General features: G+C 62.1%; 60 protein-coding genes (1 of these 60 running past the window's edge). 28 read left to right on the forward strand and 32 right to left on the reverse strand.

The window, feature by feature from the left end; genetic code table 11:
- The 3 genes from HX803_RS17770 to HX803_RS17780 form a co-directional block, all read right to left on the reverse strand.
- Positions 1-1,131 (reverse strand): lipase family protein (locus HX803_RS17770; RefSeq protein ID WP_178922126.1); only part of this gene is annotated, 1,131 nt, incomplete at its 3' end.
- 6 nt (positions 1,132-1,137) lie between these two features.
- Complete coding sequence (locus tag HX803_RS17775; protein ID WP_178922128.1) at positions 1,138-1,725, reverse strand: NUDIX domain-containing protein; 588 nt, start codon at positions 1,723-1,725, stop codon at positions 1,138-1,140.
- Positions 1,726-1,904: 179 nt separating this feature from the next.
- The gene (locus tag HX803_RS17780) at positions 1,905-2,774 is read right to left on the reverse strand and encodes an SDR family NAD(P)-dependent oxidoreductase (RefSeq protein WP_178922131.1); all 870 of its coding nucleotides are present in this window, start codon (positions 2,772-2,774) and stop codon (positions 1,905-1,907) included.
- A 162-nt stretch (positions 2,775-2,936) separates the two neighbouring features.
- On the opposite strand from HX803_RS17780, the gene HX803_RS17785 reads away from it, so the two are divergent.
- On the forward strand, positions 2,937-3,863 hold the full coding sequence (locus tag HX803_RS17785; protein ID WP_178922133.1) for an alpha/beta hydrolase: 927 nt from the start codon (positions 2,937-2,939) through the stop codon (positions 3,861-3,863).
- Positions 3,864-4,055: 192 nt separating this feature from the next.
- On the opposite strand, the gene HX803_RS17790 is transcribed toward HX803_RS17785, so the two are convergent.
- Positions 4,056-5,216: an alpha-hydroxy acid oxidase gene (locus HX803_RS17790; RefSeq protein WP_178922135.1), complete on the reverse strand. Its 1,161-nt coding sequence runs from the start codon at positions 5,214-5,216 to the stop codon at positions 4,056-4,058.
- Positions 5,217-5,337: 121 nt separating this feature from the next.
- On the opposite strand from HX803_RS17790, the gene HX803_RS17795 reads away from it, so the two are divergent.
- Positions 5,338-6,123 (forward strand): DeoR/GlpR family DNA-binding transcription regulator, encoded by a 786-nt coding sequence (locus tag HX803_RS17795; protein WP_178922137.1) that lies wholly within the window; start codon positions 5,338-5,340, stop codon positions 6,121-6,123.
- On the opposite strand, the gene HX803_RS17800 is transcribed toward HX803_RS17795, so the two are convergent.
- Together HX803_RS17800 and HX803_RS17805 are read right to left on the reverse strand one after the other, a co-directional pair.
- The gene (locus tag HX803_RS17800) at positions 6,088-6,726 is read right to left on the reverse strand and encodes a DUF72 domain-containing protein (RefSeq protein WP_372339922.1); all 639 of its coding nucleotides are present in this window, start codon (positions 6,724-6,726) and stop codon (positions 6,088-6,090) included. The two genes, HX803_RS17795 and HX803_RS17800, sit on opposite strands and share 36 nt — an antisense overlap.
- Before the next feature lie 95 nt (positions 6,727-6,821).
- Positions 6,822-7,253, reverse strand: a complete 432-nt coding sequence (locus HX803_RS17805) for a DNA methylase (protein WP_178922141.1) — start codon at positions 7,251-7,253, stop codon at positions 6,822-6,824.
- Between the two features lie 265 nt (positions 7,254-7,518).
- On the opposite strand from HX803_RS17805, the gene HX803_RS17810 reads away from it, so the two are divergent.
- Positions 7,519-8,079, forward strand: a complete 561-nt coding sequence (locus HX803_RS17810) for a type 1 glutamine amidotransferase domain-containing protein (RefSeq protein WP_178922142.1) — start codon at positions 7,519-7,521, stop codon at positions 8,077-8,079.
- A gap of 58 nt (positions 8,080-8,137) precedes the next feature.
- Here HX803_RS17810 and HX803_RS17815 read toward each other — a convergent pair whose 3' ends face one another.
- Positions 8,138-8,344, reverse strand: coding sequence for a PLDc N-terminal domain-containing protein (locus HX803_RS17815; RefSeq protein WP_178922144.1), 207 nt, complete (start codon positions 8,342-8,344; stop codon positions 8,138-8,140).
- A 189-nt stretch (positions 8,345-8,533) separates the two neighbouring features.
- Between HX803_RS17815 and HX803_RS17820 the strand changes: the two genes are divergently transcribed.
- A complete protein-coding gene (locus tag HX803_RS17820) occupies positions 8,534-8,821 on the forward strand; it encodes a hypothetical protein (protein ID WP_178922146.1) in 288 nt (95 codons plus the stop codon).
- 4 nt (positions 8,822-8,825) lie between these two features.
- Here HX803_RS17820 and HX803_RS17825 read toward each other — a convergent pair whose 3' ends face one another.
- Together HX803_RS17825 and HX803_RS17830 are read right to left on the reverse strand one after the other, a co-directional pair.
- Positions 8,826-10,010, reverse strand: a complete 1,185-nt coding sequence (locus HX803_RS17825) for a lysozyme inhibitor LprI family protein (RefSeq protein WP_178922148.1) — start codon at positions 10,008-10,010, stop codon at positions 8,826-8,828.
- Between the two features lie 56 nt (positions 10,011-10,066).
- A complete protein-coding gene (locus tag HX803_RS17830) occupies positions 10,067-10,477 on the reverse strand; it encodes a helix-turn-helix domain-containing protein (protein WP_178922150.1) in 411 nt (136 codons plus the stop codon).
- Between the two features lie 91 nt (positions 10,478-10,568).
- Here HX803_RS17830 and HX803_RS17835 point away from each other — a divergent pair, with 91 nt between their 5' ends.
- Positions 10,569-11,483 (forward strand): aromatic alcohol reductase, encoded by a 915-nt coding sequence (locus tag HX803_RS17835; RefSeq protein WP_178922152.1) that lies wholly within the window; start codon positions 10,569-10,571, stop codon positions 11,481-11,483.
- Here the strand turns inward: HX803_RS17835 and HX803_RS17840 are convergent.
- Both HX803_RS17840 and HX803_RS17845 read right to left on the reverse strand, forming a co-directional pair.
- On the reverse strand, positions 11,458-12,003 hold the full coding sequence (locus HX803_RS17840; RefSeq protein ID WP_178922154.1) for a putative natural product biosynthesis protein: 546 nt from the start codon (positions 12,001-12,003) through the stop codon (positions 11,458-11,460). The two genes, HX803_RS17835 and HX803_RS17840, sit on opposite strands and share 26 nt — an antisense overlap.
- Positions 12,004-12,065: 62 nt before the next feature.
- A complete protein-coding gene (locus tag HX803_RS17845; RefSeq protein ID WP_178922155.1) occupies positions 12,066-12,449 on the reverse strand; it encodes a DUF2946 domain-containing protein in 384 nt (127 codons plus the stop codon).
- A gap of 180 nt (positions 12,450-12,629) precedes the next feature.
- On the opposite strand from HX803_RS17845, the gene HX803_RS17850 reads away from it, so the two are divergent.
- Together HX803_RS17850 and HX803_RS17855 are read left to right on the forward strand one after the other, a co-directional pair.
- Positions 12,630-13,238, forward strand: coding sequence for an SCO family protein (locus HX803_RS17850; RefSeq protein ID WP_034106413.1), 609 nt, complete (start codon positions 12,630-12,632; stop codon positions 13,236-13,238).
- The gene (locus HX803_RS17855; RefSeq protein ID WP_178922156.1) at positions 13,238-13,705 is read left to right on the forward strand and encodes a copper chaperone PCu(A)C; all 468 of its coding nucleotides are present in this window, start codon (positions 13,238-13,240) and stop codon (positions 13,703-13,705) included. The genes HX803_RS17850 and HX803_RS17855 overlap by 1 nt, the downstream gene beginning before the upstream one ends.
- Positions 13,706-13,834: 129 nt before the next feature.
- On the opposite strand, the gene HX803_RS17860 is transcribed toward HX803_RS17855, so the two are convergent.
- A complete protein-coding gene (locus HX803_RS17860) occupies positions 13,835-14,728 on the reverse strand; it encodes a LysR family transcriptional regulator (protein ID WP_178922157.1) in 894 nt (297 codons plus the stop codon).
- A 198-nt stretch (positions 14,729-14,926) separates the two neighbouring features.
- Here HX803_RS17860 and HX803_RS17865 point away from each other — a divergent pair, with 198 nt between their 5' ends.
- On the forward strand, positions 14,927-16,549 hold the full coding sequence (locus tag HX803_RS17865) for an argininosuccinate lyase (RefSeq protein ID WP_178922158.1): 1,623 nt from the start codon (positions 14,927-14,929) through the stop codon (positions 16,547-16,549).
- Between the two features lie 56 nt (positions 16,550-16,605).
- Here the strand turns inward: HX803_RS17865 and HX803_RS17870 are convergent, their stop codons facing one another.
- The gene (locus HX803_RS17870; protein WP_178922159.1) at positions 16,606-17,817 is read right to left on the reverse strand and encodes a cation:dicarboxylate symporter family transporter; all 1,212 of its coding nucleotides are present in this window, start codon (positions 17,815-17,817) and stop codon (positions 16,606-16,608) included.
- Between the two features lie 117 nt (positions 17,818-17,934).
- On the opposite strand from HX803_RS17870, the gene HX803_RS17875 reads away from it, so the two are divergent.
- Positions 17,935-18,843, forward strand: a complete 909-nt coding sequence (locus HX803_RS17875; protein ID WP_178922160.1) for a LysR substrate-binding domain-containing protein — start codon at positions 17,935-17,937, stop codon at positions 18,841-18,843.
- A 17-nt stretch (positions 18,844-18,860) separates the two neighbouring features.
- On the opposite strand, the gene HX803_RS17880 is transcribed toward HX803_RS17875, so the two are convergent.
- Positions 18,861-19,190 (reverse strand): DHCW motif cupin fold protein, encoded by a 330-nt coding sequence (locus HX803_RS17880; protein WP_178922161.1) that lies wholly within the window; start codon positions 19,188-19,190, stop codon positions 18,861-18,863.
- A gap of 139 nt (positions 19,191-19,329) precedes the next feature.
- Here HX803_RS17880 and HX803_RS17885 point away from each other — a divergent pair, with 139 nt between their 5' ends.
- Positions 19,330-19,815, forward strand: coding sequence for an HIT family protein (locus HX803_RS17885; protein WP_178922162.1), 486 nt, complete (start codon positions 19,330-19,332; stop codon positions 19,813-19,815).
- Positions 19,816-19,926: 111 nt separating this feature from the next.
- On the opposite strand, the gene HX803_RS17890 is transcribed toward HX803_RS17885, so the two are convergent.
- The 5 genes from HX803_RS17890 to HX803_RS17910 all read right to left on the reverse strand — a co-directional run bounded on the left by HX803_RS17890 (position 19,927) and on the right by HX803_RS17910 (position 25,704).
- Positions 19,927-20,361, reverse strand: coding sequence for a GNAT family N-acetyltransferase (locus HX803_RS17890; protein ID WP_178922164.1), 435 nt, complete (start codon positions 20,359-20,361; stop codon positions 19,927-19,929).
- A gap of 90 nt (positions 20,362-20,451) precedes the next feature.
- Positions 20,452-21,942 carry an aldehyde dehydrogenase gene (locus HX803_RS17895; RefSeq protein WP_178922166.1) on the reverse strand — a complete coding sequence of 497 codons (1,491 nt, stop codon included), beginning with the start codon at positions 21,940-21,942 and terminating at the stop codon, positions 20,452-20,454.
- 37 nt (positions 21,943-21,979) lie between these two features.
- Positions 21,980-23,359, reverse strand: a complete 1,380-nt coding sequence (locus HX803_RS17900) for an APC family permease (RefSeq protein WP_178922168.1) — start codon at positions 23,357-23,359, stop codon at positions 21,980-21,982.
- Positions 23,360-23,477: 118 nt separating this feature from the next.
- A complete protein-coding gene (locus tag HX803_RS17905) occupies positions 23,478-24,860 on the reverse strand; it encodes an aspartate aminotransferase family protein (RefSeq protein WP_178922170.1) in 1,383 nt (460 codons plus the stop codon).
- Positions 24,861-24,906: 46 nt separating this feature from the next.
- Positions 24,907-25,704: a helix-turn-helix transcriptional regulator gene (locus HX803_RS17910; RefSeq protein WP_178922286.1), complete on the reverse strand. Its 798-nt coding sequence runs from the start codon at positions 25,702-25,704 to the stop codon at positions 24,907-24,909.
- A gap of 196 nt (positions 25,705-25,900) precedes the next feature.
- Here HX803_RS17910 and HX803_RS17915 point away from each other — a divergent pair, with 196 nt between their 5' ends.
- The 5 genes from HX803_RS17915 to HX803_RS17935 all read left to right on the forward strand — a co-directional run bounded on the left by HX803_RS17915 (position 25,901) and on the right by HX803_RS17935 (position 30,152).
- Positions 25,901-27,232: a flavin-containing monooxygenase gene (locus HX803_RS17915; protein ID WP_372339923.1), complete on the forward strand. Its 1,332-nt coding sequence runs from the start codon at positions 25,901-25,903 to the stop codon at positions 27,230-27,232.
- 24 nt (positions 27,233-27,256) lie between these two features.
- On the forward strand, positions 27,257-27,667 hold the full coding sequence (locus tag HX803_RS17920; RefSeq protein ID WP_016969085.1) for a RidA family protein: 411 nt from the start codon (positions 27,257-27,259) through the stop codon (positions 27,665-27,667).
- Positions 27,668-27,678: 11 nt separating this feature from the next.
- The gene (locus HX803_RS17925) at positions 27,679-28,356 is read left to right on the forward strand and encodes a DUF1028 domain-containing protein (protein ID WP_178922174.1); all 678 of its coding nucleotides are present in this window, start codon (positions 27,679-27,681) and stop codon (positions 28,354-28,356) included.
- Positions 28,353-29,498, forward strand: a complete 1,146-nt coding sequence (argE, locus tag HX803_RS17930) for an acetylornithine deacetylase (RefSeq protein ID WP_178922176.1) — start codon at positions 28,353-28,355, stop codon at positions 29,496-29,498. The genes HX803_RS17925 and argE overlap by 4 nt, the downstream gene beginning before the upstream one ends.
- Positions 29,499-29,831: 333 nt before the next feature.
- Positions 29,832-30,152 (forward strand): hypothetical protein, encoded by a 321-nt coding sequence (locus HX803_RS17935; protein ID WP_218647091.1) that lies wholly within the window; start codon positions 29,832-29,834, stop codon positions 30,150-30,152.
- 140 nt (positions 30,153-30,292) lie between these two features.
- Here HX803_RS17935 and HX803_RS17940 read toward each other — a convergent pair whose 3' ends face one another.
- The gene (locus HX803_RS17940; RefSeq protein ID WP_178922180.1) at positions 30,293-31,204 is read right to left on the reverse strand and encodes a LysR substrate-binding domain-containing protein; all 912 of its coding nucleotides are present in this window, start codon (positions 31,202-31,204) and stop codon (positions 30,293-30,295) included.
- A 218-nt stretch (positions 31,205-31,422) separates the two neighbouring features.
- Here HX803_RS17940 and HX803_RS17945 point away from each other — a divergent pair, with 218 nt between their 5' ends.
- A complete protein-coding gene (locus HX803_RS17945; RefSeq protein WP_178922182.1) occupies positions 31,423-32,838 on the forward strand; it encodes a cytosine permease in 1,416 nt (471 codons plus the stop codon).
- 93 nt (positions 32,839-32,931) lie between these two features.
- Here HX803_RS17945 and HX803_RS17950 read toward each other — a convergent pair whose 3' ends face one another.
- Positions 32,932-33,606, reverse strand: coding sequence for a hypothetical protein (locus HX803_RS17950; RefSeq protein WP_178922184.1), 675 nt, complete (start codon positions 33,604-33,606; stop codon positions 32,932-32,934).
- A 136-nt stretch (positions 33,607-33,742) separates the two neighbouring features.
- Here HX803_RS17950 and HX803_RS17955 point away from each other — a divergent pair, with 136 nt between their 5' ends.
- From HX803_RS17955 to HX803_RS17965, 3 genes are all read left to right on the forward strand, one after another.
- The gene (locus tag HX803_RS17955) at positions 33,743-34,129 is read left to right on the forward strand and encodes a hypothetical protein (RefSeq protein ID WP_178922186.1); all 387 of its coding nucleotides are present in this window, start codon (positions 33,743-33,745) and stop codon (positions 34,127-34,129) included.
- Between the two features lie 64 nt (positions 34,130-34,193).
- Positions 34,194-34,685: a GNAT family N-acetyltransferase gene (locus HX803_RS17960; protein WP_178922188.1), complete on the forward strand. Its 492-nt coding sequence runs from the start codon at positions 34,194-34,196 to the stop codon at positions 34,683-34,685.
- Positions 34,685-35,110 carry a GNAT family N-acetyltransferase gene (locus tag HX803_RS17965; RefSeq protein ID WP_178922190.1) on the forward strand — a complete coding sequence of 142 codons (426 nt, stop codon included), beginning with the start codon at positions 34,685-34,687 and terminating at the stop codon, positions 35,108-35,110. The genes HX803_RS17960 and HX803_RS17965 overlap by 1 nt, the downstream gene beginning before the upstream one ends.
- On the opposite strand, the gene HX803_RS17970 is transcribed toward HX803_RS17965, so the two are convergent.
- Genes HX803_RS17970 through HX803_RS17980 form a run of 3 tightly spaced genes read right to left on the reverse strand, consistent with a single transcriptional unit; the run spans position 35,097 to position 36,659 of the window.
- Positions 35,097-35,588, reverse strand: coding sequence for a hypothetical protein (locus HX803_RS17970; RefSeq protein WP_178922192.1), 492 nt, complete (start codon positions 35,586-35,588; stop codon positions 35,097-35,099). The genes HX803_RS17965 and HX803_RS17970 overlap by 14 nt on opposite strands.
- Positions 35,581-36,057 carry a GNAT family N-acetyltransferase gene (locus HX803_RS17975; protein WP_178922288.1) on the reverse strand — a complete coding sequence of 159 codons (477 nt, stop codon included), beginning with the start codon at positions 36,055-36,057 and terminating at the stop codon, positions 35,581-35,583. Before HX803_RS17975 ends, HX803_RS17970 begins: the two co-directional genes overlap by 8 nt.
- A gap of 56 nt (positions 36,058-36,113) precedes the next feature.
- Entirely contained in the window at positions 36,114-36,659 is a 546-nt protein-coding gene (locus tag HX803_RS17980) for a hypothetical protein (RefSeq protein ID WP_178922194.1), read from the reverse strand.
- 122 nt (positions 36,660-36,781) lie between these two features.
- Between HX803_RS17980 and HX803_RS17985 the strand changes: the two genes are divergently transcribed.
- Positions 36,782-37,459 (forward strand): class I SAM-dependent methyltransferase, encoded by a 678-nt coding sequence (locus HX803_RS17985; protein WP_178922196.1) that lies wholly within the window; start codon positions 36,782-36,784, stop codon positions 37,457-37,459.
- A gap of 131 nt (positions 37,460-37,590) precedes the next feature.
- On the opposite strand, the gene HX803_RS17990 is transcribed toward HX803_RS17985, so the two are convergent.
- The gene (locus HX803_RS17990; RefSeq protein ID WP_178922198.1) at positions 37,591-38,799 is read right to left on the reverse strand and encodes a YgcG family protein; all 1,209 of its coding nucleotides are present in this window, start codon (positions 38,797-38,799) and stop codon (positions 37,591-37,593) included.
- 127 nt (positions 38,800-38,926) lie between these two features.
- Between HX803_RS17990 and HX803_RS17995 the strand changes: the two genes are divergently transcribed.
- Both HX803_RS17995 and HX803_RS18000 read left to right on the forward strand, forming a co-directional pair.
- Positions 38,927-39,742 carry an alpha/beta fold hydrolase gene (locus tag HX803_RS17995; RefSeq protein WP_178922200.1) on the forward strand — a complete coding sequence of 272 codons (816 nt, stop codon included), beginning with the start codon at positions 38,927-38,929 and terminating at the stop codon, positions 39,740-39,742.
- Positions 39,732-40,865, forward strand: a complete 1,134-nt coding sequence (locus tag HX803_RS18000) for a PAS domain-containing sensor histidine kinase (protein ID WP_178922202.1) — start codon at positions 39,732-39,734, stop codon at positions 40,863-40,865. The genes HX803_RS17995 and HX803_RS18000 overlap by 11 nt, the downstream gene beginning before the upstream one ends.
- On the opposite strand, the gene dapF is transcribed toward HX803_RS18000, so the two are convergent.
- The gene (gene dapF, locus HX803_RS18005; RefSeq protein WP_178922204.1) at positions 40,862-41,665 is read right to left on the reverse strand and encodes a diaminopimelate epimerase; all 804 of its coding nucleotides are present in this window, start codon (positions 41,663-41,665) and stop codon (positions 40,862-40,864) included. The genes HX803_RS18000 and dapF overlap by 4 nt on opposite strands.
- 109 nt (positions 41,666-41,774) lie before the next feature.
- On the opposite strand from dapF, the gene HX803_RS18010 reads away from it, so the two are divergent.
- A complete protein-coding gene (locus HX803_RS18010) occupies positions 41,775-42,806 on the forward strand; it encodes an alginate lyase family protein (RefSeq protein WP_178922206.1) in 1,032 nt (343 codons plus the stop codon).
- A gap of 55 nt (positions 42,807-42,861) precedes the next feature.
- Here the strand turns inward: HX803_RS18010 and HX803_RS18015 are convergent, their stop codons facing one another.
- Positions 42,862-44,442: a murein L,D-transpeptidase gene (locus tag HX803_RS18015; RefSeq protein ID WP_178922208.1), complete on the reverse strand. Its 1,581-nt coding sequence runs from the start codon at positions 44,440-44,442 to the stop codon at positions 42,862-42,864.
- A gap of 40 nt (positions 44,443-44,482) precedes the next feature.
- Here HX803_RS18015 and HX803_RS18020 point away from each other — a divergent pair, with 40 nt between their 5' ends.
- Both HX803_RS18020 and HX803_RS18025 read left to right on the forward strand, forming a co-directional pair.
- The gene (locus HX803_RS18020; RefSeq protein WP_178922210.1) at positions 44,483-45,211 is read left to right on the forward strand and encodes a murein L,D-transpeptidase catalytic domain family protein; all 729 of its coding nucleotides are present in this window, start codon (positions 44,483-44,485) and stop codon (positions 45,209-45,211) included.
- 41 nt (positions 45,212-45,252) lie between these two features.
- Entirely contained in the window at positions 45,253-45,999 is a 747-nt protein-coding gene (locus HX803_RS18025; protein WP_178922212.1) for a creatininase family protein, read from the forward strand.
- A gap of 118 nt (positions 46,000-46,117) precedes the next feature.
- Here the strand turns inward: HX803_RS18025 and HX803_RS18030 are convergent, their stop codons facing one another.
- Both HX803_RS18030 and HX803_RS18035 read right to left on the reverse strand, forming a co-directional pair.
- A complete protein-coding gene (locus HX803_RS18030) occupies positions 46,118-46,459 on the reverse strand; it encodes a hypothetical protein (RefSeq protein ID WP_178922213.1) in 342 nt (113 codons plus the stop codon).
- Positions 46,460-46,494: 35 nt separating this feature from the next.
- Entirely contained in the window at positions 46,495-47,139 is a 645-nt protein-coding gene (locus HX803_RS18035) for an ATPase (RefSeq protein WP_178922214.1), read from the reverse strand.
- Positions 47,140-47,282: 143 nt separating this feature from the next.
- On the opposite strand from HX803_RS18035, the gene HX803_RS18040 reads away from it, so the two are divergent.
- Positions 47,283-47,528, forward strand: coding sequence for a hypothetical protein (locus tag HX803_RS18040; protein ID WP_178922215.1), 246 nt, complete (start codon positions 47,283-47,285; stop codon positions 47,526-47,528).
- Between the two features lie 3 nt (positions 47,529-47,531).
- Here HX803_RS18040 and yfcF read toward each other — a convergent pair whose 3' ends face one another.
- On the reverse strand, positions 47,532-48,164 hold the full coding sequence (gene yfcF / locus HX803_RS18045; RefSeq protein ID WP_178922216.1) for a glutathione transferase: 633 nt from the start codon (positions 48,162-48,164) through the stop codon (positions 47,532-47,534).
- Between the two features lie 189 nt (positions 48,165-48,353).
- On the opposite strand from yfcF, the gene HX803_RS18050 reads away from it, so the two are divergent.
- Positions 48,354-49,793, forward strand: coding sequence for a hypothetical protein (locus HX803_RS18050; RefSeq protein WP_178922217.1), 1,440 nt, complete (start codon positions 48,354-48,356; stop codon positions 49,791-49,793).
- On the opposite strand, the gene HX803_RS18055 is transcribed toward HX803_RS18050, so the two are convergent.
- Positions 49,790-50,338, reverse strand: a complete 549-nt coding sequence (locus HX803_RS18055) for a DUF924 family protein (protein WP_178922218.1) — start codon at positions 50,336-50,338, stop codon at positions 49,790-49,792. The two genes, HX803_RS18050 and HX803_RS18055, sit on opposite strands and share 4 nt — an antisense overlap.
- A 142-nt stretch (positions 50,339-50,480) precedes the next feature.
- Between HX803_RS18055 and HX803_RS18060 the strand changes: the two genes are divergently transcribed.
- On the forward strand, positions 50,481-51,542 hold the full coding sequence (locus HX803_RS18060; protein ID WP_178922219.1) for a HoxN/HupN/NixA family nickel/cobalt transporter: 1,062 nt from the start codon (positions 50,481-50,483) through the stop codon (positions 51,540-51,542).
- A gap of 108 nt (positions 51,543-51,650) precedes the next feature.
- Here HX803_RS18060 and HX803_RS18065 read toward each other — a convergent pair whose 3' ends face one another.
- Positions 51,651-54,062, reverse strand: partial view of a TonB-dependent receptor gene (locus HX803_RS18065; RefSeq protein WP_178922220.1) — the 3' portion only. It continues 24 nt past the right edge of the window; the window shows 2,412 of its 2,436 coding nt (coding positions 25-2,436); its start codon lies beyond the right edge, outside the window; the stop codon is at positions 51,651-51,653.

Consider the following 54,062-nt stretch of genomic DNA (forward strand, 5'->3'; position numbering starts at 1 on the left):
CCCAAACGCCCGCCGAACAAACCCCGTCGAATCCCCCAACGACCCATTCACCGTCCCCGAATGATCCAGCTCCGGATAAAAATGCCACTCCACCCGATCCCCCACCTTGCACGCCTCCCTCACCAACGCCTTCTGCCCCGGCACAAACACATCACGGTCCTTACCGCCCGTCCCCAAAAACACCGGAACATCGGTTTTCAACGTGGGATACGCCGACTCACGATAAACCCGCTCCAACGCCACCTTGGGCGAACGCTTGAAGCTGTTATTGAACGTCAACCCATCCGCCACCACCCGCTGCTCAATGGCATGCAAGCAATCCTCCTGGCTGGCCTTGAACGCCGGCAACGCCTGATCAGCCAAGTAATCGGCCGGCACAAAGGAAGGATCAAGCAAAGCCGCCGTACTCAGCCGCAACAGGTTGTAGGCAAACGTCGGCACCACAGAACGGCGCGCCTCTTCAAGCTCGGGGCTTTTGCCGTGGGTGTGGGTCGAGGCATAAGGCGTGCCCGTCGCCACCACGCCGACAAGTTCCACCTCCGGCGCATAGGCCTTGGCCGACACCGCCGTGGCAAACGCCGCACGGCCGCCCTGGGATTGGCCAAACACCACCACCCGCCGAGACAGGTTGAATCCCCCCGCGCCCACCGCCCGAATACTGTCGAGCACGCCATAGGCCAGCGGGCGGGTCAGCCCGTAAGGGTGCAAACCCGGCGTGCCCAGCCCCTGGTAGTCAGTCGCGACAATCGCATAACCCTGGTCGAGCCAATAGTTGAGGTAACGCGTGTCCCGTGGGCGGCGCGCGTTCAGTGACGGCGCGCACCGGTCAGCGCTGCCCACCGTGCCGTGGGCCCAGGCCATCAGCGGCCAGCCACCGGCAGGCGGTGTGCCCTTGGGCACGAACAGCGCACCGGACACCGCGATGGGCGTGCGGTTGTCGAGCCCGTCGGTGGAGGAATAGAGAATGCGCAGGTTCTGCGCGGCCGACGGCAGGCTCTGTGACGGCGTCAAAGCCTCGCTGCGCAGCAGCTTGCCTGGCACCGTCGGCACCGGGCCGTTCCAGGTGTAGAACCCCTCGGCAGCGCTGCTACTGCCCGCGATCAACACCCACAGCAACGCCCACCCACGCATCGACGATCACCAGCCTTCTTTCAACATGCGCAACTCCAGGTACTGCAACAGCATGAGGGTCTTGCCGTCGACAATCTCGCCGCTCTGCACCATGGCCAGGGCCTGCTCGAAGCCCAGTTCAAGCACTTCGATGTCTTCGCCCTCTTCCTCGATACCGCCGCCACTGCCCACCTGGTCGCCTGGCTGGTACTCACCGATGAAAAAGTGAATGCGCTCGGTCACCGAACCCGGACTCATGAAGGCCGAGTAGATTTTTTCCACATGATGGACGCGGTAGCCGGTCTCTTCTTCGGCTTCCAGGCGGATGCGTTCTTCGGGGCTGGCGTTGTCGAGCAAACCGGCAGCGGCTTCGATCAGGTAGCCGTGGTAGTCGTTGACGAAGGTGGGCATGCGGAACTGACGGATCAGCAGCACGGTGCGTTGCGCACGGTTGTACAACAGGATGGTCGCGCCATTGCCTCGGTCGTAGACCTCGCGGGTCTGGGCCTGCCAGGTGCCGTCCTGACGGCGCAGGTCGAAGCTGTATTTCTTGAGGATGTACCAGTTGTCCGAGAGGGTTTCTTCGGCGTTGATGCGAACGGGGCTGTTGTCCATGGTCGGTCCTTAGCGCGTGGAAGGTGGAGCATGTGGTTGCGCCAGGGCAGCGTCAAGCGGATCACTTGCGGCTACAATCGCGCTCCACGAAGGATCTCTCCAGGTTCAAGGAAATGATGCTGCACATCCCGACGCTACGGATAGTGGTGCGCGGCCAAAGCGCGGGGGCGCAATCGAGTTCAGGTGCCAGCAACCGTCTGAGCCGGCGCCTGCTTGATACGCGACCAGGCGGCGGCGACTTCCTCGGCGCTGTGCGCTTTTACCCGCGCGAGGTCCCGCGGGTAATCCACTCCGGGGTTTTCCGTGAACCGCGTCGCGGTGAATTGGCCATTGCTGGCGCGCAAGATATAGCCCGTGTCGTCGCACTGCGCACTGGCCAGGAATACCACGCCCGGTGTCACCCAGTCCGGTTTGAGTTCGTCCGGCTCTTCAGTCACGCCCCACATGCGGGTCTTGGCCACCGGCGAGATCGCGTTGACACGAATACCGGCCGGCGCGCCCTCATGGCTCAGCGCATTCATGATGCCCAGTTGCGCCATCTTGCCGGCACTATAGGCCACCAGCCCCGTCTGCTCGTACTGCGCATACATGGCGCGGTCGGAGGTGGTGAGAATGATGCGCGGTGAGCGGGAGCGCAGCAGGTGCGGCCAGGCGTGCTTGCACAACCAGAGTGGCGCGTAGAGGTTGATATCCATGGCCCGTTGCAGGAACGCGGGGTCGAGGTCTTCGATGTTTTGGTAGCCCACCCAGCCAGCGTTGTGGATCAGGATATCGAGCTGCCCGAAGGCCTCGATCGTGTGCGCGATCAGTTGCCGGCAACCCTCTTGCTGGGATAAGTCGCCCGCTACGCCGATCACCGCCAGGCCTTCAGCCTGCAACGCCTGGGCGGCGGCCTGTACCACCGATGGGTCGGCACCTGCCCCCACCTTATCGGCCCCGATGTCACTGATCACCACCCGGGCACCGCCCATGGCCAGCGCTCGTGCATAACTGAGCCCCAACCCGCGTGCGCCACCGGTGACAATCGCGGTTTTTCCTGTGAAATCCATAGACGTGCTCTCCTGTTCGGCTGCCCACCCTAACAACCCGTGACGGGCTTGTTCAATGCTGTAACACTTTGCAAGCTATCGCCCCTGACGGTGGTCGAATTAATTCCTGCCCGCGCAAGCCATCTGGTAAAACCCGTGCTTCGCCTTTGTCCTGGAACCTTCATGTCATCTCGTTTTATGTCTCGCCTGGGCCTGCGCTGGTTTCCCCTGTTGTGCATGGCGTTGTTGATCGTCGGCCTGCCGGTGGGCTGCGCCGTGCTGCAACACAAGGAACGCGAGCTGGTGTTTCGCATCGAGCCGGGCACGGCGGGTTGGTATACCGGCTTGCCGAAAGCCGTGCAGGAGTTCGACCTCAAGCCCGCCAGTTTCAAGTCGGGGCAGAATATTCACGGCTGGTGGTGGCCGGCAGACAAGCAGGACGCCCCGGCGATCCTCTACCTGCACGGCGTGCGCTGGAACCTCACCGGGCAGCTGTTTCGCATTGAGCAGTTGCACGCGCTGGGCTATTCGGTGCTGGCCATCGACTATCGCGGTTTCGGCCAGAGCCAGGGCGACTTGCCTTCAGAAACCAGCGTGTACGAAGACGCGCGCATTGCCTGGGAGCGCTTCCAGGTGCTGCAGCCCAACCCAAGCAAACGCCTGCTCTACGGGCACTCATTGGGCGGCGCCGTGGCCATCGACCTCGCTGCAGAGTTGAGCAAACAAACCCCGGTGCCGGTACGCGGGCTGGTGATCGAATCCACGTTCACCTCCCTGGCCGATGTCGCCACCGCCGTGGCCAACACCTCGTTGCCGGTGCGCTGGTTGCTGTCGCAGAAATTCGATTCGATCGACAAGATCGCCGAGGTACACATGCCGCTGCTGGTGGTGCACGGCCTCGACGACCGCTATGTACCGCCGCGTTTCAGCCAGCAGTTGTTCGATGCCGCCCAGGACCCCAAGCGGTTGTTGCTGGTGCCAGGCGCCAGTCATAACAACAGCATGAGCCTCGCGGGTCGCAGCTATGGCCAGGCGCTGGACAACCTGATGCGCGCGAAGGTGCCAGCACAGGTGGTGACACACTCCACAGGTCGCAACGGCGACTCCTGAAAGCACTTTTCGGCACCCGGTCTGCGCTTGGCTGTCAAGCGCAAACCCTGCCCATACTGGCCCGCGCCGGCAGTTGATCAAATATTAACCGCGGGTTAAATCGCCAACCCTGCCGGGCCTTCGTAAAGTTATCCACAGAGATACCCACGGTTTTCGTGGACAACTCTTTTTATTTTTTTACGATTTTTTTGCTCAATAAATGCTTTCGGGAAATGTACCCGGCAGCAGAATTTCGCGGTTCACATCGCGTATATCGTTATAGCCACACAACGCCATCGACACGTCCAACTCACGGGCGATGATGTCCAGCGCCTTGGTCACGCCCGCCTCGCCCATCGCACCCAAACCGTACAAATGAGGCCGCCCGATCAGGGTGCCTTTTGCGCCCAGTGCCATCGCCTTGAGCACGTCTTGCCCCGAGCGAATGCCACCGTCGAGCCACACTTCAATCCGTTTGCCCACGGCCTCGACGATTGCCGGCAACTGGCTGATGCTCGACGGCGCGCCGTCCAACTGGCGCCCGCCGTGGTTGCTCACCACCAACGCATCGGCGCCGGAATCGGCCGCCAGCCGCGCATCTTCCACATCGAGGATGCCCTTGATGATCAGCTTGCCGCCCCAGCATTTCTTGATCCACGCCACATCGTCCCAGCTCAGGCGCGGGTCGAATTGCTGGGCGGTCCACGACGACAGCGAACTCATGTCGGCCACACCTTTTACATGCCCGACAATGTTGCCAAAGCCTCGGCGTTTGGTGCCAAGCATGCCCATTACCCAACGCGGTTTGGTGGCCATGTTGAGGATATTCGGCAAGGTCAGTTTGGGCGGCGCCGAGAGGCCATTGATCAAGTCCTTGTGGCGCTGGCCAAGGATCTGCAGGTCCAGAGTCAGCACCAATGCGTCCACGCCTGCGGCCTTGGCGCGCTCGATCAACTGCTCGATGAACGCGCGGTCGCGCATCACGTACAACTGGAACCAGAACGGTTGGCCGACGTGTTCGGCAATGTCTTCCAGGGAACAGATGCTCATGGTCGACAAGGTGTAGCGCAGGCCGAACGCGGCGGCGGCGCGGGCGGTGAGGATCTCGCCGTCGGCATGCTGCATGCCGGCCAACCCGGTCGGCGCCAGGGCCACCGGCATGGCCATGTCCTGGCCGATCATGGTGGCGCGGATCGAACGCGAATCGATGTTGCGCGCCACCCGCTGGCGGAATTTGATCTGGGCAAAATCGCTTTCATTTGCCCGGTAGGTGCTTTCAGTCCAGGAGCCGGAATCGGCGTAGTCGTAAAACATCCTTGGGACACGTTTTTGCGCGAGCTTGCGTAAGTCTTCGATGGTTGTGATCAACGACATCGGGGTCACCTCTCCCTGAACTGAACACAGAGAGTAAGCGTAGATCCGCCATACAACCAGCCATTGCGTTTACATCACCCGAGGGCTAATCTCGCATAAACCCGCAAAAAGACGCACAAACATGCAAAACACCCATCACGCCATCGACCTGCCTTCGTTGCGTAAACAGAAGATCCTGTTGCTGCTGGAGCGCGACGGCAAAGTCACCGCCGCCGAGCTGGTGGAGCATTTTGCCGTGTCCCAGGACACCATTCGCCGTGACCTCAGCGAGCTAGCGGCAGCCGGTCTTTTGCAACGTGTCCACGGCGGCGCCCTGCCCCGGCCCAAAGACACCGGCAAGGATTTTTTCACCCGTGTCGGCGAGACCAACGACGCCAAGCGCCAGCTCGCGCAATTGGCCGCAGACCGTGTGGAAGACGGGCAGATTGTGCTGTTCGATTCCGGCTCGACCACCTTGAAAATCGCCCAATCCTTGCCACGCAACATCCGCCTGACAGTGGTCACGCCGTCACCGATGATTGCCATCGCCCTGGCCGATCACCCCAACGTCAAAGTGATTCTGGCCGGTGGCCAACTCAACCCGGCGACCCTTTCCACCAGCGGGCATGAAACCGTTCGCCTGATTGAAAGCGTCAAGGCAGACCTGCTGTTTACCGGCGTGTGCGCGCTGCACCCGCAGATCGGCATCAGCTCGCTGCATTTTGATGAAGTGGCGGTCAAACAGGCCCTGATCGACAGCGCCTCACACGTAGTGGCGGTGACCATGGCGGACAAACTCGGCGCCGTGGAGCCCTTTATCGTGGCGCCATGCAGCCGAATCCATACGTTGATTACCGAATGGCATGTGCCGAGTGTCGAGGCGTACGAGCAGTTAGGCTTGGAGGTGTTGAGGGTGGAGGTCGAGTAGGTACAAGGCGTCAGCCACCGCATGCCCGCTGGCGGTGTTATCGAAAATGCACCATGTGAGAATACCCTGCGCAACCGACTGCTCGAGCAGGCGCGCAAACGCCTGCACACGCTCCAGGCCATAGGCGCTGTGATAAAGACGCGGTGAACCGTGCAGACGCCAATAACGCACGCCTTGCCAACCGCCGGGGCTCGCCCCGCGTTCGATCACGGGTGGGTCAGCAGCCACCCGCGCCACCTGGAAACGCTCCAACAACGCCTCGGCCTTGAGCCAACTGGCATGACGCGGTTCAAGCACAATGGCTCCGGTATAGCGTTGGCGCAGAGCGGTGAAAAACGTTGCAGCCACGCCTGGCTCATAGCTCAGTGAGGGAGGCAGTTGCACCAGCAAACAGCCTAGCTTTTGACCCAAGTGCAGGCATTGCTCAATGAACTCATCCAGGGCGGTCTCACAGTATTGCAAGCGAAGTTCATGGGTGATGTTTTTCGGCAATTTGACTGAAAAGCGAAATGCCGATGGCACCGAGTCGTGCCAACGCTCATAGGTCTTGGCCAAATGCGGGCGGTAAAACGAACTGTTGATTTCCACCGCATTCAAGCGCATTGCGTAGCGCTGTAAATGCGTGCCCTCGCTTTTAAAGGCCGACGCGTATTGCCGAGGCAAGCTCCACCCCGCACAGCCCACAAACAGCGGCGCCGTCAAAACAGCACCGCAGCCGCATCGCGCATGAAAATCTCAATGGTCTTGGGGCCCACACCATCAAACTCACCCAAGCGTTTTTCAAACGCCTGGCGATTATTACTGGCGTCGCGCATCTGCGTGATGTTGCCCGCGTATTCCGCGTTCAGTTTGGCACTCAGATCGAGCAGGCGCTGTGCGGTGGACTCGTCATAACGCACGTAATGCGCACGCCCCAGCATCGCGACTAATTCGCGGGAGGTGCAATGTTGCAACTTGCGCGCCGTGTCCCGGCCCTCTTCCTCGACAATCACCCGATAAGCCTGGGCCGCGATGGGCGCCTGGATGCGTTTACCCATTAGGAAGCTGGCAAGAAACCATTTGAACAGGCTGCTGTTGTCTTCAGGCGTGAGCTCAATGCCGAGTTCCGATGCACTAATTGAACGAGCCATGGTTATTCCCCCAGCATGGGATCGGAGCTTTTTTCATCACAGGCGAACGGGATCATGACGGTGACTCCTGGCAGTTGAACGACCCTTGAAACAGCGGCCCTGTAAACAGCAGAGGCCCACTCTGAGGGGATAGTTCAAGGAAATTGCCCGGGCAGACCATCGGAGAAATAAACGCGAATTAAATTAAACCTTCGGCGCACACGCCCGCTCAACAGACGGTAGCCACACCTTCCCACCCGACGTTCGCCACAGGAGACACCCCACCATGAGTTCCCGACTCACTGCCAAGAAGATCCTGATCATCACCTCCAACACGGGTATCGAGCGCGACGAACTGCTCAAGCCTCTGCAGCAACTGCGCGGCGATGGCGCGACCGTGACCCACGCTTCCAGCAAGGGCGGTACGACCCAGACATTTGTGGGCGACACCGAGAAAGATAAGGCGGTGGAATCCGACACTAAATTGTCCGAGGTCTCCAGCGCCGACTTTGACGCCCTGATCATCCCAGGTGGCACTGTAAATGCCGATACCCTGCGCCAGGACACGGCAGCTCTCAAGCTGATCAATGAGTTCGTCAAAGCCGGCAAAACCGTGGCGGCCATCTGTCACGGGCCGTGGGCGTTGATCGACGCTGGCGTCATCAAGGGCAAGACCCTCACCTCGTACAAAAGCGTGCGCACGGATCTGATCAACGCCGGAGCTGCCGAATGGGTGGATGCACAGGTCAAGGAGTGCAAGGCCAATGGATGGGCGCTGATCACCTCACGCACGCCAGACGATTTGCCGGCATTCAACGACGCCATCGCCAAGGCTGTTGCCGGTTGATGGCCTGCCACTGAACGAAAACAGGCGCCCTGGGGCGCCTGTTTTTTTAACGGCAGTTTCAGCTTCGACGGTGATCGGGCATCTCGCGCTTGGGCCCGAACATGGCCCAGGCGATGAGCCCGAACAGCGGTACGAAAATCAGAATGATCAGCCACAGCCCCTTGGTCTCCCAGCCACCAGTGCTGCGTAATACGATGTTGATTGCCCACAGCTCCAACAGCAGCAGAATCACCGCCAAACCGATCCAGACATAGTCTATTTGCATGCGTCACCTCCTGAGGTCGTATGCATTAGGTCAAGGGATCGGCGCGAGGGTTCATTAAAACTGCCCGGCGATGGCCTTTCGTCGCGCACGGGGAAATTTTCCAAACTTTGGTTCCAGGCCATGACTCCCACTAGGTAAGCCCCCTTGAATTGACCCGGAGGCGGCGAAACATGGAAAAGGGATCACGTCATGAAGACCGATATCTCGCGCAACATCGTGTTGATCATCTGCCTCGCCGGATGGCTGGGCAGCCCGGTCCATGCGGCCTTCGGCGATGACACCAGCCCACCGCCCAGCTTGAGTGGGGACAATGCCGCAGGCTCTGCCCTACCGCCAGGCACCTACCCCAGCAGCCCCGCCGACAGCGACAAGAAAGCCGATTCGACGCCGAAAAAAGACAGCGTCAAACCGGCCCCCAAACCCAAGCACCGCAGCGATAAAACCCAGCCGAGCCGCACACCTCGCACCGGGAGTTAGCAGCTTATTCGCTGCCGTCGTAGTCGCCGATAAAGTCCAGGCGTTGGTCCAGCCACTGCCGGACAATTTCCCGCGCTGCCCTGCGTGCGTCATCGGCCGACAGCCCGCGCTCTCGCTGCAACCAGGTCGCCGTCACTTGCCGTGCCGGCTCGATGGCGGCCAGGGCTTGCTGACGGGATTTTTTTGGCCACAGCGCGTCATCAGTCCAACTGCGTATAGCGGCGGCGGGATCCTGCGCGGGCGCCGCCGGCGTGAGGAAGTCCCGTGGCGATACGGTTGCCCGAAGCCCCAGTACATTCCACGCGGCATAGCTGGCAAAGCGGATGGTGCCCGTGTTGCCGCTGGCCGTGGAGATGGCCGGGTCGAAAGCGGCGTCCAGCTGTTTCCAGGGCGTTTGCTTGAACAAGTCACCTTGCGGCGCACACACGGGCGCGAAGGTATCGCGGGTGGAGCCGTACAAAGGCCCGAATGCTGCGTACGCATCCGCGCCGTGGCGACTGAACACAAAGCAGTGCACATAGGCGCGCTGGTCACCGAAAAACACGTACTGCGCACGCTCGATCATCATGCGCAGCAGGGTCAGCATGACCTGGTCGCGGCTGACCTTGGGGTCGTTCTCGAGGTCCTGGTAAATCCCCCAGGGGAAACTGTCGGTCTTGAGCACCGCCAACACCTGCTGGCGGTTGGCGTCGGCTTCTTCAGCGGTCACCCCGCTGGTGGGTTCGAAACGTTGCAGGTACACCAGCCAGGCCGCAGCCAGCTCACTCGTCGGGTAACCGCGCAAGCCCTTGGCGGCGTCGGCCGGGCGGTCGGGAATGCTGGCGATGATCGCGTCCAGCTGGGCGGTGTCCGTCTGGGTGAGCGTGCCCACTTCGACCACCCGTTGGCTCAACAAGGGTTGCAGGCAGGCGACATCAACGCCGCAGGCATTGCGGGTTTGCAGCCAGGCGCGTTGGCCGTTGCGCAACGCCTCGCGTGGCGCGCCTTCGAGCTTGGCCATGGCACGCCGGTAGTGTTCGCCCAGCGTGGTGTCGAGGCGACTCAATTCGGCATTGGCGCAGAGTGTCTGCTCGACGGGTGTGGCGGCTTTCTTGCAATCAAAGGAGGCCGCCCAGGCCGGTGTACCGGCACCCAGCAATACCCCGGCGAGCCACAACAACGAAACGTATTTTTTGACCCTGCAATCCATGGCGATCCTTGAAGATGAGGCGTTGAAGGCGCGTAGTGTGCCGCGCCTGTTGCCGATTACAAAGCCTCATCTCGGGTGGCGTCAAAGCGCTCCCGCGCTTGGCGAAACGCGTCGGCGTTGTCCACCACCCAACTCCACAGCGGGAACATGTTCACCAACAACTGTGTGCCGAGGGGTGACAGCGCGTATTCGACCCGGGGCGGTACTTCTGCGAAGTCGTGGCGCAGCACCAGGCCATCGCGTTCCAACTGGCGCAGCGTGCGGGTCAGCATGCGCTGGGTCACGCCTTTCATGCGCCGGCCGATCTCGGCATGCCGCAACCGGCCGTTCACCCCCAGCACATGCACGATCCCCAGGGACCAGCGGTTGCCGGCATGGGTCAGCAGCTCGCGCTTGAGGCCGTCATCGTCTGCGCTCAGGGCATCGCAGGCCGCTTGCGAGCGTCGGATGATCTCGTGGTTATCCATGCGGGTCTCCCGGTATCACTGGTGTGCCTTCTTATGCGTGGCGATGAATTCTGCAAGCATGCCACGACTTTCAACCTCGACGGAGAACCCTATGACCCCTTCTTCCATTCTGGTACTCGGTGCCGGGGAACTGGGCATGGCTGTGCTGCAAGCGCTGGCCGCTTCGACCGCCTCACACACCACGCGAATAGCGGTAATGCTACGCCCTGCCAGCCTGCAATCGGCCACCGCCCGGCAGCTGCAAACATTGGGTATCGAGTTGCTCGCCGGCGACTTGCAGAACGACAGCCAAAGCACCCTCGCCGCGCTTTTCGCATCCTTCGCCACGGTCATCTGTTGCACCGGGTTTGCCGCAGGCCCGGGCACCCAGCGCAAGCTCGCACGGGCGGCCATTGAAGGCGGCGTGCAGCGCTACGTGCCGTGGCAATTTGGCGTGGACTACGAGGTGATCGGTCGCGGCAGCCCGCAGGATACCTTCGATGAACAACTGGATGTACGCGACCTGCTACGTGGCCAACAAGGCACACAGTGGCTGATTATCTCCACCGGGATGTTCACCAGTTTCCTGTTCGAACCGTCCTTCGGCGTGGTCGATTTACCCAACAATACCGTGCATGCCCTGGGCGATTGGGACACCGCCGTCACCGTCACCACCCCGGAGGATATCGGCCGGCTGACGGCGCAGATCGTGCTGGCGCAACCGCCACTTACCAACCAGGTGGTGTTCACTGCCGGCGACACCCTGACCTACGGGCAACTGGCCGATACCGTGGACGCGGTGCTGGGCATCACCCTGACCCGCGAGCGTTGGTCGGTGCCGCATTTACAGGCGGAACTGGCCGAGACGCCGCACGACAACCTGAAGAAATACCGTGCCGTATTCGCCCAGGGCAACGGCGTGGCCTGGGACCCCGCCGTGACCTTCAATGCACAGCATCAGATTGCGGTGACAGACGTCGAAAGCTGGATCCGCCAGCACCTCACGGCACCGGCAACCACGCGTTGAACTCACCCCGGGCCGTCAACGGGCACCAGGCGAAATCCCCCACGGGCGTCGGCAACGGCTGACGCTCGGCCGCCATCAATGCACCGCCCTTCCAATCGAATACCCGCGTACCTCGCCAGGCCAGGACCACACCCCGGGCCTGGCTGTCGTCCGTGTTGACCCAGCACGCAGCCGCAGCGGCCATGAACGCTTCGATCGGCTCGTCGTCGATCTGCGTGCGATAGGCTGAGCCGAGCAGCCAGCGGCAGATATTCAGGTGGTAGGTCCAGTCCAGCGGCGGCTGGTTGCGGTAGGCCCAGGTCATGAAACTGCGGAACAGGTTCAGGCCTTCCGGTGGGTCGAGCTTGAGCAACGCAGGGCAGATGTCGAACAAGGTGTGCCAATGGGGCAGCAGGCGTGCATCCAGGTGCACGAAACAACGGGAATTGCTCGGGTAGTCAGGCAGAGTCGGTTCTGCGCGCAGGCGACGGGACGCCTTGCTGACCAGGCGGCGAGCGCCGGCAGGCAATACAGGGTTCATGGAACGCACTCACAGTCGTGACGATAGAACGCCCCCTGGTCACAGGAGGCCCAAGGCACACGTCAGAAAGCGGGAGAAGCGCGGGGGTTGGCCGACGGCCAGGAATATCGCGGAGGCGCCTTGCTGCGCCGTTCATGGGCCGGGCGTGGGGTTTGCCCAAGGCCGAGCAACCAGGTCAGGCCGATCAGGAACACGATGGCGACGGTCACCGCGTTGCACACCGGGCAGGCAAAGTAGTTCGAGATGTTGCTGGACGCCGGGTTACTCAACCCTTTGTCGGAAAGTGGCGCCTGCTTGCCCTCCACGGAACAGAACGCGCCACCGATCCCGTTGAGCTGCTGGCCCATCATCTGGCCATGCCCCAAACCGCAGACGAACACGTTCATCAGCACGCAGAAGTACAGGGTCCAGGCGATCAGGGCGCGGTCGGGATGGCTCAATTTCATGGCGGCGACTCTACCACCGAAGCCTCGCAGGGATGAAGCACGACGCGCCCCTGTGGCAGAACGTCGCAGATTACGTGGGCTGGCCTGGGTTGGTAGACTGTGCGCCCGCATCGTTACTCCTTTCCCAAGCCTGATGTGCAGCTCCAGAGCAATGCAGGCGTTTCACAGGATGCACAGTTGATGAGTACGTTATTCACCCGCCGCAAAGTGCTGACCGGTATGGGCCTGTTGGGCCTGGGCAGCCTGCTGGGCGGCTGTGACTACAGCCCCAAGCTGAACTTCAAGTACGGCAAGGACCTCAGTGACAAGATCATGGGCCGCACCTTCAAGCTCAAGAACACCGACGGCGAGACCGTCACCCTGAGTTCGTACCGTGGCCTGATGCCGGTGGTGTTCTTCGGTTTTACCCAATGCCCGGCGGTGTGCCCCACCACCCTGGCGCGTGCCGCCCAGGCCAAGAAGCTGATGGGCCGCGATGGCGAGATCATGCAGGTGGTGTTCATCACCCTCGACCCCGAACGCGACACCCCGGAAATCCTCGACAAGTACGTCAAGGCCTTCGACCCCAGCTTCGAAGCGCTGTACGGCACCCCGGAAGAGATCGCCGTGGCCGCCAAGGAATTCGGGATCTTTTATGAAAAGATCCCCGCCGGCGACACCTACACCCTGTCCCACACCGCCACCAGTTTTGTCTTCGACACCCGTGGCAACCTGCGCCTGGGCCTGCAGGCGTCCCTTACCGCTAAAGAGTGCGCAGAAGACCTGCTCACCGTCATGGAGGTCTGCTAATGACTGCCGTTCAACACCTCAAGCGCCTGACCCTCGGTCTCACCCTGCTGGGCCTCGCCGCCCACGCCAGCGCCCAGGTGCTGGTCACCGACGCCTGGGTGCGCGCCACCGTGCCGGGCCAGCCGTCCAGCGGTGCCTTCATGACCGTCACCGCCGATACCGACAGCAAGTTGCTGAGCGTAGCCTCGCCAGTGGCCAAGGACGTGCAGATCCATGAGATGAGCATGAAGGACGACGTGATGCGCATGGGCCCGGTGGACTCGGTTGCCCTGCCCGCCGGCAAGGCGGTCACCCTCGACCCGAATGGCTACCACGTGATGCTGATGGGCCTGACCGGCCAGATCAAAGAAAGCGACCAGGTGCCGCTGACCCTTACGGTGCAAGACGCCAAGGGCAACAAACAAACGATCGACATCAAGGCCCCCGCCCGCGCCCTCGACGGCATGGACCACAGCAAAATGCACTGACTGTAGTGAGCGGGCTTGCCCCGCGCGGCGGCGTATCAGACAGCCCCCAAGCGCCAGGTCGATCGCCGTTTGGTGTGTCAGGTAGGGGTTGGGTGACTGATACGCCGCGGCGCGGGGCAAGCCCGCTCACTACAGGTTTGGCTCACGTAAAAAATCGATCAGGGCCCGCAGTTTGCGGCTGACGCGGCGGCGGCTGGGGTAATACAGGGTGTACCCGGGCAGCGTCGGGCACCAGTCTTCGAACAGGCTCTCCAGTTCGCCTCGCGCAATCAGCGGGTCGATATGCCCGCTGATCATGTAGCCGATCCCCAACCCGTCCAGCACGCTTTGCACCAGCGCCGATGAGTCATTGACGATCATCCGCCCGCTCACCGGCAGCAACAGTGTCTCCTGGCCCCTGGCCAAATCCCAACGCTCCACCACGCCACTCGACGCACGAAAGCCGATGCAGTTGTGCTGCAGCAATTCGCCCGGGTGTTTCGGCGTGCCGTATCGGGCGAGATAGCCAGGGGACGCGATCACATGCATACGCAACGCCGGCCCGACCTTGACCGCCACCATGTCCTGCTCGACGAAATCCCCAAAACGAATGCCCGCGTCGAAGCCCAGGCGCACGATGTCGACCAGGGCATTTTCCAGGGTCAGTTCCAGGTCGATCTGCGGGTGGGCTTCAAGAAACGCCGACAACAGCGGTTGCAGCACCGTCAGGTAGCCGGCGCGGGGCACGTTGAGGCGCAGCAGGCCGGACGGCAAGCCGCTGCTGTCGCCCACCTCCTGGGCCGCTGCCGTCAGTGCGTTCACGGCCGGCTGCACCTTGGCCAGGAACCCCGCCCCCGCTTCCGTCAGGCTCACGCTGCGGGTGGTGCGGTTGAACAGCGCGACACCCAGGCGCTGTTCCAGGTTGCGGATCACCTGGCTCACCGCCGAGGGCGACACGCCCAGGCGCACGGCGGCGGCCGAAAAGCTCGCGTGTTCGGCGACACACACAAAGGTCACCAGCCCGTCGAGTTGATCCTGGCGCATAGGTTGCTCCGCAGAAAAGGCACGGTATAGCACAGGCATTATGAAGATTGGCTTCAAAGCCTTAACGGCATACATAAAAGCTCTGCCATCAACACTTACTATATATTTTCAATCTGCAAACAGACCCGATAGCCTGATTCTGCCGCCCTCGCCTGCGCGACAGCGGCCCACAATTCCAAAAATAAATCGGGTATCCCTGTGAACACATCCCCTCGCGCCCTGAAAAGCCTGCTCCACCTGGCGGTGGCTTTCGCCCTCTTCAACAGTTTCGGCGCCCAGGCGGCCAATACCGGCGAGCTGCCGTGCGCCACCACCGAACAATGCGCTGCCCAAGCGGCAAAAGTCGGCGCCACCCCCGACAGTTCGCAAACCGAACACAAAGCCAAGGGCGACCCGACCCAGACCCAGTTCGCCTGGCTGAACCGCATCAACAAAGCCTCGATCGTGATGCTCACCGAAGAAGGCATCGTCAAGCCCGAGATGGGCCAGAAGATCGCCGGTGGCGTGCGCTACGCCATCGCCCAGGCCGACCAGCCCGGTGGCACGCGCCCGAGTGACGTGCTGCAACTGGAAAAAATCATGACCGACAAGATCGGCCCGGAAGCCTCGCTGATCCACTCCGGCCGCAGCCGCCAAGACATGCTCGCCACCTACCGCCTGGCCGCCTTGCGCAGCCAGGTGCTGGCCTACAGCGAAGCGCTCAACGCCACGCGCCTGCGCCTGCTGAACATTGCCGATAAAAACGTCGACACGCTGGTGCCCGCCTACACCAATGGCGTGCAGGCCATGCCCATCAGCTATGCGCATTACCTGTTGGCCTTCGAGGCGGCGTTTGACCGCGACGGCCAGCGCATCCGTGAGCTGTACACGCGCCTGAACAAGAGCCCGATGGGCACGGCGGTGCTGGCGAACTCGGCGTACCCGCTGAACCGCGAACGCCTGGCCGAGCTGCTGGGTTTTGATGGGGTGCGTGAGAACTCGCTGGATTCGAGCCAAGTGTCGACCTACGACATCCCGATTGAAGCGGCCAACCTGGCCTCGTCCTCGGCGATCCGCGTGGGCGCGATGATCGGCGACATCCACACCCAGTACCATCAGATCCGCCCGTGGCTGCTGTTGGATGAAGAAGCCACCTACACCAGCAGCGCGATGCCGCAAAAACGCAACCCGGGCTTGCTGATGCGTGCCCGTGAAAGCGCCTCGGACGTGGTCGGCCTGGCGCAGGCGGTGACCCTGCGTGCCCACAACGTCACCACCGGCATGACCGACTACAAGTTCGCCTTCGACTCCCTGGGCGTGTTCCGCTCCACCAAGGAGATGTTCGAAGCCACCGACGCGGTGCTCGACGCGTTGCAGATCAACCCGCAGCGCGCGCTGGAAGAGCTGGAGTCGGAATGGACCACCTCGATGGAATTGGCCGACACCCTGGAGCGCCAATTCAAGGTGCCGTTCCGCATCGGCCACAGCTTTGCCTCGCTGATCGTGACCGAAGCCCGCAGCAACGGCACCACGCCGAAAACCTTCCCGTATGCCGATGCGCAGAAGCTGTATAGCCAGGCAGCGGACAAGTACAAGTGGACGCCCAACACCTTGCCACTCGATGAGGCCGGTTTCCGCGCGGCGCTGTCGCCGACCACCATGGTGCAGACCCGCAAAGGCACCGGCGGCCCGCAACCGCAAGAGGTCAAGCGCATGCTGGCGGAGGCGCGCAAGACGCTGGAAGGCGATCAGCAGTGGCTCAAAGAGCGACGTGAAAAGCTGCAGAACGCCGAAGGCAACCTCGACAAAGCCTTCGACAAACTGGCCAACACCAAAGGCTGACACGCGGTTCAACAATGTGGGAGCAAGCCCGCTCCCACATTTGCTCCGCGTCGGCCTCAGCTCGCCAACTCCCGCCGCAACACCGTCCGGTCAATCGATCGTTGCCATGCGCAGATCGCCAGGCAGGCCACGCAGTTGCCCAGCACATTGGTCAACGAGCGGCACTTCATCAATCGCTCCACGCCCAGCAACAACCCGACGCCTTCCAGCGGCACCAGTTGCAGGATGTTCAAGGTCGCAATCAGGGTAAACAGCGCCGAACCCGCCACGCTGGTGGAGCTCAACGAGGTGATCAGGCAGATCACCAGCACGGCGAGCAATTGCGGCAGGGCCATCTCCACACCGGCCATGTGCGCGAGGAACATGATCGCGGTGGTCAGGTACAGGTTGGTGCCGGCCAGGTTGAAGGTGTAGCCGGTGGTCAACACCAGGCGTACCAATTGGCGGTCGCAGCCCAAGGCTTCGAGTTTGTTCACGCACCCCGGAAGAGCAGCCACGGAAGAGCCGGTGAATGTCACCAATAACAACTCTTCTTTTAAATAAATAATCAGACTGGATAACTTAACGCCGACCCATCGCGTGACAGCGGCAAATACCACACCCACAAATAACGCACTGACCAGATAAATAACCACCACAAACTTCAACAAGGGTAATACCGAACTAACGCCGTATTTACCCACCACAAATGCCATCGCCCCAAAGGCTGCCAAAGGGGCAAACTTCAAGATAATCCGCAACAGATAGAACAGGCCCTGCACACCCGCCTCCAGCCAGCCCAGGCAGCGGTTGCCGACGCGGCTACCCCGCCCCAGCAGCAGCCCGCAGACAATAGCGACACACATCACCTGCAGCACCAGGCTTTGGGCAAACACGTGATACAGCGTGGAAGACGCCGACAACAGCGACAGTTCGTGCAGGAAGCCTTCAGCCGGTAACGGGGGCGTCGGCAACGCGCTGTGCTCCAGGTTGAACACCCAGCCGGTTGCCATGCCCACCACCAGCGCAGCGCAAGACATCAATTGGAAATACACGATGATCCGCCGCACGACATGGCGGTGATGGGGTTCGCGCTTGATCCCGGCAACACCGGTGGACACCAGCACAAACAGCAGGAACGGCATCAATAAACCGACCAACTTGATGAACGCGTCACTGAGCACTTTCATCTCGATTGCCAGGTCCGGATAAACCAGGCCCAACGTCATGCCCAGTGCGATGGCAATCAGAATAGGCAGGGTTCCGTTCTGGGTATATCGGGTGAGCATCGGCACTCCGGCATGTTTTTACTTATTGTTATTGTCGGCATCCGACACTTTCGGCATATTGACCGCCTGGCCGCTGCAGGCCGCAAATAATAAAGTCTTGTCACGGGATATACCACCATGGAACTTCGCCATTTACGTTATTTCATCATGGTGGCCGAAGAGCGACATTTCACCCGTGCCGCTGCGCGCCTGAACATGCAGCAACCGCCCCTCAGCCAACAGATCCGCGCCCTTGAAAAAGAGCTGGGCTTCGACCTGTTCAAGCGTCACCCCAAGGGCGTCGACCTCACGGCCGGCGGCCTGGTGTTTCTGGAGGAGGCCCGGGTGATCCTGGCCCGGGTCGAGCACGGCTCGCTCAAGGCGTCCCGGGCCGCCCAAGGCATCGAAGGCACCCTGGTGATCGGCTTCACCAGCTCCGCCGCCGCCCACCCGCTGATCCCGCGCATCATCCGCGCCTACCGCGAGCGCTACCCCGGCGTGGAACTGTCGATCAACGAAGGCAGTGCACGGGAAGTGACCGAGGACAGTATCGAAAAACGCCTCGACATCGGCATCCTCCGCGCACCCGTCAGCACCCACCAGAGCCTGACCTTCCACCGTTTGCTCAACGAAGAAATGCTGCTCGCACTGCCCACCGGCCACCCCCTGCTGAACGACGCGGCCATCCCCCTGGTCGCCCTCAAGGACGAGCGCTTCATCCTGGTCCGCCGCCCTGGCGCCCCGGGCATGTACGCCAACCTGATCAAGGCCTGCCAGAACGCCGGCTTCGAGCCCAGGATCGCCTTTGAAGTGGAACGCATGCTGACCAACGTCAGCCTGGTGGCAGCCGGCGAAGGCATCTCGGTGGTGCCCGCCTCCATGCGCGATGTGCACCGTGAAAGCGTGGTGTACTGCCGGATCAAGGACGCCCGCCCGAAATTGCTGGCGCCGATCACGCTGGTGCGCCGTACCTTCAACCCGTCAGCACCGCTGCAAAATTTCATCGAACTGGCGCGGGAATTAAGCGGGATCTATCGCAAGGCATGAAACGTCTTTTTTCTGCTTCAATCCACGATAAACAGCTTCGCCCCGACCCGCGTCGAGGAACGATGGCCTTCCATGTCATTGCCCACTTGATAACTCATTCCGGGTGTTAGGACGAACTGTCGACCGTCCTCCAGCTCCGTGTGCAACTCGCCTTCGAGGCACAACAGGACATGCCCTCTCCAGCACCAGTGATCCGCCAGGTAGCCCGGGGTGTATTCCACCATGCGCACACGGGTGGTGCCGAAGTGACAGGTCCGCCATAAGGCACTGCCCGTGACACCGGGGTGAAGCTGTGCTTCGAGGGTTGACCAATCGGTGGTGCCAAACGCAACAGCAGTGAGATCCATGATGTACTCGGTCGTCAGTTAACATGACGTGAAACTAACGGCCTGCTCGGTTGGGCGGTAGACACAGATCACCTGCTTTTGTGGGATACAGGCACGCGCCTTTGTTATCCTGCCGCCCTGCCCTCATGGACACGAGCCTATGCAGATCAACCCCGACTACATCCTTTTCGACACCGAGCACTGGCGGCTCAACCATCACCAGGCGTCGAAGCTGCCGGGTTACCTGATGCTGGGAGCCAAGGCGCCGATCCATTCGTTGGCGGATATGCCGGAGGCGGCGCTGGCAGAGTTGGGCGGGTTGCTGGCCAAAGTACAACGGGTGATGGAAACGCACCTGCAACCCAAATGGCTGTACATCAGCCGGTATGGGCACATGCCAGGCTTCCCCCTGCATTTTCATTTCATCCCGGTGTATGACTGGGTTGAAGCGGCCTTCTGGCGAGATGAGCGCTACCGCGCGCTGCAGGATTTCGGCACGCAAGGGCACGGGCATACGGTGACGGATGGCGCTGACCTGACGCTGTTTGTCTGGCGAGAGTTTGGAGAAAACCCTGTATCACCCACGATCCACGGACCTTCGGTGCCTCAAGTCATCGAAGCGCTGCGCGCACGCTTCCGGGCTTAACACCGACCCTGTAGGCGCTGGCTCGCCAGCGATAGCGGTGGTTCAGGCAACATCTGCTTCAGCCGTGCCACCGCCTTCGCAGGCAAGCCAGCTCCCACAGGGATCCCTGATTCAGGCGTTTTCATTTCCCACCCGGGTGAATGAATAACGGTCGATATCCGTGCGCAGTGTCCAGCCCTGCCCTTGCCAATAGCGGGCCGCTTCTGTGTTGGTCTTGAACACGTCAAGGTGGCATTTGTGGATGCCCAGTTGCTCAAGCTCCGTAAGACAACGTTGCACCAAGACCTGGGCAATGCCCTGGCGACGATACGCCGGCAGCACCAGCAGGTGCTGCAAATAACCACGACGGCCATCGTGGCCGCACATCACGCAGGCCACCAACCGGTCGCTGTCTTGCGCCACGAAACTCATACCCGGGTTGCGCGCCAAATAACGTTCGGTGGCCTCGCGGGAGTCGGCGTCGCGCAGGGAAATACCGGGGGTGTCTTGCATCAGTTCGAGCACTGCGTCGTAGTCGGCAGTGCTCATCACACGAATGTTGACCATGGTCCTGAAAGCCCTCTGAGTGAGGGCCCAGTGTGCCTGCACTGGCAGCGGTCGTGCACCCATGAATGCACGACCGGATAAGCACTTGAATCAACGCAACTGGAACCAGGTGGTTTTCAACTGCGTGTACTTGTCGAACGAGTGCAACGACAGGTCCCGCCCGAACCCGGACTGTTTGCCGCCACCAAAGGGCACTGTCACATCCAGCGCGTCGACGGTGTTGACCGACACCGTACCGGCCTTGAGGGCGCGGGCAACGCGGTGTGCGCGGTTGAGGTCGTCGCTCCACACCGACGCGGCCAGGCCATAAATACTCGCGTTGGCTTGCTGGATCGCCTGTTCTTCCGTGTCGAAAGCACTGATGGCGAGCACCGGGCCGAACACCTCGTTACGGGCAAGCGCCATGTGCGAAGTCACGTCGCCAAACACCGTGGGCTGGATGAAGTTTGACGAGCCGTTGATCGTCAACTGCTGGCCGCCACACAAGAGCCGGGCGCCCTCGCCTTGGGCCTGTTCGATGGCCTGCAGGATATGCGCGGTTTGCCCACGGTCGACAATGGCGCCGGCAGCGCTGCGCGGGTCCAGGGGATCGCCGGGCATCCAGGCGCGGGACTTGGCAATCACGCGCTCGACGAACTCGTCATGGATGGAACGTTGCACATACAGCCGCGAGTTGGCCGAACACACCTCGCCCTGGTTGAAGAAAATCCCGAACGCGGCCTTCTCCGCTGCCAGGTCCAGGTCCTGGCAGTCTTCGAACACCAGGTTCGGGCTTTTGCCCCCGCACTCCAGCCACACCTGCTTCAGGTTCGATTGCGCGGAATACTGCATGAAGTACTTGCCCACCTGCGTGGAGCCGGTGAACACCAGGCAATCCACATCAGGGTGCAGGCCCAGGGCTTTACCGGCGCTTTCGCCGAGGCCGGGCACCACATTGAGCACGCCTTCGGGGATACCCGCTTCGAGGGCGAGCTGGGCCAGGCGCAACGCAGAAAACGGCGACTGCTCGGCGGGCTTGAGCACCACGCTGTTGCCGGCCGCCAAGGCTGGGGCCAGCTTCCACGCGGCCATGTCCAGCGGGAAATTCCATGGCACCACGGCCGCCACCACGCCCAGGGCTTCACGTGTAATGGTTGCCAGTGCGGTATGGGCCGTGGGGGCGACTTGATCGTAGAGCTTGTCGAGCGCCTCGCCGTACCAGGCGAACACATGGGCCGCGCCGGGCACGTCGATGTGATAGGCGTCCATCACTGGCTTGCCCATGTTCAGCGAGTCGAGCAGCGCCAGCTCTTCGCGGTGGGTCATCAACAACTCGGAGAGCTTGATGAGGATTTTCTTGCGCTCCACCGGCGTCATGCGCCGCCACGGGCCGGTTTCAAAGGCCTGGCGTGCGCTGCGTACGGCCAGGTCGACTTCCATTTCGCCACAGGCGGCCACCCGTGCGACCACCTGGTTGTTGGCGGGGTTGATGGCGTCAAAGGTCGCCCCGGAGGCCGCACTCACGGCGCGGCCGCCGATCAAGGCGGTGTGGATAAAGCGCTGGCGGGCAGCGCGCTGTTGCCAGTAATCAAGATCGAACACGGTGTGCTCCCAATGGATGTCGGAGGGATAAGAAGGGTTATTCAGCGATCTGCAATTCGGGCATCTTCACGCTCAAGCCCCGGGTGATACCCAGCAGGCAAAGCAGCCCCAGGCCCATCCAGCACAGGCCGATGGTGAAGGACATGCTCGACAGGCTGGTCCACAACCAGATCGTGCTGAGAAACCCCAGGGCCGGCAGCGCGGCGTACAGCAGGTAGTTGCGCAGGCCACGCAGTTTCTGGTCGACCAGGTAGTGCTTGATCACCGCCAGATTCACCGCCGAGAACGCGAACAACGCCCCGAAGCTGATCATGTTGGCCACGGTGTCCAGGGTGATGAACAAGGCAATCAACGAGAACAGGCTGACCAGCACAATCGCCGTGGCCGGCACGCGCTTTTTCGTTACCAGCTTGCCGAGTACCCGGGGTAATGCGCCGTCACGGCCCATGGCAAACAGCACCCGCGACACGCTGGCCTGGGAAACCATCGCCGAGGCAAAACAGCCGGCAACGTAGGTGGCGGTAAAGGCGGTCACCAGCATTTCCCCACCCACGCGGCGCATCACATCCACCGAGGCGGAATCGGGGTCAGCGAAGCTGTTCCACTCGGGAAACACCATCTGGGCGAAATACGAAACCAGCAGGAACAACAAGCCGCCAATCAATGACACCAGCAGGATGGCCAGCGGGATGGTGCGGCGCGGGTTGGGGGTTTCCTCGGCCATGGTCGACACCGCATCAAAGCCCAGGAACGACAGGCACAACACCGCCGCCCCCGCCATGATCAGTGGCGCGCTGAAACCTTCATGGTGGAACGGCGCGAGCAGCGAAACCGGTGCTGCTTGCTCGTTCAGGTTGTGCACCGACAACGCCACGAACACCACGATAAACACCAGTTGGGCCACGATCAGCACCCAGTTGACCCGGGTGATCGACTCGATGCCCACCAGGTTGAGCCCCGTCACCAGGGCAATCGAGCCGAGCACCCACACGGCGGTCGGCACACCGGGGAAGTATTCCGACAGGTAGATGCCGATCAGCAGGTAACTGAGCAGCGGCAGGAAGATGTAGTCGAGCAGCAGCGTCCACCCGGCGATAAAACCGAAGCACGCGCCGAACGCCTTGCGGGTGTAGGAGTAGACCGACCCCGAATAAGGATGGGCCTGGACCATGCGCCCGTAGCTGTAGGCGGTCAGCAACATCGCGGCGAGGGTCAGCATGTAGGCGGTCGGCAAGTGCCCACGGGTCATCTGGGTGACCAGGCCATAGGTGGTGAACACCGCCAGCGGGACCATGTAGGCCAGGCCGAACAGGATCAGCCCGACCAGGCCCAGTGGCTGGCGGAAGCGTCGACCGCTAGAAGGTGCAGCGGACGCAGGATGGGAGGGGGTATCGGCCACGTTTTTTATTGTCGTCATGGGTGACTCCTGGAAATCGGCATGCAGGGCGTCGCGGCATGCGATGAGATCGATGCCGTTCAAGCGGTGTCGGAAGGCGATCACTCACCCCTCTGCGTGGAGGGGTGAGCGGGTCACATCAGAGTTTTCCCGCGATCCGTGCGGTGCGGTCGACCGCGATGCGGGTCTTGTCGACCAGTTCATCCAGCTCCGCGCGGGTGACCACCAGGGCCGGCGCCATGATCATGCGGCCAAGGGTTGAGCGAATGATCACGCCCTCTTCGAAGCCGAAGGTGCGGCACTGCCAGGCCAGGTCGTTTTCATTGGCGAAGCGTTTGCGGGTGCTTTTGTCTTCGGCAAACTGCAAGGCTGCGAGCAGGCCGGTGCCCTGGATCTCGCCGATCATCGGGTGGTTGCCGAATACCTCGTGCAGGATCTTTTGCAGGTACGGCCCGGTGTCATCCTTCACCTGGCGCACGATGCCTTCATCGCGAAGGGCCTTGAGGTTGGCCAACGCCACCGCCGCCGCCACCGGGTGCCCGGAATAGGTCAGCCCGTGGGCGAACACCCCGCCCCGCTCCACCAGCGCATCGGCGATGCGTTTGCTCAGCACCAGGCCGCCCATGGGCACGTAGCCGGAAGTCAGGCCCTTGGCGATCGACAAGGTATCGGGCTCGAAACCGAAGTGCTGGTGGGCGAACCACTCGCCAGTGCGGCCAAAGCCCCCGATCACTTCATCGGCGCACAGCAACACATCGTATTGACGGCAGATGCGCTGGATCTCGGGCCAGTAGCTTTCCGGCGGGAAGATCATGCCGCCAGCGCCCTGGAACGGCTCGGCGATAAAGCCCGCGACGTTTTCAGCGCCCAGTTCAAGGATCTTTTCTTCCAGTTGCAGCGCGCAGCGGCGACCGAACTCGGCTGGCGTCAAGTCGCCGCCTTGGGCATACCAATAGGGTTCGTCGATGTGTGCAACGTCCGGAATCAGGCCACCCATCTCGTGCATGAACTTCATGCCGCCCAGCGCGGAAGCCGCCAGGGTGGAGCCGTGATAGCCGTTCCAGCGGCCGATCATGATCTTCTTCTGCGGCTGGCCCACCACCTGCCAATAGCGGCGCACGGTGCGGATCAGCACCTCGTTGGCCTCGGAGCCGGAGTTGGTGTAGATCACGTGGCTGTAGTGAGCCGGCAGCAGGCTGAACAGCAGCTCCGACAGCTCGACCACCGCAGGGTGGGTGGTGTGGAAAAACAGGTTGTAGTAAGCCAGTTGATCCATCTGCGCCGCGGCGGCAGCGGTCAGGTCTTTGCGGCCATAGCCCAATTGCGTGCACCACAGGCCCGACATGCCGTCCAGGTAACGTTTGCCTTCACTGTCCCACAGGTACAGGCCCTCGCCGCGCACCATCACACGCGGGCCTTCGGCGTTCAGCGCCTTCTGGTCGACGAAAGCGTGGATGTGGTGGGCCGCATCGGACGCCTGGTAATCCTCGGTGCGACGGTTCAGGTGGGCGGGTAGATTCATGGCGGTTCTCTCTTATTAGTGGTGACGCAAGGGGGAGCAACGCCGCTCAGCGGTGCTTGCTCATGTAGCTTTCAAGGGGGTCTTTGCTCAGCACGCCCTGGGCTTCGGCGAGCGAGTCGATAAACAGGGCAAACAGCTCCGACTGCGCGCCGATATCGAGCTTGGTATAGATGTGTTTGCGGTGGGACTTGATCGTGTCTTCCGAGACTTCGAGGCGCTCGGCCAGCGAACGGGTGGAGTGGCCGCGCAGGATCAGCTGGGCGATCCGGCATTCACGCTCGGTCAGGATCGACGAGCCAAAGTTGTTCAGTGCCGAGTGAATGCGCTGCTCCAACTCATTGGCAAAGCGCGCGCCCTGGGCGTCCAGGCCCACAAAGTGTTTACCCAGCACGGCCAGCAGCCACGGCGCGATGCGCTTGAACTGCTCGGTGGTGGCGGCGTCGAGCTTCTGGGTAAACGCCAGCGACACCGCCAGGCTGGAGCCATTGCCCGACTGCAGCAGGTAGTTGAGTTCATCCTCCAGGTGGGAGTGCCGGTAGAACGACTGGAAGTACTCGCTGAGTTCGAAGTGGTCGGGGGCGACGTCGGACAGGGCATAGCAGCCCGAGCTGACGCCCTCGACGCAGGCGCCGTAGAACGGGTCGAGCAGATAGAACCCTGACAGGTACTGGCGCACATTGCCCTGGGGCAGCCACGGCCCATCCAGCTCGAACAAGGCGCTGGGCATGCCGCCACGCGGGTACCAATACAGTGTCGTGGCCTGGATCGGTTGCAGGTAACCGAGGGCCTCGAACAGGGTGGCGGCGAAACCCGCTTGCCCGATGCTCTCGGTGACCCGGGCCATCTGTTCAAACCACTGCGCGGAAGAAAGCCGGTCGTTTTCCACTTCGAAGACTCGCTCAAGGAACTGCGAGAATGCTCACACACATAGCCCCCTCATCGAAATCACCCGATAGGGTGAGCCTGCATTCGATATTTATGCTCACTTCCCAGCTTAATAATATTTTATTAAAAACCGCCCTCCCCCTAGCCTTGAAGTCATGCCCAAGCTGAATCCAACTGCATTACGCAAGGACAGACACATGACCCAAGCAATAACAAAAATAGACACCCTCGTCGTGGGAGCCGGTCAGGCTGGCGTGGCCATGAGCGAGCACTTGAGCAAGCAAGGTGTGCCGCACCTGGTGCTGGAGCGCAGCCGCATTGCCGAGCGCTGGCGCACCGGGCGCTGGGATTCGCTGGTGGCGAACGGCCCGGCCTGGCATGACCGTTTTCCGGGGCTGGCATTCGATGACGTCGCCGACGATGCATTCGCGCCCAAAGAACGCGTCGCGGATTACTTCGAAGCCTATGCACGCAAATTCAACGCGCCGATTCGTACCGGTGTGGACGTCACCTCCGTGGTGCGCAATGTCGGCCGCCCAGGCTTTACCGTGCACACCAGCGAAGGCGTGATTGAGGCCAACCGCGTCGTCGCGGCGACCGGGCCGTTCCAGAAGCCGGTGATCCCGGCCATCGCCCCCAAAGACACGGCGCTGCACCAGATCCACTCCGCCGACTACCGCAACCCGGCACAACTGCCAGCCGGTGCCGTGCTGGTGGTGGGCGCCGGTTCGTCCGGCGTGCAGATTGCCGATGAGCTGCAGCGCTCCGGGCGCCAGGTGTACCTGTCGGTCGGCGCCCACGACCGCCCGCCTCGCGCCTACCGCAACCGCGACTTCTGCTGGTGGCTCGGTGTGCTCGGCGAATGGGACCAAGCGGCCATGAAGCCCGGGCGCGAACACGTGACCATCGCGGTCAGCGGTGCCCACGGCGGCAAGACCATCGACTTCCGTGAACTGGCCCAGCAAGGCATGACCCTGGTCGGCCTCACCCAGTCGTTCAATGGCAGCGTCGCCACGTTCCAGCCGAACCTGGTGGACAACCTGGCCCGTGGCGATGAGAACTACCTGGCCCTGCTGGATGCCGCCGATGCCTACATCGAACGCAACGGCCTGGACCTGCCACTGGAACCCGAAGCGCGCCGCGTGTTCCCCGACGCCGAGTGCATCAAGCAGCCGATCCTGGAGCTGGACCTGGTCGCGGCCGGCATCACCTCGATCATCTGGGCCACCGGCTTTGCCGTGGACTACAGCTGGCTGAAAGTCGAGGCCTTCGACGCCGCCGGCAAGCCAGCGCACCAGCGCGGGGTCTCCACCGAAGCCGGGATCTACTTCCTCGGTTTGCCGTGGCAGTCGCGCCGTGGCTCGTCGTTTATCTGGGGGGTGTGGCACGACGCCAAATACGTGGCCGACCACATCGCCATCCAGCGCCAATACCTTGAATACCGCGAAGCCGCCCCGGTGGTTCGCCAGTCCCCTGTCAGCGCCTGATCACTTATTGCCGGAGTTTTTTTGATGCCTACTCACACTCGCATCCGCATGTTCAACACCAAGGAAACCTACCCCAACCAGAGCCTGGACAACGACCTCTGCCAAGCCGTGCGCGCCGGCAACACCGTGTATGTGCGCGGCCAGGTGGGCACCGATTTCGAGGGCAACCTGATCGGCCTCGGCGATCCGCGTGCCCAGGCCGAACAGGCGATGAAAAACGTCAAGCAACTGCTGGAAGAAGCCGGCTCCGACCTGTCGCACATCGTCAAGACCACCACCTACCTGATCGACCCGCGCTACCGCGAGCCGGTGTACCAGGAAGTCGGCAAGTGGCTCAAGGGCGTGTTCCCGATTTCCACCGGGTTGGTGGTGTCGGCCCTCGGCCAGCCCCAGTGGCTGATGGAAATTGATGTGATCGCGGTTATTCCCGAATAAGGAGCGCCACCATGACCTTTTCAATCGTCGCCCGTTGCGCCGAGACCGGCCAGCTAGGCATCGCCATCAGCTCATCGAGCATTGCCGTAGGTGCCCGCTGCCCATGGCTGCGGCCCGGCGTGGGCGCGGTGTCGACCCAGAACATCACCCTGCCGGCCCTGGGCCCGGACGTGCTCGATTGGCTGGAACAGGGCCTGGCCCCGGCTGAGGCCATCGATAAAGCATTGACGAGCAACGGCTACAGCCAATACCGGCAACTGACGGCGATTGATCACCTGGGCCGCACCGTGCATTTCAGCGGCAGTGAAACCTTGGGCACCCACCATGCGGTCTCCGGTGAGCAGTGTGTGGCGGCAGGCAACATGCTCGCCGACCGCGCGGTGATCCAGGCCATGGTCACGGCGTTTGAAAGCGGCGAAGGCCAATTGGCGGATCGCCTGTTGGCCGCGATGCACGCCGCCATCGCCGCCGGTGGCGAAGCCGGCCCGGTGCACTCGGCGGCGCTGGTGGTGGTGGGCGAGCTGACCTGGCCGATCATCAACCTGCGGGTGGATTGGGCCGATGAGCAACCTATCGCCGCGCTGCAAAAACTCTGGGATGCCTACTGCCCGCAAGTGCAGGACTACATCGACCGCGCCCTCGCCCCCGATCGGTCGCCGGGCTACGGCGTGGCCGGAGACGACCGATGAGCCGCAGCCGCCAACTGCTGCAGACGCTGGTGGGGTTCGACACCACCAGCCGCGAGTCGAACCTGCAGTTGATCGAGTTCGTGCGCGATTACCTGGCCGGTTTCGGCGTGGCCAGCGAGCTGATCTACAACGAGGAACGCAGCAAGGCCAACCTGTTCGCCAGCATCGGCCCGGCTGAGTTGCCGGGGATTGTGCTGTCGGGCCATACCGACGTGGTGCCGGTGGATGGGCAGCCGTGGACGCTGCCGCCCTTTGAGCTGACCGAACGCGACGGCAAACTGTTTGGCCGTGGCACAGCGGACATGAAGGGCTACATCGCCTGCGTGCTGGCGCTGGTGCCGGCGTTGGTCGAGGCGACTTTGCGCCTGCCGGTGCATATCGCGCTGTCGTATGACGAGGAAGTCGGTTGCCTGGGTGTACGTTCGTTGCTCGCCGTACTGGAGCAACGGCCGGTGAAACCGATGCTGTGCATCATCGGCGAACCGACCGAACTCAAGCCGGTGCTGGGCCACAAGGGCAAGCTCGCCATGCGTTGTGACGTGCATGGCGAGGCGTGCCATTCGGCGTATGCGCCTTACGGGGTGAATGCGATTGAACACGCCGCTGACTTGATAGGTGAACTGGGGCGGATTGGGCAGCGGCTGCGAGACACCCGGGATGCGCGGTTTGACCCGCCGTTCAGCACCGTGCAAATAGGGGTGATCAGCGGCGGCAAGGCCTTGAACATCGTGCCGGCCGATTGCCGATTTGATTTCGAGGTGCGGGCGTTGCCGTCCCAGGACCCAGGCGAAGTGGCGATTGAACTGAAGGCGTACGCCGAACAACACGTATTGCCGCGCATGCAGGCGGTGAGCGCGCAGAGTGCAATCCGCTTTACCGAACTGTCGGCGTACCCCGGCTTGGTCACCGACGAGCGCAGCCAGGCGGCGGAGTTGATTGCAGCGTTCTCGGGCTCGCGGGATTTTGGCACCGTGGCGTTTGGCACCGAAGGCGGGTTGTTTGACGCCAAGGGCATTCCCACGGTGGTGTGCGGGCCTGGGAGCATGGACCAGGGGCATAAGCCGGATGAGTTTGTGAGGGTGGAACAGCTTCAAGGCTGCGATGAAATGCTGCAGCGGATGCTGGATTCGATCCGCACCTGAGCCGAACACCGGCCCGTCACTCAATGCAAAACCCTGTGGGAGCCGGGCTTGCCCGCGATAACGGTATAACGGTCATATGCTGGTTGACTGATACAGCGCGATCGCCGGCAAGCCGGCTCCTACATGGGTTGGTGTTGGCCTGTAAGCGAAATGTCTCGATTCACTTGCCAAATGCCGCTCAGGAACCGAGCGCATTGACCCAACCACCCACGAAAGCGGCTCATTTGCCACCCAAAATCCAACCATTTCGTGGGTATTTCTATGTCCGGTATTTCATCTCTTTCGTCTAGCACGAGCCCCCTACCCCTTCAGGCCGCACCTGAAGCGCTGCGCATGCGCCCCGCGCCGGGCACGACAGATACGTCAAACGCTCGATTCACGGTGACATTTAGTGATCAGTTCGAAGCCAAGGAAATTTTCACTGAACTGGCCAGAAAGAAAGCCATTGGTGTAGAACTCAAGTCCGACGACTTGGACTACCTTGACTTGGGTGATGGGGCACAACTGCATGTGACCTTCGATTTCCGTTTCAAACCCAATGGCCCCAACGGCACCTTCAGCCCTGCCTTGCAGATGAGAATCGACGACTTTCGCCGAGAGTTCCAACAGGAGCTGCAGCAGGCGGGTATCAGGAACTACGCCCCAGAAAGCTGACAGTTGCCCCACCGTGACACATGCCTGAAACGCCTTCCCCGTAGGAGCCGGCTTGCCGGCGATGGCGGTGCCTCAGCCAGCACAGTGGTTGGCTGACATACCGCTATCGCTGGCAAGCCAGCGCCTACAGGGGATTTGTGTTAGCAGAGAAGTCTTGCGAGTTCTTCACGGCAGTAATCCACAAACAATTGCACCGGTTTGGTCAGCGGCGCCCGCCGCAGCCACACGGCCGACAAACCCGAGCCGGTCACGGTCTCGGCCAACGGCACACACACCACCTTCTGCCCGTCGTAGGTGTACTCGGTGAACGGCTTGGTCACCAGGATCGAAAACCCGAACCCGCGCCCCACCATCCCGCGCACCATCTCGATGGACGGCGAACTGAACACAATATTCGGCGTCAGCCCGCGCTCTTCAAAGATGCTCACGAAGTACGTGCGGCTTGGCAGTACGTCGAGCAAGATCATCGGTTCCAGCACCAGGTCCGCCAGCGAGACCTTGGCCTGTTGTGCAAAACGGTGATCAGCCGGCAGCAACGCGTAAGGCTGCTGCGGCGGCATCAGCGGCGTGGTTTCGATGGTGCCGCCCAGGTCGTGCTCGAACAGCATCGCCACGTCGATACTGCCCGCCGTCAGCGCCTGCACCAGTTCTTGCTGCTCGCCGTCGCGGATGCGGATTTCCACCCCCGGCCAGAGCGCCTTGAACCCGGCGATCAAGCGCGGCAGGTACAACGGCGCCACGGTTTCAAAGCAGCCGATATCGATCTGCCCGGCCACCACATCATTGTCGGCCAGGGCGTTCTGCTCGAACTCGTGGGCCACCCGCAACAGCTCCAGCGCCTTGCGATAAAACCGCGCGCCGCTGGGCGTCAGCGACACGCCCTGGGCGTGATGGCGGATAAACAGCTGCACGCCAAAACTGTCTTCCAACTGCTTGATGGCGGTAGAGACCGACGGCTGCGCGATATAGAGCTTGCGCGAGGCCTCGGCGACGCTGCCGCACTCGGCCGTTGTGACAAAATATCTGAGTTGGCGCAGGTTGTAGGCAGCCATCGGAACCTCCAGAAACGCGGGACTTCGCCCATAGACACAGGTAGGCAACATACCGGAGCACGCTCACGCGCGAGCTATATTTTTTAAGGTCTATAGCAACAAACTTACTAATTTACCTCCCTGCGCCCATTGCAGATGATCACTCCAACAACAAAGCGCCCGCCCGTGCGGCGCACAGCGAAGTACGTCAACGTACTCACCTTGCCTTGGAGCTCGTCATGGTTACCACTGCAACATCCTCCGCCCCGCTCATCGAAAAACACACGATAGGATACGTGCCCCCGGAAGATCGCCATGGAAAGGTAAGAGACCTGTTCACCCTGTGGTTCGGCGGCAACATCGCACCACTGCCGATCGTCACCGGCGCATTGGGTGTGCAACTGTTCCACCTGAACCTGCTATGGGGCATCGTCGCGATCCTCGTCGGCCACCTGGTCGGCGGCGTGCTGATGGCGTTGCACTCAGCCCAGGGCCCGCAAATGGGCATCCCGCAGATGATCCAGAGCCGCGCCCAGTTCGGCTCCCTCGGCGCCCTGCTGGTGGTGGTGATCGCCGGCGTCATGTACATCGGTTTCTTCGCCTCCAACATCGTGCTGGCGGGTAAATCCCTGCACGGCGTGGTCGACAGCGTGCCGGTGCCCGTAGGCATCGTGATCGGTGCCATTGGCTCGGGCATCATCGGCATCATCGGCTACCGCTTCATCCACGTGCTCAACCGCATCGGCACCTGGGTGCTCGGCGCCGGCATTGTGCTGGGCTTCGGCTACATCTTCACCCACGTACAGACCACCGATTTCCTGACCCGCGGCGAATTCAACATCTCCGGCTGGTTGGCGACCGTGTCGTTGGCGGCCCTTTGGCAAATCGCCTTCGCCCCCTACGTGTCGGACTACTCCCGCTACCTGCCAGCCGACGTACCGGTGGCGTCGACCTTCTGGACCACCTACCTGGGCTCTGCCCTGGGCTCCAGCCTGGCCTTCATCTTCGGCGCCGTTGCCGTGCTCGCCACGCCCGTGGGCATGGACACCATGGACGCCGTCAAACTCGCCACCGGCGCCATCGGCCCGCTGATGCTGGTGCTGTTTTTGCTCAGCGTGATCAGCCACAACGCCCTCAACCTGTACGGCGCCGTGCTGTCGATCATCACCCTGATCCAGACCTTCGCCTACCGCTGGATCCCCACGGCCAAGAGCCGCGCGGTGATCTCCACCCTGGTGCTGGCCGCCTGCGCCATTGCCGCGGTATTCGCCTCCAAGGACTTCATCGGCCACTTCGTCGACATGGTGCTGGTGCTGCTGGTGGTACTGGTGCCGTGGACGGCAATCAACCTGATCGACTTCTATGCGATCCACAAAGGCAAATACGATATTGCCTCGATCTTCCGCGTGGATGGCGGGATCTACGGCAAGTACAACCCACAGGCGCTGCTGGCGTACGCGGTGGGGATTGCGGTACAGATTCCGTTCATGAACACGCCGCTGTACGTGGGGCCGATCTCGGCACACATTAATGGCGCGGATTTGTCGTGGGTGGTGGGGTTGGTGGTGACGTCGCCGTTGTATTTCTGGTTGGCGAGTCGGGACAGTGCGTATAAACGCAGGATGGAAGGGGGGAAGTTGGTGAGTGGGGTTTGAATCAACTGCCTGTAGCGTTTAAATCGAGATGAATGGAACCACTCTCATTGTGGCTTTAAGGCCAAGACGTGAGTGGTTTTTTATTTGATCCACCTAACTAACTCCCGCCGCATCGACTGCAATACGTACAATCTCCAATAGGCCACTGATCAGCGAGGCAACCACCCCTGAGTAACAAATTGCAGCCACTATCACACCCAGTTCGAAACAAGCGAACCTAGGAAACCCTTCCAACTTACACTCTTTATGAACAAGCAACCTTATCATCTGCTGGCGAGGAAGATGATAAATCAGACCCATGACATCCAACTGCCGAAATACCCTGACTATCGCCACCCCTCCCGCACAGACAAACATTAAAACATACAGAACATGTTTAAATTCACTGTATTCCCCTCCAAGACTGGACGGAGGCATGGAAGTATAAGTACTGGCCAATGCAAAAAAAGCAGCTTGTGAAAAGTAAATGCCCCCTGCGAACAATACAGACGTCGCCACCAATGCCACTGACACCCGTATCAATTTCTTCCGCAGGCCAACGCTGTAGCGCGTATAAGAGCGCTGACTCTCGATAAGCAAAAAAGAAAACACCGTGGTACTGGCAGCAATAAGCCAATCTATATAATTAACTCCAGTTTTCGAAACCGCCAGCGCACCCACAAAAGTGAGTGCCCGACTAAAAAATTTCCACATAATCCGTCGATCTTCACTTAAACCAGCCCAATAACCTTCAGTAATACCAAGTTTTTTACTGCGATTACTCCCCATCTACCCTCCCTTTAATCTGCCTTTGGTTGCTTCTGGATAAGACGGGTGAGCCGATTGGAACTAACCCCACCCAACGAACCACAGACTCAACTGGCCAAGCACCCGCTTTGGCATCATTAAGTTACGAGTATCCAACATGTCGAATATTCCCTCCACACCATTGCCAGCCTTTGCGCCTCAAATCGAGACGTTCCGCCCCTCTGGAGACACCACACCGTCGCCCCGGGAAAAAATTCCTGTACTGGTGAAAGCAAGCGACGTTGATAAAACGCTGGAGATTGCCTTCAGGCTTGCTGAAGCACTGGGTTTACCGCCGCTTAACAATGAAGTTGGCGACCCTGAGCGAGCCCCCTTTGCAACGCATGAAAACGTCTATCCCATCAAGTTCGATTTCCGCCCTGACGGCCCGGACGGACGTTATACCCCTCAGATGCAGCAAAAAATCAATCAGTTCAAAGAACAGTTTGACCAGAGGCTGCGCCATGAAGGCATCGAGGACATAGGCCCCGACATGTTCACCTGATAGCTGCCTCGAGGGCGGTGTTTCACTATGATGGGGCCTTCCACTCACGGTTTCAGGAACCCACATGCCCGCCCTCACTTTCCGCAACGCCCTGCCCGCCGACGCCGCCCGTTGCTTTGAAATCGAAATCAGCGCCTACGAAGGCGACGAAGCCGCGACGCTGGAGAAGATCGCCACGCGCATCTCGCAGTACCCGCAGGGCTTTCTGATCCTGCAAGCCGATGGCGAGCTGGTGGGTTTTATCAACTGCGGTTGCGCGTTTGACGTGGTGATGTCGGATGAGGCGTTCAAGGAACTGGTGGGGCATTCGCCCGAGGCGCCGAACGTGGTGATCATGTCGGTGGTGGTCGACCCGGCGCATCAGGGCAAAGGCTATTCCAAGGTGTTGATGACCGAGTTTGTGCAGCGCATGCGCGACATGGGCAAGCAGACGATTCATTTGATGTGCAAGGCGCAGCATGTGCCGTTGTATGAACGCATGGGCTATGCGTATGTGCGGCCCTCGCCCTCGGATCACGGTGGGATGGCGTGGCATGAGATGGTGAGAAGCCTCTGATGCTGGCGCCGCAGATTGAAATCAGTGACCACCCCAACGCCGAAGCCGAGCAACTCCTGGGCAGCGGGTTGGCGACGTTCAATGAGGCAGTCGCCGGTTACAACGACCGGCGCTTGCTGACGGTGCTGATCAAAGACCCCATCCCCCATCAAACCCTAGGCGGCATCACCGGCAAGACCACCCTGGGCACTGCCTTTCTCGACCTGTTCCACCTGCCCGAATCCCTGCGCGGTTCAGGCCTGGGCAGCCAACTGCTGCAGGCGTTTGAAGACGAAGCCCGGCGCCGGGGTTGCCGCAATGCGGTGTTGTATACCCTGAGTTTCCAGGCGCCAGGGTTTTACGAGAAGCACGGCTGGGTGCGGTTTGGCGAGGTACCTTGTGAACCGCAGGGCAGCTGCCGGGTGTTTCTGTCTAAGTCACTTTGATGCTTTGCCAATCCAGACTCGCAAAACCCGCCGTGAATTCGAGCAGTTCCTGGTCGATGCTTTCGGCGCTCCCGTGGATTCCGCTGTCCGCCAGCCCATAGGCATCATCGAAATACCCACAGGACTCGAGTGCGCCCGGCAAGTAGCAGCCGTGCCGGGCCCATAGCCGGTAGATACCTTCTGCCAGGCGCCGGCCAAGATCAGGCTCACTGAGCAGCCGGGAATGCGCCACTGCCAGTGCATACGGAAGCATCTCGGCCTCGCTGATTGCCGGTGTGGCGACTTGCAGCAGTTGCCACATGACTTCTTCCCGGTTCGACCGGCCCATCAAGGCGAGTTCTATTACCGCGTAGGGCGGATTTTCCAGCGTTGCCAGCTTCGTATCTGCCCATTGAACAACGTCCACCACATCGATTACGCCGATATCCAGTGCGACCCGCAGGTAAGACACCGGCACACACAACGTGGCGTCATCCATGCTTGGAGACCGTACCCAAAGATTTGCCAAACAAGCGATTCTCGTGGCTTTCCCCTTGAAAGGTATAGGTGGGCGAACCCAGCTCCACATACCCGCGTCGAGGGTAAAAACCCAGCGCCCGTTCATTCCCCACCCACACCGTCGCCCATAGCAGCGAAGCGCCGCCTGCAGCCGCCTGCTGTTCAGCCGCGTCGAGCAACTGTTGGCCAATGCCCTGCCCGGTGAAGCGCTCCTGGATGTACAGCCGCTGCAACTCGGCAACGTCATCGGCCTCGATCATCGAGTGGCGGGTGTTGAGTGTGAGCTGGGCGAAACCTACCAAGTGGTTGTTCACTTCTGCCACCAGCAACAATGTGCCGGGCTGATCGATCAGTTGGGCGATGGACTCGGGGGCAAAGGCGTGCAGCGCCTCCTTGGCAATCGCGCAGCGAATGCCTTCGGTGGCGTAGGTGTCGAGGAACACCTGCATGCCCAGCACGCCGATGCACAGGGCGTCCCGGGGGGCGGCCTGGCGGATCACGGCGCTCAACCCTGCTGCCCCGGCACGGGGAAGATGACTTCCTGGGTGTCCAGGTTGCGGATGCTCGAATAGGTGCGGTATTCGGTGCTGTAGTTCGGGCCCACGCCCTTGGTGCTGGCGGTCAGGCGGAAGGTCACCACGTAACGCTGGCCGGGTTTGAAGTCGACGTCGTCGGCGCCGTTGTTGCAGAACGCGCCGCCGGTGCCCAGGGCATTCATCGACACGTTACACCAGCGCAGCGAGTGCTTGCCGGGGCTGAGTTTCAGCGCCTGCTCGCCGGTGACGTTGAGGATCGACGTGCGCCCGGCGCCGGGCAGTTTGACGCCGTCCACTTCCAGGGCCAGCACCAGGCGGTGGAACGGAATGCCCAGCTCGCGCTCGCGCCAGGTGTCGAAGTACACCAGTGCGGCGTCGGGGGCGTTGTTGGAGAGGTCGACGGGGTGCAGTTTTTCCGGGGCCCAATCGCCTTGGTAATCCTTGTAGTGGTAGTCCGAGGAACAGGCGCCGAGCAGTGGCAGGGTCAAAACGGCGGCGAGTTTCAGCAGTTTCATCGAGTGACGGTCCTTGTGAGCGATGAGATCATATCGACATGATCCCTGATTCCTTGAGGCAATTGCCACTGCTGGTTTGCCGCAGTAGGGTTGTCGCCTCGTCCACCGTGCAGGAGCCCGCCATGAGCTTTTTTTCCGACCCCGATGCCGTCGCCCGTTACGCCGAAGGCCCTGTACGCCTGGTGCCGGGCTTTGAAGGCCTGCAACGCATGACCACCCTGCTGCTACGCGAAAGCGTGCCGACCACAGGCAATGTGCTGGTGCTGGGTGCTGGCGGCGGCTTGGAACTGAAGCGGTTTGCCGAGGCCGAACCGGGTTGGCGCTTTGTGGGGGTAGACCCCTCGGCAGAGATGTTGAAGCTGGCACAGGCGACGTTGGGGCCCTTGCTGGAACGTGCGCAGTTGCATGAAGGGTACATCGACACGGCGCCAGCGGGCCCGTTCGATGGGGCCACGTGCCTGCTGACCTTGCACTTCATCCCGGCCGAGGAGCGCCTGCAGACCCTCAAGGCGCTGTGGCAACGCTTGCGGCCGGGGGCGCCGTTGATTGTGGCGCACCACAGTTTCCCCCAGGCGCCAGAAGAGAAAGCCCGGTGGTTGAAGCGTTATGCCGCGTTTGCGGTGGATTCGGGTGTGCCTGCGGCGGATGCCGAGCGGGCGATTGCGGCCATCAGTGAGAAGCTGCCAGTGTTATCGCCCGAGGCGGATGCGGCCTTGCTGGTTGAGGCCGGGTTCGAAGGCGTGGAGCTGTTCTACGCCGGCTTCAGCTTCAAGGGTTGGATCGCCCATAGACCCCTGTAGTGAGCGGGCTTGTCCCGCGCTGCGCCTTACCTGACGGAACGCATCGCCCCAGTCCGGGCGCCGTGTTTTTCAGGGAGAACTGCGGCGGCCTCAGCGCGAGGCAAGCTCGCTCACTACAAGCGAGGAATCGTTTACCAGCTGCCGGAGGCACCGCCGCCGCCGCTGGAGCCGCCGCTCCCGGAGGAACTGCTGCTGGAGCTTGAGCTGGAACCGCCGGAACTCGAGCCCGATGAGCCGCCGCCCGACCCCGAACCGCCCTCGGAAATGCTCTGCACAAACACGATGAACGCCACGATCGAGGCCGCGGGTATCGCCACAAGCCAGTCCTGGTAACCGTGCCCCAGCAGCATCCCCACCGCCACGTACACCGCCGCCACCGCCAGCACCCGTACGATGAAAAAGCGCGGGCTCTTTCTCCAGGATTCGCGGATGACAAAAAACAGCCCCACATACAACCCCAGCACCAAGGCGCCGCCCAGTGGCATCGCCAGCCAGCGCACGAAGTCCACCGCGACGAAGTGGTCCGCTACCAGCAGCCCGACGATATACGCCAGCACCGCGACCACGCTGTAAAACACCGCGCGCGCCATCCACAATGCGCCGAAGGTGGCGCCGCCGATCAGCAGGGTCAACGGCAACACCAGCAAGTACATCGGCCAGTCAGGGCCACCGCCGTAAATCGCCAGCAACACCGTGGCCGCCACGCTGGCAATCAACGCACGGCGCCAATGCAGCTTCCCGGCCGCCATCAGCACACCGCCAATGGCCCCGGCGATAAACGCCAGCAGTAGCGCAATGAACTGAGGGTTAACCTCTCGTGCAGCCGGCGCCGGCAGATCACCGCCGTCCACCAGCAGGGTCAAATCATTGACTGCCTGCTGCACGCCGCCCGCAAAGTCGCCCTGGCGAAACGCCGGGGTGATGTGTTCTTCGATGATGCGGTGGGCAAGCAGGTCAGTCACGGTGCCTTCCAGGCCGTAACCCACTTCGATGCGCACCTTGTGGTCTTCCTTGGCCACCACCAGCAGGATGCCGTCGTTGACGTCCTTGCGCCCCAGTTTCCAAGCGCGAAACAGCTGGTTGGCATAGTCCTCGATGCTTGCGCCCCCCGTGGTGGGCACCAGCAATACCGCGACTTGCGCGCCTTTGCGTTGTTCAAGGGCAGCGAGCTGGTCTTTGAGACGGGTGGTCGTACCCGCGTCGAGGGTGTTTGTAAGGTCGATCACCCGCTGATCGAGGGCAACGCCAATGGGCGAACTCTGCGCCTGGGCGGTGCTCAACAGGCCGATGAACAGCATTGCCACCAGGCTCACGATCGATTGCCGCACAGTCGCCATCATGTTTTGTTACCTGAAGTTTCTTCCTGAAGGCGCCGACTTTACCCTATCGGCGCTATAACGCGTGACCCCGCGCGCCTGACTATCTAAACTCCCAACACACTAGCAAAACGCCATAACCGGGAAGCCCATGGACCTACACCACCGCAACAACGTCAGTGTGATGGGCCACGGCACCTCGACCCTGGTGTTTTCCCATGGTTTCGGCTGCAACCAGGCGATGTGGAACGACCTGGCACCGCAATTCTTCGAGCGCTTCCGGGTGGTCATGTATGACCTGGTCGGCGCCGGGCTCTCGGACCTGAGTGCGTTCGACAAGGCCAAATACAGCACGCTGGACGGCTATGCCCGTGACCTGAACGAGCTGATCGACGCCTTTGCCGTCGGCCCGGTGATTCTGGTCAGCCATTCGGTCAGCGCGATGATCGGCACCCTCGCCGACCGCCAGGTGCCCGGGCGTATCGCCGCCCATGTGATGATCGGACCTTCCCCGCGCTATATCGATGACGTCGGTTATATTGGCGGCTTCACGCGCAGCGACATCGACGACCTGCTCGACACCCTCGACAGCAATTACCTCGGTTGGTCCAGCACCATGGCGCCGGTCATCATGGGGGCACCCGGGCAACCGGCGCTGAGCGAGGAACTGACCGACAGTTTCTGCCGCACCGAACCGGAGATCGCCAAGCAATTTGCGCGGGTCACTTTCCTGTCGGATAACCGCCAGGACGTGGCCGGCCTCACCACCCCGGTGCTGATCCTGCAATCGAGCGATGACCTGATCGCTCCGGTCGCCGTGGGCGAATACCTGCACAGCGTGTTGCCCAACAGCACCTATTGCCTGGTCGATAACGTCGGTCATTGCCCGCACATGAGCGCGCCGAAGGCATGTGCGGCGGCCATGGAGGCGTTCCTGGCGCCATGGGCGGTCGCCGATGCCGGCTGACCTGTTCGACAGCGCCGCCTGTGCCCTGGCCGTCACGGCCGAAGACGGCACGATCCTGCAGGCCAACGCCCGCTTCAGCGACTGGCTGGGGTTCAGCGCCGCCGAGCTGTGCGGCCGGCGCTTCCAGGACCTGCTGACCATGGGCGGGCGGATCTTCCACCAGACCCACCTGGCGCCCATGCTGCGCATGCGCGGCAGCGTCACCGAAGTGAAGCTCGACATGCTGCACCGTGACGGGCACAAGGTGACCGTGCTGCTCAATGGCCTCAAGCGCGAACAGGCAGGCGGCGTGGTGCATGACCTGGCACTGTTCGGCACCACCGACCGCGACAAGTACGAGCGCGAGTTGCTCAACGCGCGCAACCTGGCCGAGGCGCTGCTGCAGGAAAAAACCGCCACCGAATTGGCCCTCAAAAATGCCCAGGCCGAGTTGAGCGAGGCGTATGCCATTGCCCAGCGTCGAGCCTTGTTTGCCGAGCAGATGGTCGCAATCGTCAGCCATGATCTGAAAAACCCGCTGACGGCCATTCGCATGGCGTCGGACTTTCTCAATCGGGGCGAGCGTACCGCCAAGGAGCGCCAGTTGCTGGGGCATATCGCCCAGTCCTCCGAGCGTGCGCAACGCATGATCGCCGACCTGCTGGACTTCACCCAGGCCCGGGTCGGCCACGGCATCACCATCAAGGCCGCGCCACTGGATTTGCATGCGGTGATTCATCGCGCCGTGGACGAACTGCGCGTGGCCTTCCCCAAGGCCACACTGGAGCACACCACCGAAGGCAACGGCGACGCCTGCCTGGATGCCGACCGCGTGCAACAGATCATCGGTAACCTGGTGGCCAACAGCGTGGCATATGGCGACCTGCTGCGGCCGATCACCATCACCTCACGCCTGGGCGACAGCGGCTGCGAAGTGTCGGTGCACAACCACGGCGCGGCCATCCCGCAAACGTTGCTGGCCGGGCTGTTCGAACCCATGACCCGAGGCACCGACCAAGGCAGTGATGTGCGCAGCGTGGGCCTTGGCCTGTACATCGTGCGCGAACTGGCCAGGGTGCACGGTGGCGACGTGGCCGTAAGCTCCTGCGCCACCCAGGGCACCACCTTTACCGTGACGTTCTAGAAACCCCAGGCAGTGCCCTGCATGATCGGCTCCACGCGGCCGGTCAATATCACGCCGCCCTGCCCGTCCCATTGCACGGTGACGCTGCCACCGTCGCACTGCACCTCGACGCGGTCGTCCAGCAACCCACGCCGGATGCCGTTGACTACCGCCCCGCAGCAGCACGACCCCGAGCCCAGCGGCACGCCGCCGCCACGTTCCCAGATACGCAGGCGGATGCGACTACGGTCGAGTACCTGCACGAAATGCACGTTGGTCTTGGCCGGGAACAGCGGGTGAACTTCCAACGCTGGGCCGCGTGCCGCGACGTCGACCGCGTGAATGTCCTCCACGAAAAACGTGAGGTGCGGGTTGCCCATGCTGCACGCCGCCGGGTCGCCGTCGATGGGCAACAGGCGAGTGTCCAGCGCTTCGGCCAGGGGGACGGCCGCCCAGTCCAGGGAGGGCTGACCCATGTCCACCGAGACGCGCTGCCCGCTGGCACGTTCGCAGGTCAGCAGGCCGCGGTCGGTACGCAATACGATGGTGTCGGTGCCGGCTTCGTGCATCAAGCGGTCGGCCACGCCACGGGTGGCGCTGCCGCAGGTCGCCAGGGGCGTGCCGTTGGGGTTCCAGAACTTGATGCGCGCGGCGGCGTCGTCACAGTCGAGCACTACGGCCAGCTGGTTGAAACCGATGCCGGTGTGGCGGTCGCCGAGCGTGCGCGCGACCTGTGCGGTGATGGGGTCGTGCAGGCCACGGCGGTCGATAATGATGAAGTCGTCGCCATGGGCGTGCATCTTCACAAACGGCAAGGTCATGGGCGCTCCTGTGGGCGAGCTGAACGGGAGCCTAAGCATACGGCAGTTTCATCCCGGCGGATTCGGTCGCGTGCTAGCGTATTTTGGTGCCAATCCTGCCGAGCTCTTCATGAACAAAATCGCCTTTGCCCTGGCTGCTGTGCTGGCTGCGTTTTCCAATACGGCCCTGGCCGCTGACCTGTGCCAGCCCGCCGCCAACCCGACGAACAAGGCCTTGCTGGCCGCCGCCGAACGCCATCTGGGCGACCAGCCCCATCCGCTGGCCCACCTGCACACCGAAGGCACCCTGCCCCATCAAGGGATTCGTGAGCAGAGCATTGCAGCGGAAAAGGATTGGCCGATCCTGCGCCAGGCGGCCCTGGCCTGGCGTTTGAGCGGTGATGCGCGCTACCTCCAGCAAGTCGACGACTACCTCGCGGCCTGGGCCGAGGTGTACCAGCCGGACTTTAACCCGATCGACGAAACCAACCTCGACATGCTGATCCATGCCTACGCGCTGACGGCCGATCACCTGCGCCCGCAGACCCGCGACGCCGCCCGCCAGTTGATCAGCCGCCTGGGCAACGGCTACATCGCGCATATCCAGCAGTTTCACGGGCAGAAAAAAGGTACCCAGACCAACAACTGGCAGAGCCATCGCGTCAAATTGGTGACCGTGGCCGCCGCCGCGCTGGGCGACCGGGCGATGCTTGAGCAGGCCCATCAACTGTTCAAGCAGCAGATTGCCGATAACGTGCTGCCTGACGGTTCGGTGACCGACTTCCAGGACCGCGACGCCTTGCATTACGTGGTCTACGACCTGGAACCCCTTGTGCAAGCTGCGCTGGCGGCCAAGCCCTACGGCATCGGCGGCGACTGGCTCACCCTCAACGCCAACGGCGCATCACTGGGCGCCGCCCTGGATTGGCTGGTGCCCTATGCCACCGGGCAACGCAGCCACGAGGAATTCGTGCACACCCACGTGCCATTCGACACAGCCCGCGCCAAGGTCGGTGAAGTCGGCTACGCCGGTACCTGGCAGCCCAAGAGCAGCGCCACGCTGTTCTGGCTGGCGGCGCAGCTGGACCCGCGTTATCTGCCGGTGGCCAAACACTTGGCAGACCACCCCGTCGATTGGATCAACACCTGCTATTTGAAATAACCTGTTGTAGTGAGCGGGCTTGCCCGCTCACTACAAACCGCGTTAGGGAGATGGGTTAGAGCACGGTGCCCATGGCCTTGATCAGCACGGGGTCGCGTCCGTAGATGTCTGGCGCGTAGACCAGCCCGCCGTCGCGATTGACCTCCACCGTCCAGTACCCCAGCAACACAGGCACCGGCGTGGCCAGCCGGAACTCGTGGGTCAGGCCGGTGGCCAGCAGTTCATCGGTGCGCGTACGTTCGGCCGGGCTCACCAGCAGGTCGCGCAGCAGCAGCGGTTGCTCGACCCGCACGCAGCCTGAACTGAACGCCCGTGGGCCTTTGGTAAACAGTGGCTGGCTGGGCGTGTCATGCAGGTACACCGAGTACGGGTTGGGAAAGCGCATCACGATCTTGCCCAGCGGGTTGCGCGGGCCGGCGTCCTGGCGCAGGAGGATGTTGCCGGGCCGGGACCAGTCCACCTGGTCCGGCATCAGTGGGTGGCCTTGGGCGTCGAGCACCTGCAGGTTTTGCTGGCGCAGGTATTCGGGATTGAGGCGGATGGCCGGGAGTTTGTCCTCGCGCATGATGGTCGGCGGAATGGTCCAGGTGGGGTTGAGGGTCAGCCGGGTGATGCGCGACTTGAGCAGCGGCGTCTGGCGTTCGGCACGGCCGACTTGCAGGCGCGTTTGCCACACGGGAATGCCGCTCTGATAGACGCTCAGTTGCGCTGCGGCGACGTTGACCACCACCCCTTCGGGCTCCAGGTCCTGGGCCAGCCAGCGGAAACGTTCGAGGTTGATGCGCAGTTGGTCGCGGCGGATCGCCGGGCTGATGTTGAGTTCGGCCACGGTGCCGGCACCAATCACGCCATCAGCTTGCAACGAGTGGCTGAGCTGGAACGCCTTGACCGCCTTGACCAAGTCGTCGCGGTATTGCTTGCCGCTCGGTGCCTTGGCCAGGTAGCCGCCACTGATCAGCCGCCGCGCCAATTCCGGCACGCGGGGGTCTTCCATACCGGGGCGCAGTAACGGGCCGGTGGCCACCGGGTCCCAGTGCGGCAATGGTTGCTGGCGCACGGCGGAATAGGCATTGCGCAGGCTGCGGTAAAGATCGGCACTGGGGCGCGCTTGGTCGAAGGCTTGGGCCATGTCTTGCAGGCCGGTGGCGGCGAAGGCGAGCACTTCGGTGTTGGCGTCGCGGGCAGGCGGTTGGGAATGCCACAACGGCTCGAAACGCGATTGCTGAAGACGCCCGTAATGCAAGTCCTGCAGGGCTTGCAGGTACTGCTGGCTGGTGCCGATATCCGTGCACAGCACGTTGGCCGTGGCATCCGCCGTGGGCAGGCTATAGTGGGATGGGTCCAGGCCGTCATCCGCCAGCATCAGCAACTGAGCGTGCAACGCCTGGCGGCGCTCGGCCTCGGTCCACAACGGCGCATCGCCCTGCTGCTGGTAGAACGCTTGCAGGCGCAGTTGGGCGGCCGGGTCGATGTGCGGGGCAAGGTCGGGGCAAACGCTGGGCAACTGGGCGAGCGCCTGTTGCACCGGGCTCACCGACAGCACGGGCACGGGGGCCAATGGCACCTCGTCAGCTGTCGCGACCAGTGGTGCAACGAGCAGGCAAATGCTCAAGTAACATGCGTGTTTTTTGAACACTTGGCTTCACTCCAATCCGCAGCGGGGGGATGTACTGCAGATGCTGACTTTTATGTACCGGTTAGGCCCGATCACCCTGGGTCTGATTTCCATGAGCCTGGCTGTATTGAGCAATTCTGCGCTCGCCGCCAATGGCAACCCTCCTACCTTGTATAGCAGCCTCGCGCGCTCGGCTCCAGAACTCAATCCCACGGTGCTTAAAAGCGCCCTGAGCGCAGTGCAATGTGCGGTCAATAACGGCGAGGAACGCTCCGAGCGACTCGCCGTCATTGACTACTCCCAGCCCTCGACCGCCCGTCGGCTTTGGATCTTCGACCTGCGCAAGAAGACCCTGGTACTGCGTGACCTGGTGGCCCACGGTGCCAAATCCGGGGAAAACTTCGCCACCCAGTTCTCCAACCGCGAAGGCAGCCACCAATCCAGCCTGGGCTTGTTCCGCACCCAGGAAAGTTACCTGGGCACCCATGGCTACTCGTTGCGCATGGACGGCCTGGAACCGGGCTTCAATGACCAGGCCCGCGACCGCGCCCTGGTGATTCACGCCGCCGACTACGTCAACCCGGCCTGGAGCAAGCGCGAAGGCCGCATCGGCCGCAGCCAGGGTTGCCCGGCCGTGCGCCCGCAGGTGGCCCGCCAGGTGGTAGACAAGCTCAAGGATGGGCAATTCATGTTTTCGTGGTACCCGGACCAGCGCTGGCTGAAGTCTTCGACCTATCTGAACTGCAAGCCCCAACAGGTGGCGAGTAGTCGTACAATCCGTGGCGGATAGCCTGTCTCCCTATATAAAAGACAGAAAAAAGAGAGCGTCGAATGCTTCTACATAAATCCACCTGGATCGAGATCGGGCAGTTTCTGGAACGCAGCCGCACGGTGGTGGTGCCCATCGGGTCCAACGAGCAACACGGCCCCACCGGCCTGCTGGGCACCGACTGGATGTGCCCGGAAATCATCGCCCATGAGGCGCAGAACAGCGCCGATATTCTGATCGCGCCGACCTTCAACATCGGCATGGCCCAGCACCACCTGGGTTTCCCCGGCACCATTTCCCTGCGCCCTTCCACCTTTATCGCCGCGATTGGCGACTGGGTGCGCTCGCTGGCCGGGCATGGTTTCGAGAAGATCCTGTTTCTGAACGGCCACGGCGGCAATATCGCCACGATCGAAGCAGCGTTTTCCGAGCTGTACGCCGAAGCGAGTTTCGCCCGCCGCCCGGCCGGTTTCGCGCTCAAGCTGGTGAACTGGTGGGACCTGGAAGGCGTCAACGACCTGGCCCAGCGCCAGTTCCCGGTGGGTCACGGCAGCCATGCCACCCCGTCGGAAATCGCGGTGACGCAATGGGCCTACCCGGAGTCGATCAAGACCGCCGAGTATTCACCGCAAATCGCCAACACCGGGCCGATTCGCGAAGCGCTGGACTTTCGCGCACGCTTCCCCGACGGGCGCATGGGCTCGGACCCGGCGTTGGCGACGGTGGATAAAGGCGGTGAGTTGGTGGCGTTGGCTGCTCAGGGGCTGATCAAAACGGTTAACAACTTCAGCAACGAAGCCAAACCCTAGCCTTGCACATCCCCAAATGTGGGAGCGGGCTTGCTCGCGAAGGCGGTGTATCAGTCAGTGATTTTCTATCTGACATACCGCTTTCGCGAGCAAGCCCGCTCCCACAGGGGATTGTGAGTTATTTGCAGTCTTGTGCGACCTGTTCCAGGCGCGACGGCGTGATGGTCGACGCCAGCGGCTTGCGCTCGTACAGGAACACCTTGGTGCCGTCCTGGGACTTGTAGGCTTCCAGCACGTCATCCGCCGCGATCTTGCTGGTGAGCACCACTTTGGCGTGGCGCGAATTCTGGGTCACGGTGGAGGTGATGCCATGTTTCTCAAGCTTGGGCAGCACGCACTGCAGATAACCTTCGGTGGTCTTGGCCGACTGCAGGGTCAGCGTCGGTGCATTCGGGGCAGACACACAACCGGCCAGCAACAGTGAAGCAGAGGCCATGGCCGGGACGAAAAAAGAGCGCATAGAGCATCCTGAATAGATAAAAAGGGTCAGTCGCATCAGCCGGCGCGGACCAGGGCTTTAAGCGACGCATCAAACTGTTTCAAGGCATCGAGCTGCACGTCACGCTGCTGCTCGATCTGGGCGGCAATCTCGGGCGCCGCCTTGTCATGCACCCACACCGACGGCACCTGTTTGCGCACCGAACCTTCGGCCTTGGCGATGTATTGCAGGTTCGCGTCATAGAACCGCGCAACAAAACGCGCCTCGACCTGATCGTTACGCTGGGTCAACAGTTGGTTATGGGTATCGAGCATCACCACCACATCGGGATGAGCCTGCACCAGTTCGTCGAGGCTGCTATAGACAGTCACCGAGAGAAAAGTGCCCTGCAGCGAGCTCATCAACCAATCAATGGCCAGTTCCGGGTCGGAGCTGTTGACGAACGCCTGGCGGATGCGCCCATCGAGGGCATCCTTGGCGCCGTTCAAGGCCATGGTGTGGTAACGCTCAAGGTAGCTGAGGTTGTCGAGGGTGTTTTCGGTGTACAACACACCCACCGACTGCGCGCGTTGCAGGGAGTCTACGCTACCGTCGATCGGTAGCAAATGGCCTGTACGCAGATCATCGGCAATCGCCGGGTTGGTCAGCACCACGGCGCTCACCATCAGCATCATCAAACCCAGTTGGATAAAAGTCCTCATCGCGCGATCTCCTTGAGCGGCGTCTCGATGGGGCAATTGTCCACTAATGGCACAAAAACAGAACTTGCGATCCTTGATGGTGACTATCATTTGAACCGATAGTGTCGCGTAGCCCGACCTCACTATAACGATAAGGACCCGCCATGAAGCCCCACCAGAAAACCTTCGACCGCATCCGCGAAGCCGTCTTGCCGGAGTTTCGTGAGCGGGTCGCCGATTACCTGGTCGAGTATGAAAGCGTGCTGCAGGACGAAACCGCCGACGCCGACCAGGCCTTCGCCAGTGCCCAGCAACTGCGCGGTTACCTGCGTGGCTTGAACACCATGCGGGTATTGGGCATGGCCGACTGGGAGGACCTGGACCGCCGCGTGGCCCAGGAATGGCTATAACCGCTACAGTGCGTGTCGCTGCAGGTTGACCCAGGCCTGCACAGAGGGTCGCTGCCACTGGCGGTGCGCGTAGTCCACCAGTTCGGCCGGCACCGGGTCACCGTTGAGAATCAGCCGATTGAGCATCACTGCCAGGTCCACGTCGGCAATCGACCACTCGCCGAACAGGTACTCGGCGTTACCCGCCAGCAGCGCCTGCGCCGCCGCTATCAACTTGCGGGCAGCGACCTGGGCCACGGGTGACAAAGGTGGCATCGTCTGCCCGTAGAACACCACCAGCGTCGAGCGCTCCTGGCGAATCGGCAGCAAGTCGCTGCGCAACCACGCCTGCACCTGGCGCGCCCTCGCCCGCAGGTGCAGGTCGGTCGGGTAGACCGGCACGTCGGGATAGGCCTCTTCCAAGTATTCGCAGATCGCCGACGACTCCGACAGCGCAAAGTTGCCGTCCTCAAGGGTTGGCACGCGCTGGGTCAGGGACAGCTGGGCAAAATCCGCCGCCTGGTTCTGCGCGGCGTCCAGGTCCAGGGTCACCGTTTCAAACGCCAGGCCTTTTTCCAGCAGGGTGACAAACACTGACATCGCGTAGGGGCTGGTGAATTGGGCATCAACGTACAGGCGCAGCGGGGCTTGGCTCATGGCGGAACTCCTTGGTTGAAAGCCCACGCTACGAGATCGGCGACTAGAATGACAATGCAGGGTTTTTATGGGGGCATTCCTGGCGGGAATAGCAGCGTTGATGGCAATATTATGGCTATCGGCCACCGTACCGATTCGCCCCGCCCCTCGTGGTTCTCTAGGAATGAGCTTTCAAGGAATGATCAGCACATGAAACAAGCGGTTGTGGTCATCCACGGCATCGGTGAACAGCGCCCGATGGACACCTTGCGCGGCTTCGTGGAAGCGATGATCCCCGCCGACACGCCCGACGGCACGCCCTTCTACTGGAGCAAGCCGGACCGACTGTCACGCAACTTCGACCTGCGTGTATTGAAGTCATCGGGCCGCACCACCACGGACTTTTACGAGTATTACTGGGCCCACAAGATGCAGGGCACCAAGGTCGGGCACCTGCTGGGCTGGCTGTGGGACATCTTCAAACGCCAACGCCGCGACATTCCCGACGCCATCGTGCCGATCTGGCGCACCACGCGCTGGACGGTGATGCTGTTCCTGTTGCTGGTGGCCACCGGCACCGTGGCCACCGCCTGGGGCAAGTTCGAACACCACGACAACCCTTTCGCCCTGGTTCCGCTGCTGATGGGCGCCATCGGCCTGGGCCTGCGCTACTCCGCCCTGTCGTACCTGGGCGACGCCGCCCGCTACCTCAGCCCCAACCCGCAGAACGTGATGGTGCGCGAACAGATCCGTGCCGACGGCGTAGCGTTGTTGCGCGCCTTGCACAACAAGGGCGACTACGACCGCATCATCGTGGTCGGCCACAGCCTGGGCAGCGTGATTGCCTACGATATCGTCGGTTACCTGTGGCATGAACATCACGACCAACTGACCAAGGTGATCCCCAGCAACCGCGAGTTGGCCGAGCGATACGCCGACAACGAACCGCTGCAACCGGTGATCAACGAAACCCTTCACGCCGCTGGCACCGCATTGGATGGCAGCCTGGGCAGCCTCTTCAGGTTTCGCGAACAGCAGGCCCAGGCGTTCATCGAACAGCGCAGCCTGGGCAACCCCTGGCGCATCACCGACCTGGTCACGGTCGGCAGCCCCATGGCCCACGCCAGCCTGTTGCTCGGCCGCAGCGTGAGTGATTTCAAGCAGCGTATGGAGCGCCGCGAAGCCCCCGCCTGCCCGCCCACTGAAGACACCAAGGGCTACGGCTACAACGCGCGCCAGGCGGTGATGCTTGGGCAAAAGCCGTTCACCCCGCAATACCTGCACCACGCGGCGGCCTTTGCGGTGACGCGCTGGACCAACCTCTACTTCCCGGCGCCTTTGGGCTTGTTCGGCGACATTGTCAGCGGCCCAGTGAGCCCGGTGATGGGCGCCGGTGTGCTGGACCTGCCGGTGACCGTGGGCACATGGAAAGGCTGGCTCGCCCGCTCCTGGCTCAGCCACACCCACTACTGGAGCGAGCGCGGTGGCGCCAAGGGGTATCTTGCCAACCTCACTACCCAGGCCAACGCGATCAGCCACGGCCCGCGCCCTTCGGCCACCGAGGCCCTGCGCTGGGCCGTCGACCTCAAGGGCCTGCGGCGCTTTCGTCCCGCCGGCGCCAAAGAAACCGCAGTGCCTGTCGAGGCTTAACCCGCGAAACCACCGGCGTCGAGAAACGCACGCTCCTCCTCGGTGGTGGGCCTGGCCAGCACGTCATTGCGATGGGGAAACCGCCCGAACCTCTCGATGATGTCGGCGTGCTCCTTGGCCCAGTGGAAGGTGTTGGCGTCCAGGTGCTGGTTGAGGGCGACCGAACGTTGCTGGTCGGCCTTGTCTTCGGAGTGTTCGAACGGCAAATAACAGAACGCGCGCAACGCCGGTTCGATCTGCTGGTCCAGGCCGGCGTCCACCATCCGCCGTGCGTACAGGCGGGCCAACGGGTCGGTGGCAAACATGTGCGCCGTGCCGCGAAACGCATTGCGCGGGTACTGGTCCAGCAGGATCAGCAACGCCAGTGCGCCCTGCGCCGTCTCCAGCCAGCCTTCCAGTTCACGCCGCGCCGCTTGCACGTGGGTGGTGTAGAAGGTGTCGCGAAACGTCGCGTCAAACGCCTCATCCTTGGCAAACCAGCGCTTGGGCCCCGCCTGTGTCCAGAATTCCAGCACCGCTTGGGCAGACTGTCCGTTCGTGTTCATCCTCAATCCCCTGTTCAACCGCAGATTTCATCATAGGCGCGTGCCGAATCCATTAACGTTCCCCGGTGCCTGAAGCATTTCAGCACCCGGAGCCGTTCCTGCGTCGGAGCGGTCGCGCCATTGCCTTGATAGGGTTTACCTGATGATTCACCGTCTTGCCCAGGTTTTCAGTGATTCGAACAGCCAGGTCCGTGGCAAATTATTCGGCATCTACGGCGTGCTGATCGCCCTCAACGTAGGCGCCTGGCTCTGGGCACTGGTGGCGTTTCACGCGCACCCGGTGTTGTTGGGCACCGCCCTGCTCGCCTACAGCTTCGGCCTGCGCCACGCGGTAGACGCCGACCACATCGCCGCCATCGACAACGCCACCCGCAAGCTGATGCAAGAGCAAAAACGCCCGGTGGCGGTAGGGTTCTTTTTCTCCCTGGGGCATTCTTCGGTGGTGGTGCTGGCGTCTATCGCCGTGGCCTTTACGGCGGCGACCCTCAAGGATCATTTCGAAGCGTTCAAGGCCGTGGGTGGTGTGATCGGCACCTCGGTCTCGGCGCTGTTTTTGCTGGTGATCGCGCTGATGAACCTGGTGATCCTGCGCTCGATCTACCAGGCCTGGCGCCATGTGCGCCAGGGTGGCGTGTACGTAGAGGATGACTTCAACCTGCTGCTGGCCGACCGGGGGTTCATGGCGCGGATCTTTCGCCCGTTGTTCCGCCTGATCAGCCGCAGCTGGCACCTGTACCCGCTGGGGTTCCTGTTTGGCCTGGGGTTTGACACCGCCACCGAAATCGCCTTGCTGGGCATCTCCGCCACGCAGGCGGCGCAAGGGTTGTCGCCGTGGTCGATCATGGTGTTCCCGCTGCTATTCAGCGCCGGCATGTCCCTGGTGGACACCCTGGACGGGCACCTGATGCTGGGGGCTTATGGCTGGGCGTACATGAAGCCGATCCGCAAGATTTACTACAACATGAGCATTACCCTGGTGTCGGTGGTGGTGGCCGTGGTCATCGGCAGCATCGAGGCGCTGGGGCTGATCTCGGACCAGTTGGAACTCAAGGGTGGCTTCTGGGCGTTTATCGGCAGCCTGAATGACAGCTTCGGGCTGCTTGGGTACATCATCATCGGGATTTTTGTGGTGAGCTGGGGGGCATCGGTGTTGCTGTATCGGCTCAAGCGGTATGACCAGCTTGAGACCCGTCACCCTTTGTGATGCGGTGCCTGGGATGACGCTGCGCGAGGCAAGCCCGCTCACTACAACAGCACCGTTTGTAGTGAGCGGGCTTGCCCCGCGCCGCGTCGCCCCAAACACCAGGAAGCGTTAGAAGTCGACAGTAGCCGAAACCTTGAGCGTGCGCGGCTCCCCCTGGGTCAGGTAGTTATTGGCCGTCGAAGCCGAGGCCCAGTACGCCTTGTTCGCCACGTTCTCAAGGTTGGCGCGCAGGGTGATGGTCTTGTCGTCGGCCTTGAAGCCATAACGCGCGCCGAGGTCGACGCGGGTCCAGGCCGGGATGTCCAGGGTGTTGGCGGCATTCACGTACTCCCCCCCGGTGCGCAACAGGCGTGCGCTGACGGCCGCACCCTGAATACCCGGCACGTCCCAGTCAGCCCCCACGTTGAACTGATAACGCGGCACACCGGCCACACGATTGCCGTCGGTCAGGCCGTTGGAGGTGTTCTGCTGTTCGGTGTGCATCCAGGTCGCACCGGTCAACAAGCGCAAGCCATCAATCGGCTCGCCGAACACATTCAGCTCCACGCCTTTGTTGATTTGCAGGCCATCGACGCTGAACGTATCCAGACTATTGCCCGGCAAACGCGAGGTGGCGTTGTTCGGTTGCTCGATTCGATACACCCCGAGCGTCGCTCCGTAACTGTCCCAATCCAGCTTGACCCCGGCTTCGGTCTGCTTGCTGCGCTTGGGTGCGAAGGTGACGTTGGGGTTGGTCACACCCGTAGACGGCGACGTCGGCCCCTGGGCCAGCCCCTCGATGCGGTTGGCGTAGAACGACACGTGCTCCCATGGCTTGAGCACCAGGCCGTACACCGGCGTAGTGATCGACTTGTCGTAGTTGGCGTTGCGCGCACCGGTGGTGGTGTTCCACGCGTCCACTTCGATGGTCTGGCGGCGCACGCCCACGGTCAGCAGGACGCGGTCATCGAGAAAGCCCAGGGTGTCGGAGGCGGCGGCGCTCTTGATGCGATTCTTGCCGACCACCCGTGGGTCATGGATGTCACTGCCGAAGTAGGTCACGGTGGGGCGCGGGATCTGGGTCGGGTTGTAGAGGTTGCCGGGCTTGCGGTTGGCCTGGGTGATCGCCTCGAACGCCGAACGCTGCTCACCCCAGATGCCCGACAAACCGAGGTTCATCTGATGGGTCACCGGCCCGGTGTCGAAGTGTCCATTCAACCCGGCCATCGCGCTCTTGTTGTCTTCATCGTGGGGTGAATAGAGGAAACCCACGCGCCCGCTGCCATCGTTGCCCACGTAGAGCGACGAATACTCGCCGTTCTCCCGCGTATGCTTGGCACCGCCGCCCACGTAGGCCGTCCAGTTGTCAGTGAGGTCGTACTCGGCGTTGAACATGCCGTAGGTGTCTTCCAGCTCCGACCAGCTCCAGTCCTGGGCGTAGTTGTGCTTGGCCGAAGGCGCCTTGGGCACTTGGGTGCCGGTGGGGTACACCACGGCGCGGCCGTTGTTGATGCGTTCTTTCTGGTAGCCGAAATCGGTGGACACCCGCAGCCGATCGCCACGGTAGTCCAGGGCAATGGCCACCAGCTGCGAGCTTTTGTTTTCATCGTCGATGGCCGTGTCGCCTCCGTGCCTGGCCAAGTTGACCCGCGCACCGAAGCGGTTGTCTTCACCGAAACGCTGGCCCAGGTCGAGGTGGCCACCGGTCTGGCCGTCGCTGGCGTAGTCGAGGCTGACGCTGCGGGTTGGCGTGTCTTCGGCGCGCTTGGGCACCAGGTTGACGCTGCCGCCGATGCCCGTGCCGGCCGGCGACACGCCGTTGACGAAGGCGTTGGGCCCCTTGAACAACTCCACGCGCTCCAGGGCTTCGGTGGTGATGATCTGCCGAGGCAGCACGCCGTAAAGGCCATTGAAGGCAATGTCATCGGTGTTCAGCGGCAAGCCGCGAATGATGAACATCTGGGAGAAGTTGCCGAACCCCGAGGACTGACGCACCGACGCATCGTTGAGCAACACATCGCCCACGGTGCGGGCCTGCTGGTCGGCGATGGTCTTGGCGGTGTAGCTGACCACGCTGAACGGCACATCATTGATCGAACGATTGCCCAGCACACCCAGGCGTGCCGTGCGCGCCACCTGGCCGCCGCCGTAGGTGTCCGCCTGTGCCCCGCCCGCCTCGCCGCTGATGGTGGTCGCGCCCAGTTGCACGGCCGCGCCACTGGCCTCGGGCACCACCGTGTAACCCTGGGTACCGGTGCTCTGCAAGGTGTAGCCGCTGCCTTGCAGCAAGTGCAGCAACCCCGACTGCGCGGTGAAGTCGCCTTGCAGCCCGGCGCTCTGCTGGTCATTGAGCAGCGTGGAGTCAAACGACAACGGCACCCCGGACAGCGCCGCGAACTGCGCCAGTACATTACCCAATGGCCCCGGCGCGACGGTGTAGCTGCGTGCCGCGCGGGTGGAAGCGGCCTCGGCGGCCAGCGCGCTGTGCAACGGTGCGATGGCCGCCAGGGCAACAGCCAGGCTCAAGGCTTTCAAGGGGCG

Origin of the sequence: Pseudomonas sp. P7548 (genome assembly GCF_013386585.1) — a bacterium.
GTDB lineage: Bacteria > Pseudomonadota > Gammaproteobacteria > Pseudomonadales > Pseudomonadaceae > Aquipseudomonas.

Excerpts from the sequence above, each read along its gene's own strand:
- HX803_RS17950 (WP_178922184.1), bottom strand. The coding sequence starts at position 33,606 with ATGGGGAGTAATCGCAGTAAAAAACTTGGTATTACTGAAGGTTATTGG.
- HX803_RS17990 (WP_178922198.1), bottom strand. The coding sequence starts at position 38,799 with ATGATGGCGACTGTGCGGCAATCGATCGTGAGCCTGGTGGCAATGCTG.
- HX803_RS17815 (WP_178922144.1), bottom strand. The coding sequence starts at position 8,344 with ATGCAAATAGACTATGTCTGGATCGGTTTGGCGGTGATTCTGCTGCTG.
- HX803_RS17915 (WP_372339923.1), top strand. The coding sequence starts at position 25,901 with ATGCCCAAGCTGAATCCAACTGCATTACGCAAGGACAGACACATGACC.
- HX803_RS17780 (WP_178922131.1), bottom strand. The coding sequence starts at position 2,774 with ATGGATTTCACAGGAAAAACCGCGATTGTCACCGGTGGCGCACGCGGG.
- HX803_RS17785 (WP_178922133.1), top strand. The coding sequence starts at position 2,937 with ATGTCATCTCGTTTTATGTCTCGCCTGGGCCTGCGCTGGTTTCCCCTG.
- HX803_RS17905 (WP_178922170.1), bottom strand. The coding sequence starts at position 24,860 with ATGAATCTACCCGCCCACCTGAACCGTCGCACCGAGGATTACCAGGCG.
- HX803_RS18010 (WP_178922206.1), top strand. The coding sequence starts at position 41,775 with ATGAACAAAATCGCCTTTGCCCTGGCTGCTGTGCTGGCTGCGTTTTCC.
- HX803_RS17940 (WP_178922180.1), bottom strand. The coding sequence starts at position 31,204 with ATGGCTGCCTACAACCTGCGCCAACTCAGATATTTTGTCACAACGGCC.
- HX803_RS17870 (WP_178922159.1), bottom strand. The coding sequence starts at position 17,817 with ATGCTCACCCGATATACCCAGAACGGAACCCTGCCTATTCTGATTGCC.
- HX803_RS17820 (WP_178922146.1), top strand. The coding sequence starts at position 8,534 with ATGAAGACCGATATCTCGCGCAACATCGTGTTGATCATCTGCCTCGCC.
- HX803_RS17980 (WP_178922194.1), bottom strand. The coding sequence starts at position 36,659 with ATGAAACTGCTGAAACTCGCCGCCGTTTTGACCCTGCCACTGCTCGGC.
- HX803_RS17810 (WP_178922142.1), top strand. The coding sequence starts at position 7,519 with ATGAGTTCCCGACTCACTGCCAAGAAGATCCTGATCATCACCTCCAAC.
- HX803_RS17935 (WP_218647091.1), top strand. The coding sequence starts at position 29,832 with ATGCGCCCCGCGCCGGGCACGACAGATACGTCAAACGCTCGATTCACG.
- HX803_RS17920 (WP_016969085.1), top strand. The coding sequence starts at position 27,257 with ATGCCTACTCACACTCGCATCCGCATGTTCAACACCAAGGAAACCTAC.
- HX803_RS17975 (WP_178922288.1), bottom strand. The coding sequence starts at position 36,057 with ATGCAGGTGTTCCTCGACACCTACGCCACCGAAGGCATTCGCTGCGCG.
- HX803_RS18035 (WP_178922214.1), bottom strand. The coding sequence starts at position 47,139 with ATGAGGACTTTTATCCAACTGGGTTTGATGATGCTGATGGTGAGCGCC.
- HX803_RS17875 (WP_178922160.1), top strand. The coding sequence starts at position 17,935 with ATGGAACTTCGCCATTTACGTTATTTCATCATGGTGGCCGAAGAGCGA.
- HX803_RS17955 (WP_178922186.1), top strand. The coding sequence starts at position 33,743 with ATGTCGAATATTCCCTCCACACCATTGCCAGCCTTTGCGCCTCAAATC.
- HX803_RS17890 (WP_178922164.1), bottom strand. The coding sequence starts at position 20,361 with ATGGTCAACATTCGTGTGATGAGCACTGCCGACTACGACGCAGTGCTC.
- HX803_RS18050 (WP_178922217.1), top strand. The coding sequence starts at position 48,354 with ATGAAACAAGCGGTTGTGGTCATCCACGGCATCGGTGAACAGCGCCCG.
- HX803_RS17830 (WP_178922150.1), bottom strand. The coding sequence starts at position 10,477 with ATGGATAACCACGAGATCATCCGACGCTCGCAAGCGGCCTGCGATGCC.
- HX803_RS17960 (WP_178922188.1), top strand. The coding sequence starts at position 34,194 with ATGCCCGCCCTCACTTTCCGCAACGCCCTGCCCGCCGACGCCGCCCGT.
- HX803_RS17795 (WP_178922137.1), top strand. The coding sequence starts at position 5,338 with ATGCAAAACACCCATCACGCCATCGACCTGCCTTCGTTGCGTAAACAG.
- yfcF (WP_178922216.1), bottom strand. The coding sequence starts at position 48,164 with ATGAGCCAAGCCCCGCTGCGCCTGTACGTTGATGCCCAATTCACCAGC.
- HX803_RS17985 (WP_178922196.1), top strand. The coding sequence starts at position 36,782 with ATGAGCTTTTTTTCCGACCCCGATGCCGTCGCCCGTTACGCCGAAGGC.
- HX803_RS18000 (WP_178922202.1), top strand. The coding sequence starts at position 39,732 with ATGCCGGCTGACCTGTTCGACAGCGCCGCCTGTGCCCTGGCCGTCACG.
- HX803_RS17800 (WP_372339922.1), bottom strand. The coding sequence starts at position 6,726 with ATGCGCTTGAATGCGGTGGAAATCAACAGTTCGTTTTACCGCCCGCAT.
- HX803_RS17970 (WP_178922192.1), bottom strand. The coding sequence starts at position 35,588 with ATGGATGACGCCACGTTGTGTGTGCCGGTGTCTTACCTGCGGGTCGCA.
- HX803_RS18040 (WP_178922215.1), top strand. The coding sequence starts at position 47,283 with ATGAAGCCCCACCAGAAAACCTTCGACCGCATCCGCGAAGCCGTCTTG.
- HX803_RS17860 (WP_178922157.1), bottom strand. The coding sequence starts at position 14,728 with ATGCGCCAGGATCAACTCGACGGGCTGGTGACCTTTGTGTGTGTCGCC.
- HX803_RS17790 (WP_178922135.1), bottom strand. The coding sequence starts at position 5,216 with ATGTCGTTGATCACAACCATCGAAGACTTACGCAAGCTCGCGCAAAAA.
- dapF (WP_178922204.1), bottom strand. The coding sequence starts at position 41,665 with ATGACCTTGCCGTTTGTGAAGATGCACGCCCATGGCGACGACTTCATC.
- HX803_RS17835 (WP_178922152.1), top strand. The coding sequence starts at position 10,569 with ATGACCCCTTCTTCCATTCTGGTACTCGGTGCCGGGGAACTGGGCATG.
- HX803_RS17805 (WP_178922141.1), bottom strand. The coding sequence starts at position 7,253 with ATGGCTCGTTCAATTAGTGCATCGGAACTCGGCATTGAGCTCACGCCT.
- HX803_RS17855 (WP_178922156.1), top strand. The coding sequence starts at position 13,238 with ATGACTGCCGTTCAACACCTCAAGCGCCTGACCCTCGGTCTCACCCTG.
- HX803_RS17775 (WP_178922128.1), bottom strand. The coding sequence starts at position 1,725 with ATGGACAACAGCCCCGTTCGCATCAACGCCGAAGAAACCCTCTCGGAC.
- HX803_RS17910 (WP_178922286.1), bottom strand. The coding sequence starts at position 25,704 with ATGGCCCGGGTCACCGAGAGCATCGGGCAAGCGGGTTTCGCCGCCACC.
- HX803_RS17965 (WP_178922190.1), top strand. The coding sequence starts at position 34,685 with ATGCTGGCGCCGCAGATTGAAATCAGTGACCACCCCAACGCCGAAGCC.
- HX803_RS17880 (WP_178922161.1), bottom strand. The coding sequence starts at position 19,190 with ATGGATCTCACTGCTGTTGCGTTTGGCACCACCGATTGGTCAACCCTC.
- HX803_RS17945 (WP_178922182.1), top strand. The coding sequence starts at position 31,423 with ATGGTTACCACTGCAACATCCTCCGCCCCGCTCATCGAAAAACACACG.
- HX803_RS17850 (WP_034106413.1), top strand. The coding sequence starts at position 12,630 with ATGAGTACGTTATTCACCCGCCGCAAAGTGCTGACCGGTATGGGCCTG.
- HX803_RS18025 (WP_178922212.1), top strand. The coding sequence starts at position 45,253 with ATGCTTCTACATAAATCCACCTGGATCGAGATCGGGCAGTTTCTGGAA.
- HX803_RS17995 (WP_178922200.1), top strand. The coding sequence starts at position 38,927 with ATGGACCTACACCACCGCAACAACGTCAGTGTGATGGGCCACGGCACC.
- HX803_RS17925 (WP_178922174.1), top strand. The coding sequence starts at position 27,679 with ATGACCTTTTCAATCGTCGCCCGTTGCGCCGAGACCGGCCAGCTAGGC.
- HX803_RS18055 (WP_178922218.1), bottom strand. The coding sequence starts at position 50,338 with ATGAACACGAACGGACAGTCTGCCCAAGCGGTGCTGGAATTCTGGACA.
- HX803_RS18020 (WP_178922210.1), top strand. The coding sequence starts at position 44,483 with ATGCTGACTTTTATGTACCGGTTAGGCCCGATCACCCTGGGTCTGATT.
- argE (WP_178922176.1), top strand. The coding sequence starts at position 28,353 with ATGAGCCGCAGCCGCCAACTGCTGCAGACGCTGGTGGGGTTCGACACC.
- HX803_RS17900 (WP_178922168.1), bottom strand. The coding sequence starts at position 23,359 with ATGACGACAATAAAAAACGTGGCCGATACCCCCTCCCATCCTGCGTCC.
- HX803_RS18060 (WP_178922219.1), top strand. The coding sequence starts at position 50,481 with ATGATTCACCGTCTTGCCCAGGTTTTCAGTGATTCGAACAGCCAGGTC.
- HX803_RS17825 (WP_178922148.1), bottom strand. The coding sequence starts at position 10,010 with ATGGATTGCAGGGTCAAAAAATACGTTTCGTTGTTGTGGCTCGCCGGG.
- HX803_RS17840 (WP_178922154.1), bottom strand. The coding sequence starts at position 12,003 with ATGAACCCTGTATTGCCTGCCGGCGCTCGCCGCCTGGTCAGCAAGGCG.
- HX803_RS17845 (WP_178922155.1), bottom strand. The coding sequence starts at position 12,449 with ATGAAATTGAGCCATCCCGACCGCGCCCTGATCGCCTGGACCCTGTAC.
- HX803_RS17885 (WP_178922162.1), top strand. The coding sequence starts at position 19,330 with ATGCAGATCAACCCCGACTACATCCTTTTCGACACCGAGCACTGGCGG.
- HX803_RS18030 (WP_178922213.1), bottom strand. The coding sequence starts at position 46,459 with ATGCGCTCTTTTTTCGTCCCGGCCATGGCCTCTGCTTCACTGTTGCTG.